Genomic DNA, 56,585 nt, shown 5'->3' with positions numbered 1-56,585 from the left:
AGCTCACTTCGTCGGCCTGTCGATGGGGGGCCTGATCGGCCAGTGGCTGGGCATCAATGCAGGTGAGCGCCTGCGCAGCCTGACCCTGTGCAACACGGCCGCCAAGATCGCCAACGACGAGGTGTGGAACACCCGTATCGACACTGTGCTCAAAGGTGGCCAGCAGGCCATGGTCGCCCTGCGCGATGCCTCCATCGCCCGCTGGTTCACCCCAGGTTTTGCCCAGGCACAGTCGGAGCAGGCTCAGCGTATCTGCCAGATGCTGGCGCAAACCAGCCCGCAAGGCTATGCCGGCAACTGCGCAGCGGTACGTGACGCTGATTATCGTGAGCAACTGGGCCGCATCCAGGTGCCCGCGCTGATCGTTGCCGGTACTGAAGACGTAGTGACCACCCCTGAGCATGGCCGCTTCATGCAGGCCGGTATCCAAGGTGCCGAGTACGTCGACTTCCCGGCGGCGCACCTGTCCAACGTCGAGGTTGGCGAGGCCTTCAGCCGCCGCGTGCTCGATTTCCTGCTGGCTCACTGAGGACAACGCCATGGACGAGAAACAACGTTACGACGCTGGCATGCAAGTGCGCCGCGCAGTGCTGGGCGATGCCCACGTGGACCGCAGCCTGGAGAAGCTCAACGACTTCAATGGCGAGTTTCAGGAAATGATCACCCGCCACGCCTGGGGTGACATCTGGACCCGCCCGGGGCTGCCGCGCCATACCCGCAGCCTGATCACCATCGCCATGCTGATCGGCATGAACCGCAACGACGAACTGAAGCTGCACCTGCGCGCCGCAGCCAACAACGGCGTGACCCGCGACGAGATCAAGGAAGTGCTGATGCAGAGCGCGATCTACTGCGGCATTCCGGCGGCCAATGCCACGTTCCACTTGGCTGAGTCGGTGTGGGATGAGCTTGGCGTAGAGTCGCGCCAGTAAATCGTGTTCACGGGCAAGCTCCCGGCCACAGGTCCAGCATAACCCTGCAGACCTGTGGCCGGGAGCTTGCCCGCGATGGCCCTTACACCGATGCCTTTTTCTCCCGCATGGCAACCGGGCCGGCTTTGGTTTCTACGGCATGCTTCAGTGTCGGGCACAGGCCCAACATGAACGCAGCTTCCGCCACCACGAACAATGGCCCGATGATCAGGCCACTCACGTCATCGACAAATGCCGGTTTGCGGCCTTCGTAGTAATGGCCGATGAACTGGATGATCCAGCCCACCACGAACGCCCCCAGCCCGGCGCCGAGCCACAGTGTTGTCGACTGCACTGCCAGCGCCTCACCGACCCACAGGCACAGGCCCAGCAACAGCCCCATCACCAGCCCGAAGCGCAGGTCCAGGCGCAGGTAGAACCACACCGACGCCGCCGCTGCCACCAGGGCAGGGGACAGCCACATGCCAGCCATCTCCCAGCCTGGGCGTGAAAGCAGGATGGTGACTGCCAGTACGATCATGGGAATACCGACGAAGTGGGTGGCGATGTTGCGTGGGTCGCGGTGGTAGTTGGCGTATTGGCTCAGGTGGTCGACGAGGGTTTTCATTGTTGTGCCTCCCTGTTCTGCTTGGTTTCACCTTTACCCGATAGTGATCAGGATAGTCCGCCGTCACCACCATCATCAGCTCAGCGAATGGCGGCAGTTCGCAATGGCAAATTCATGGCAGGGTTTTATTCAGCTGCAGCAAATCATGCCCCCGAAGAAGGTGCATGAATGTTTATAGCGTTAGGTCACTTGAGGGGGAGACTGGCCTCCTCGCGGGTTTATCCGCGAAGAGGCCATCTGATTCACAGAAGATTCAGCGGGTAACTCACAATCAAGCGGTTCTCATCGAACGCGTTGGTGCTGAAGTCGCGACGCATGGTCGAGTTGCGCCATTTCACCGACAGGTCCTTGAAGCTGCCCGACTGCACCACATAGGCCAGCTCTGTTTCCCGCGCCCATTCCTTGCCATCGTCCACGCTGCCCACGGTGACGTTTTCACCCTTGATGTAGCGGTTCATCAGGGTCAGGCCGGGTACGCCGACGGTGGCGAAGTTGAAGTCATGGCGAACCTGCCAGGAACGCTCCTTGGCATTGTCGAAGCTTGAGTTGTAGCTGTCGTTGGCCAGGCTACCGCCACTGGTGCCATTGACCCGCATCCAGGCGTCGTCGCCGCTGACCTTCTGCAGGCCAACGTAAAAAGTGTGGCCTTGGTAGCGCGCCGAAAGCAGGGCAGAGGCGGTGCGGTTGTCCAGCTTGCCGGCCCGTTCGGCACCATCTTCCTTGCCGATGAAGTAGCCCAGGTTGGCGCCCAGCGTCCAGTCGCCTAGCGGCTGGCTGTGCGTCAGGTTGAGGTACTGCTGGCGGTAGATGTCCTTGAGCTGGGCATCCCACAGGCCGATCATGGTGCGCTTGTCGTTGAAGCTGTACTCGCCGCCGCCGAAGTTGAAACGGTCGGAGGTGAAGGCAGCTTTGCCGTTGAGCGACATGTCTTCCATGCTGGCATCGTTGCGCGGGCTGTTGCCGCGGAACTGGCCGGCATACAGGGTCAGGCCGGCGATTTCCCTGGAGGTCAGTTGACCACCGCGGAATGTTTGCGGCAACGAGCGACCATCGTCTGAACGCAGGATTGGCAGTACCGGCATCCATTCACCGACTTTCAGCTCGGTTTCGGACAGCTTGGCTTTCAGCGCCACACCCAGCCTGCCGAAGTCATCGGCCGGGCGCCCGTCGTCATGCACAGGTAGCAAGTGAGTGTTGGTGGTGCCTCTGCCGCCGTCGAGCTTGACCGAGTACAGCCCCAGTACGTCCACGCCGAAGCCGACCGTGCCCTGGGTGAAACCGGAACGGGCATCGAGGATGAAGCTTTGCGTCCATTCCTCGGCCTTGCCCTGTGGGTGGGCCGGGTCAACGAAGTTGCGGTTGATGTAGAAGTTGCGCAGGTTGAGGGTGGCCTTGGCGTCCTCGATGAAACCGCCTTCGTTGGCGGCGAACACGGGGAGGGCGCAGGACATGGCCAACAGGCCGGGCAGCAGCTGGCGTGCGGGTAGCGAAATGCTCATCTGTCGTGGATCTCTTGTTTTTATGGTCGAGCCAGTGCACTGCGGGATCGAGCCTGCAGATGCGGGTGTTTTTTGATGAACTTGGGCAACGTTGCGTGGGGGGGATGGTGCGGGGTTGTGCGGGGGTGAGGCAATTCGCCGCAAACGGAACGGGGCGATAATCGAACGGAATGTCCTGGTTGGTTAATAAGTCTCCTGTGCTGGCCTCTTCGCGGGTAAACCCGCTCCTACAACGGCTTGCGCCCAACCACCGATATGTGTCCACCACACGATCCGTGTAGGAGCGGGTTCACCCGCGAATACGGTGGTGGCTGCGACGGTGAATCGCCAGGGGATACTGGCCAGCAGGCCCGGCCCTTGCGCGGGCTCGTCCGCAAAAAGGCCGGCACAGGCAGTAAAAAAAGCAAAGCCCACCGCTAAGGGTGGGCTTTCTACTTTTGTAACAAGGCCGATCAGCCTTTCGGTGTTTCCACCGATGCTTGCTGGTTGGCCTGCCCGGTCTGCTCGTACCAGCCACCGCCAAGCGCCTTGTACAGGTTGACCTCGCTGGTCAGCTGCGACAGGCGGTCTCCGATCAGTGCTTGCTGGGCACTGAACAGGTTGCGTTGGGCGTCAAGGAAGGTCAGGTTGCTGTCAATCCCGATGCGGTAACGGCGTTCGGCCAGGCGGTAGTAGTCCTGGTTTGCCTGCACCAGGTCGCGCTGGGCCTGTAACTGCTCGTCGAAGGTCTTGCGCGCCGCCAAGCCATCGGAGACTTCCTGGAAGGCGGTCTGGATGGTTTTTTCGTACTTGGCGACGTTGATGTCCTTCTGGATCTTCGAGTAGTCCAGGCTGGCTTTGAGGCTGCCGGCGTTGAAGATCGGCAGGTTGATCTGCGGCTGGAACAGCCAGGTGCCCTGGCCGCCTGAGAACAGGTGGCCCATGTCGGGGCTCAGGCTGCCGGCGTTGGCGGTCAGGCTGATGCTTGGGAAGAACGCTGCGCGTGCTGCGCCAATGTTGGCGTTGGCGGCCTTGAGCAGGTGCTCGGCTTCCTGGATGTCCGGGCGACGCTGGAGGATATCCGATGGCAGCCCGGCCGGTACTTCGGCCAGTTGGTCGTCATCGAGCGCCAGTGGCTTGGCCAGGTCGGCAGGAATGCCGGTACCCAGCAGCACAGTCAGGCTGTTGACGTCCTGGGCGACCAGGCGCTGGTACTGCGAGTACTTGACCCGGGCGCCTTCCACGGCGGTGCGCGCCTGGCTGACGTCCAAGGCCGAGGCCACGCCGACTTCATTGCTGCGACGGGTGAGGTTGTAGCTTTCCTCGTAGGTCTTCAGCGTTTCTTCGGTCAGCTTGAACAGGGCCTGGTCGGCCTGCCAGGTGTAGTAGGCGTTGGCGACGCTGGCTACCAGGGCGATTTGCGTGGAACGACGCGCCTGCTCGCTGGAGAGGTAGGTTTCCAGGGCCTGCTCGGTCAGGCTGCGCACGCGGCCGAACAGGTCCAGCTCGTAGGCGCTGACGCCCAAAGTGGCCGAGTACTGGCTGGTGATGCCAGATTCGCCTGTTTGCGACATGTTCGCCGGGACACGCTGGCGGCTGCCGCTGCCGGTGGCCGAAACCGCCGGGAACAGGTCGGCGCGCTGAATGCGGTATTGCGCACGGTAGGCGTCGAGGTTCAGCGCCGCGACCCGCAGGTCGCGGTTATTGACCAGCGAGGTCTGGATCAGCTGTTGCAGCGCCGGGTCGTGGAAGAACTGGCGCCAGCCCTGTTCAGCAGCGGCAACATCCGCCGATTGCGTCGGCGAATAGGCAGGGCCTTGCGGCCACTGCGCAGCCACCGGCGCTTCCGGGGTCTGGTAGTCAGGGATCAGCGAGCAGCCGCCAAGAATGAAAGCGGTTACTGCCAGGGACAACAAAGACTTGGTCATTGCCCAGCCTCATAACGTGGATTTTCAGGGGTGACGTCTTTTTTCGGCTCTTTGCTGCCGAACAGCGACGACACTGCGACGAAGAACAGTGGTACCCAGAAGATAGCGAGCACGGTCGCACTGATCATGCCGCCGATCACGCCAGTACCGATGGCGTGCTGGCTGCCGGCGCCGGCGCCGCTGGCGATCGTCAACGGTACCACGCCCAGGATGAACGCCAGCGAGGTCATGATGATCGGGCGAAGACGCATGCGGGACGCTTCGATCGCTGAGTCGTACAGGCTACGACCTTGTTCGTGCAGCTCCTTGGCGAACTCGACGATCAGAATGGCGTTTTTCGCCGCAAGACCGATGGTGGTCAACAGGCCAACCAGGAAGTACACGTCGTTGGATAGGCCGCGCAGGCTGGTGGCGATCAGTGCACCGATGATACCCAGCGGTACTACCAGCACCACAGCGATCGGGATCGACCAGCTTTCGTACAGGGCTGCCAGGCACAGGAACACGAACAGTACCGAGAGGGCGAACAGCGCCGGCATCTGCGAGCCGGAGAGTTTTTCCTCGTAGGACATGCCGGTCCAGGAGAAGCCGATACCGCTTGGCAGCTCGCCAGCAATGCGCTCGACCTCGGCCATGGCTTCACCGGTACTGTAGCCAGGCGCCGGTGCACCGAGGATCTCCATCGCTTCGACACCGTTGTAACGCGACAGCTTTGGCGAGCCGTAGGTCCATTCGCCTTTGGCGAAGGAGGAGAACGGCACCATCTCGCCTGCGCCGTTGCGCACGTACCATTTTTGCAGGTCTTCCGGGCTCATCCGCGCGCTTGGTTCGCCCTGGATGTACACCTTCTTGACCCGGCCACGGTCGATGAAGTCATTGACGTAGCTGGCACCCAGTGCAATCGACAGGGTGTTGTTGATGTCGGCAATGGTCACGCCCAAGGCGCTGGCACGTTCGTCATCAATGCTCAGCTGGTACTGCGGTTCATCGTTCAGGCCGTTCGGTCGCACGGCGCTGAGGATCTTGCTCTGCGCGGCTTTGGCCAGGAACTGGTTGCGCGCCTCCATCAACTTCTCGTGGCCGACACCGCCGCGGTCCTGAAGGAACACGTCGAAGCCGGTGGCGTTACCCAGTTCAAGCACCGCTGGCGGGGCGAAGGCGAACACCATTGCATCACGGAAGGTGAAGAAGTGCTGCTGGGCACGCTGTGCCAGGGCGAACACGCTGTTCTCCTTCGAGCGTTCATCCCATGGTTTGAGCATGATGAATGCCATGCCTGAGCTCTGGCCGCGGCCTGCGAAGTTGAAACCGTTGACGGTGAATACCGACGATACGGTATCGGCTTCGTCCTTGAGCAGGTATTCACGCATCTGGTCGACCACGGCCTGCGTGCGTTCGGCACTGGAGCCGGCCGGGGTCTGCACCTGGGCGAACAGTACGCCTTGGTCTTCTTCCGGCAGGAACGCGGTAGGGATGCGGGCGAACAGCCAGATCATGCCGACCACGATCAGCGCATAGGCCAGCAGGAATGGCACCTTGTTGCGCAGGATGGTGCCGACACTGCGCTCGTAGCCATTGACGCTGCGGTCGAAGTTGCGGTTGAACCAGCCGAAGAAGCCGCCTTTGGCGGTGTGGTGCTCGCCCTTTTTCAGCGGCTTGAGCATGGTTGCGCAGAGCGCCGGGGTGAAGATAAGCGCAACCAGCACCGACAGGCCCATGGCCGAGACGATGGTGATGGAGAACTGCCGGTAGATGACACCCGTGGAACCGCCGAAGAACGCCATGGGCAGCAGTACGGCCGAGAGCACCAGGGCGATACCCACCAGGGCACCCTGGATCTGTTCCATCGAGCGCTTGGTAGCTTCCTTGGGCGGCAGGCCTTCCTCGGACATTACCCGCTCGACGTTCTCCACCACGACGATGGCGTCGTCCACCAGCAAGCCGATGGCCAATACCATGGCGAACATGGTCAGGGTGTTGATGCTGAAGCCCGCGGCGGCAAGGATGCCGAAGGTACCCAGCAATACGACCGGTACGGTCATGGTGGTGATGATGGTGGCGCGGAAGTTCTGCAGGAACAGGTACATCACCAGGAACACCAGCACCACGGCTTCGATCAGGGTGTGGATCACGCCGCTGATCGATTCGGTGACCACTGGGGTGGTGTCATACGGGAATACCGCTTTCACTCCAGGCGGGAAGAACGGTTCCAGGTCGGCGATGGTCTGGCGCAGTGCCTTGGCGGTGTCCAGGGCGTTGGCGCCGGTTGCCAGTTTTACCGCCAGGCCGGAAGCCGGCTTGCCGTTGAACTGGGCGCTGACTGCGTAGTTTTCACCCCCCAGGCCCACTTGGGCGACGTCACCCAAACGAACCTGTGAACCGTCTTTGTTGACCTTGAGCAGAATGTTCTCGAACTGCTCGGCGGTTTGCAGGCGGGTCTTGCCGATGATGGTGGCGTTAAGCTGGGTGCCCGGCAGGGCTGGCAGGCCGCCGAGTTGGCCGGAAGACACCTGCACGTTCTGTGCGGCCACAGCTGTCTTGACGTCGACCGGGGTCAGCTGGAACTTGTTCAGCTTGGCCGGATCGAGCCAGATACGCATGGCGTACTGCGCACCGAACACCTGGAAGTCACCCACACCCGCAGTACGCGAAATCGGGTCCTGCATGTTCGAGACGATGTAGTTGGCCAGGTCGTCCTTGGTCATGCTGCCGTCTTCGGAGACCAGGCCGATCACCAGCAGGAAGTTCTTCACTGCTTTGGTGACGCGGATACCTTGTTGCTGCACTTCCTGCGGCAGCAGCGGGGTAGCCAGGTTCAGCTTGTTCTGTACCTGTACCTGCGCGGTGTCGGGGTTGGTGCCCTGTTCGAAGGTGGCGGTAATGGTCATGCTGCCGTCGGAGTTACTTTCCGACGACACATAACGCAGGTTGTCGATACCGTTGAGCTGCTGCTCGATCACCTGCACCACGGTGTCCTGGACGGTTTGCGCCGAGGCGCCCGGGTAGGTCACGGCGATGGCGATGGCCGGCGGCGCGATACTGGGGTACTGGTTGATCGGCAGCTTCAGGATCGACAAGGCCCCGACCAGCATGATCACCAAGGCGATCACCCAGGCGAAGATCGGGCGATCGATAAAGAACTTCGACATGGTTTACTCCGCTTTGGCGTCTGCTTTCGCCGCGCTGGCCTGATCAGGGCCGGCCGGCTTCTTGACGTTGGTGGCTTCGCTGACCTTCACCTCAACGCCCGGGCGCACGTACTGCAGCCCTTCGGTGATCAGGCGGTCACCCGGGTTGAGGCCTTCCTCGATCAGCCAGTCGCTACCCAAGGTGCGGCTGGCCTTAAGCTGGCGCAGTTCGACCTTGTTCTCCTGGTTGACCACCAGGGCGGTTGGTGCGCCTTTAAGGTCGCGGGTCACGCCCTGTTGCGGTGCCAGGATGGCGTTGGCGTTGACCCCGGCCTTGAGCCGCGCATGCACGAACATGCCGGGCAGCAGGGTGTGATCGGGGTTGGGGAACAGGGCACGCAGGGTCACCGAGCCGGTGGTCTCGTCGACCGCGACTTCGGAGAATTCCAGGCGGCCTTCCTGCTTGAACAGGCTGCCGTCTTCCAGTACCAGTTGAACCGAGGCGGCGTTGTCGCCGGCCTTCTTCAGCTGGCCGCTTTCCAGGTCACGGCGCAGCTTGAGCAGCTCGGCGGTGGACTGGGTAACGTCGACATAAATAGGGTCGAGCTGCTGGATGGTGGCCATGGCATCGGTCTGACCATTGCTCACCAGTGCGCCTTCGGTGAACGAAGAACGGCCGATACGGCCGCTGATCGGCGCCAGAACCTTGGTGTAGCGCAGGTCGATCTGTGCGCTCTTGAGCGAAGCCTCGGCCTGCAATCGTTTGGCATTGGCGTCGTCATATTCCTGTTTGGAGACGGCCTGCTCGTCAATCAGTTGCTTGTAGCGTTCGGCCAGTGAGCGTGTAGCCAGCAGGTTGGCCTTGGCATTGGCCAGGGTGGCTTCGTATACGGCAGGGTCGATCTGATACAGCTGCTGGCCTTCCTTGACCTCACTGCCTTCCTTGAACAGGCGCTTGAGGATGATGCCGTTGACCTGCGGGCGCACTTCGGCGACGCGGTAGGCACTGGTACGCCCCGGTAATTCCGAGGTGAGGGTGAAGGCTTGCGGCTGGATGGTCACGACGCCGACCTGAGGAGCCTGCGCCGCTGGCGCTGCTTCTTCTTTCTTACAGCCACTGAGCAGGGTTGCCAGGGCGACGGCGGAAACCAGAGCGGTAACGGCTGGCTTGAATTGCATGAGGATCCTCGGGTCGCTGGAGCAGGGAGACGCTCAAGAGTAATGGAAGAGATCTTGATCTGGAAAAAATGCTATCCGGTGGATAAATAGCTTGCTAAGAAATATACTTACATTCATGGTTGTTTGTAAATACTGCTGGGCTGTACTCCGGTACTGCCTCAGCGCTTGATTAGCTCATCCGAGAGGCCCCCTGCAGAGGTTCCCCGGAGCGTTCCCCGCACGCGCTGCGCGTTCGGGCCAGATGAGGTTGTACTGCCATGGTCCGTAGAACCAAAGAAGAAGCCCAGGAAACCCGCGCCCAGATCATCGAGGCGGCGGAAAAGGCCTTCTACAAGCGCGGGGTTGCGCGAACCACCCTGGCCGACATCGCCGAACTGGCGGGTGTGACACGGGGGGCGATCTACTGGCACTTCAACAACAAGGCCGAGCTGGTGCAGGCGTTGCTCGACAGCCTGCACGAGACCCATGACCATTTGGCGCGCGCGAGCGAAAGCGAGGATGAAGTCGACCCGCTTGGCTGCATGCGCAAGCTGCTGTTGCAGGTGTTCAACGAGCTGGTGCTCGATGCCCGAACCCGTCGTATCAATGAAATCCTGCATCACAAGTGTGAGTTCACCGATGACATGTGTGAAATTCGCCAGCAGCGCCAGAGTGCGGTGCTGGATTGCCACAAGGGCATCACCCTGGCGCTGGCCAATGCCGTACGCCGGGGCCAGTTGCCTGGCGAGCTGGATGTCGAGCGCGCGGCGGTGGCCCTGTTTGCCTATGTCGATGGCCTGATCGGGCGCTGGCTCTTGCTGCCTGACAGTGTCGATTTGTTGGGTGATGTCGAAAAATGGGTCGACACCGGGCTGGATATGCTGCGCTTGAGCCCGGCTCTGCGCAAATGACACTTTGTTAAGGATTGTGAGGGAGTGTTTCCCCTTTGTATTAAGGGGGGGTTAAGGGCGCGGCCGCCCTGCGGCTGTTCGCAGCACGAGGCGGCTCTTGCAGCGATTGCGCAGCCTTCAGCGGCCGCGCAATTGCCGGTCGGGCAAAGCCAATGCTGCAAACAGCCCCAGCACCGCGACGACCGCACTCCCTATCAGCAGCTGGCTGAACGTCTTCAACAACTGCCCCTGAGTCACCAGGTCCACCTCTGCGGCCTTCAAGCTCCCCAGCAACGGATTACCCGAAAGTTCGAAACCACCCTGATGCAGCAGTGCCAGCAACAGGCTGGACATGCACGCCACGCCCATGGCTCCGCCCAGCGAGCGGAACAGGTTGGTGGTGCTGGTGGCCACGCCGATGTCCTTGCTGGCGACCGCGCTTTGTGTGCCCACCAGCGAGGTCGGGAATTGCAGCCCGCAGGCAAACCCGGTAAGCAGCATGAACAGCGCACCGAGCAACGCGGATTGCGGCGGAGTCAGTGCCATCGCGAATATGGCCACTGGCATCAGCAGTGCACCGGCCAGGATCTGCGGCTTGTAGCGCCCGGTCCGGCTGGTCATGCGGCCTCCTGTGAAAGCACCCATGGGCAGCCCCATGGCCAGCGGCAGCAGGTGCAGGGCGGCGCTGTCGGCACCGGCGCCGGTGATGCCTTGGTAACGCAAGGGCATGAGCATGGTCAGGGAAATGGACTGGAAACTGGCGAAAAAGATCACTGCCCAGCACAGCACCGCCACCCGGTTGCCGAACAGGCTGAGCGGCAGCAGCGGCTCCGGGCAGCGGCGTTCGTGGGCGATGAAAAGCGTCAGGCCAAGCAGGGCGCAGCCGAACAGCGCCAGCACGGCCGGGTCGGCCCAGGTGTGGCCCTGGCCCACCATGGTAATGCCCAGTAGCAGGCTGCCAAGGCCGAGAATCAACAGCATGGCGCCAAGGTAGTCCACCTGTGCCTCGCGACGCTGCATCGGCATGCCGCCGAGCGCACGGCCTATGGCCCACAAGGCGACCAGCCCCAGCGGCAGGTTGATCCAGAACACCCAGCGCCACGACAGATACTCGGTCAACCAGCCGCCCAGCACTGGCCCAGCCACGCTGGCCGCGGCGTACATGCTGCTGAAGTAGCCCTGGTAGCGGCCGCGTTCGCGTGGGGGCACGAAGTCGCCAATGATTGCCTGGCTCACCGAGACCATGCCGCCTGCGCCAATACCCTGCAGTACCCGGGCCAGCAACAGTTGCTGCATGTCCTGGGCCATGGCGCAGGCAATAGAAGCCAGGGTGAACAGGCTGATGCCGGTGAGGATCATCCGGCGCCGGCCGTAAAGGTCGCCCAGTTTGCCGTAGATCGGCACGGCCACGGTCATTGCCACCATGTACCCGGAAATGACCCAGGCCAGCATGCCGACATCGCTGAACTGTGCCGAGATGGCGGGCAGCGAGACGGCGACGATGGTCTGGTCCAGAGCGCCAAGGAAGATGGCCAGCATGAGGGCGGTGAGCACATTGCGCAGGGAGGTGGGGGGCAGGGCGGCGGTCACGGGAATACCTTGTTTGTCTATGGCAGCCCCTTCGCGGGCAAGCCTGCTCTCACAGAAGCCCACAAATTGTACCCTGAGTTAGGTAGCTTCCTATGTACTATCTGCATCCCCTATGCAAGATCGGCATTGGCGCATTCATCCAGTGCGGCATGGCTGCGTGATATCGTTGGTATGCCACAGAGGCTGAATTTCGGGGCTTGCACCAGCTTGGTGCAACATATTGCCGCAGGTTTTTCAGTCCGCTGTCTCCCACACCTTTTATTCCTCTGCCTGCATGTCGAGCATGACCGCCCAGATGGCGACGGTTGGAACAGGTCAGGTAGACCCGATTACAGGGGTCGGTAGTTACCGTTCAAATTTCAACTTTTTTTGCGGAGTGATCATGCCCAAGGCTTCCCACCAAGATCTGCGTTTTGCCTTCCGCGAGCTGCTCGCTTCAGGTTCCTGTTTCCACACTGCCTCGGTGTTCGACCCGATGTCGGCACGCATTGCCGCAGACCTGGGCTTCGAAGTCGGTATCCTCGGCGGTTCGGTCGCTTCGTTGCAGGTGCTGGCTGCTCCGGACTTCGCTCTGATCACCCTCAGCGAGTTCGTCGAGCAGGCCACCCGCATTGGTCGGGTTGCGCAACTGCCGGTACTCGCGGACGCCGACCACGGCTACGGCAACGCACTGAATGTGATGCGCACGGTGACCGAACTGGAGCGCGCCGGTGTGGCCGCGCTGACCATCGAGGACACCCTGCTGCCTGCCCAGTTCGGGCGCAAGTCCACCGACCTGATTCCGGTCGAGGAGGGTGTTGGCAAGATCCGCGCGGCGCTGGAGGCACGAGTCGACTCGTCCCTGTCGATCATTGCCCGTACCAACGCGGGCGTACTCAGCACCGAAGAAATCATCGTGCGTACGCAGAGCTACCAGAAGGCGGGCGCTGATGGCATTTGCATGGTCGGAGTCAAAGACTTCGAGCAGCTCGAGCAGATTGCCGAGCACCTGACGGTGCCGCTGATGCTGGTCACCTATGGCAACCCGAACCTGCGCGATGACGAACGCCTGGCGCGTCTGGGCGTGCGCATCGTAGTCGATGGCCATGCGGCTTACTTTGCCGCGATCAAGGCCACTTACGACTGCCTGCGGCTGCAGCGTGGTCGGCAGAACAAGTCGGAAAACCTCAGTGCTACCGAGCTGTCGCACACCTACACCCAGCCTGAAGACTACATTCGCTGGGCCAAGGAATACATGAGCGTCGAGGAGTGATCGGCAGGGCGCCGTCCATTCAACGGACGGCGCTCAAGTTTGCACTCCACAGTCGGTCATTGAGTCGCCTGCTTCGCGGGCATGCCCGCTCCCACTGGTACCGCGCAGATCCCAAGGCATGTGCATACCTGTGGGCGAGCCCGCGAAAGGGCTGTCACAGGCTGGCCTGGCCCTCCAGCCAGTCCAGTAATTCGAGCAACCCCGGCGGCAAGCTTCTGGCCTGGCTCACCAGGTAATACCCCTTGCCCGTCAGCACCTTCAGCGCAAACGGCATGCACAACCGCCCACCGCGCAGGTCATCGCCAATCAGCGACCAGTCACCGATCGCCACCCCTGTGCCCTGCGAAGCCATGGCCATCGCCATGTCCAGTGTCTCGAAATGCTGTTTGGGTCCATGTGTGGCTAGCGTCACTCCAGCCGCCTGCAACCACAACCGCCAGTCGTGTTCATCCCGCGAGGGGTGCAGCAGCATGTGCCTGGCCAGGTCTTCCACCTGCTGCAACGGCACTGGCCCTTCACGCAGTGACGGTGCGCACACCGGGGTCAGTTGCTCATCGAACAGTTTGCGCACGTGTAGCCCGTGGTTTGGCGCATTGCCATAGACCACCGCTGCATCGAAGCCCTCGCGACGCAAATCCACCCCGTGCTGCACGGTCGTAGTCAGCTCCACCGGTACGTCCGGGCGCAGTGCCTGCCATTCCATCAGGCGCGGCAGCAGCCAACGCATCACGCAGGTGGGTGCCTTGAGCTGCAAGGTAGTGCTGTGCTCACCCACTTCGCGCACCCCCTGTTCGATCAGCGCGAACACCTGCTGCACCCGCGGTAGCCAGTCCAGGCCTTCACGGGTCAGGCTCAATCCGCGGGCCTCGCGCTTGAACAGGGCATAACCCAGGTGTTCTTCGAGAGCTGCAATCTGGCGGCTGACAGCGCCCTGGGTGATGTGCAACTGCTGACCGGCGCGGGTGAAGTTGCAGTGCTGGGCGGTGACCAGAAATGTGTGCAGGGCAGGCAGGGGTGGGAGGCGTTTCATTGCAGTAAGCCATGATCACAGGACATGGCTAGTATGTGTTTTTTTACATTGTGGCGATAGCCGTGGCTTGGGTCCAATAAGGGCATACCCCAACAAGATTCATGGTGATCCCTGATGGCAACCTGCGGCGAAGTACTGGTCAAACTCCTTGAAGGCTATGGCGTCGATCATGTCTTCGGCATTCCCGGTGTACATACCGTGGAGCTCTATCGTGGCCTTGCGGGTTCTTCCATTCGCCACATCACCCCACGTCATGAGCAAGGTGCCGGGTTCATGGCTGACGGCTATGCGCGCACCCGCGGCAAACCCGGGGTGTGCTTCATTATCACCGGCCCGGGCATGACCAATATCACCACTGCCATGGGCCAGGCCTATGCCGACTCGATCCCGATGCTGGTGATTTCCAGCGTGCAGTCCCGTGACCAGCTGGGCGGTGGCCGTGGCAAGCTGCACGAGCTGCCCAACCAAGCCGCGCTGGTATCGGGTGTAGCGGCGTTTTCCCACACCTTGATGAGTGCAGCCGACTTGCCGCAGGTGCTGGCCCGGGCATTTGCCGTGTTCGACAGTGCCCGGCCACGCCCGGTGCATATCGAAATCCCGCTTGATGTGCTGGTTGAGCCGGCCGACTTCCTGCTGCCGGGCCGCCCCGTACGTGGTAGTCGGGCAGGGGCTGCACCGCAGGCCGTGGCGCAGATGGCAGAGCGACTGGCCAGTGCACGTCGGCCGCTGATTCTGGCCGGTGGCGGGGCGTTGGCTGCGGGCGCTGCGCTGGCGCGCCTGGCCGAACACCTTCAGGCCCCGGTGGCGCTGACCATCAATGCCAAAGGCTTGTTGCCTGCCAGCCACCCATTGCAGATCGGCTCGACCCAGTCGTTACCCGCCACACGGGCGCTGGTGGCCGAGGCCGATGTGGTGCTGGCGATCGGCACCGAACTGGCCGAAACCGATTATGACGTGACCTTCAAGGGTGGTTTCGAGATCCCGGGCAGGCTGCTGCGCATTGACATCGACCCGGACCAAACCGTGCGCAATTATCTGCCGGAGCTGGCGCTGGTAGCCGATGCCGAACTGGCAGCCGAAGCGCTGCTCGGCGCCCTGCAAGCCCAGCCGCAGCCAGTGCACGAAAGCACTTGGGGCGTGGCCCGCGTGGCCAATCTGCGCAAGGTCCTGGCGGCAGACTGGGACCAGCCCACCCTGAGCCAGACGCGCTTGCTGAGCGCCATACTGGAGCGCCTGCCTGATGCCATTCTGGTGGGCGACTCGACCCAACCTGTGTACACCGGCAACCTGACACTCGACATGGAGCAGCCACGCCGCTGGTTCAACGCCTCGACCGGTTACGGCACCTTGGGTTACGCGTTGCCAGCAGCCATGGGCGCCTGGTTGGGCAGTGCCGAGCAGGCCGTCGAACGCGCCCCGGCGGTGTGCCTGATTGGTGATGGTGGTTTGCAGTTCACCCTGCCGGAACTGGCCAGTGCAGTGGAGGCGCAGGTACCGCTGATCGTGCTGCTGTGGAATAACCAGGGGTACGAGGAAATCAAGAAATACATGGTCAATCGGGCGATCGAGCCGGTCGGGGTGGATATCCATACCCCGGATTTCATCGGCGTGGCGCGGGCGTTGGGCGCGGCAGCAGAGAACGTGGCCGATATCCCCCAATTGCAGGTGGCGCTCGGGCAAGCGGTGGAGCGCAAAGGGCCGACCTTGATCCAGGTGGACCAGAATCAGTGGCAGGCGGCAGTGTCGGGTTGAAGCATAGCGATTGCCTGTATCGGCCTCTCGCGCCTGCAGGTAGCGCGCAATTTTCGCATCTGTGCAAAAACCTGTAGGAGCGGGTTTACCCGCGAAAGCACCGGTGCAGGCGAGTGGCGAGCTTCAGACCGCAGTAGCCCGCAACCGAGCCACATCACGAATCGGCGGCGCGCCGTAAAGCCGGCTGTATTCACGGCTGAATTGCGACGGGCTTTCATAACCCACCCGATAAGCCGCCACCGCCGCCTCCAGCCCGTCGTTCAACATCAGCCGCCGCGCCTCCTGCAGGCGCAGTTGCTTCTGGTACTGAAGCGGGCTCATCGAGGTCACGGCCTTGAAGCGGTGGTGCAAGGTCGAGGTGCTGAGGTTGACCTCACGGGCCAGGTCCTCGATCCGCAGCGGCTGTTGGTAGTTGTTGTTGAGCCAAGTGATGGCCTGGCACACCCGGTGGGTCTGGCTGTTGGCCAAGGCAATTTCATACAGCCGGTAACCCTGCGGACCACGCAGCAGGCGGTAGAGAATCTCGCGGCGGAACAGCGGCGCCAGCATTGCGATGTCGCGGGGGGTGTCCAACAGCCGCAGCAACCGCAGCAGGGCATCGAGTAACGCGGCATCTGTCCTTTCCACATACAAACCACGGCCGGAAGGTCGATTGGGTACCAGCATCGGCCCGCTCTCGGCGATCAGCTGGCTGATCTCGGCCGGGTCCAGGTCCATGCGCAGGCCCAGGCTTGGGTTCTCGGGGCTGGCATCCAGCCTCACGGCACTGAGTGGCAAGGTCACCGAAACGACCATGTAATGCAGTGGGTCGTAGGCGTACTGCTCGTCACCCAGGAACAGGCTTTTGCTGCCTTGGGCAAGGATGCACAGAGCAGGCTGCGCCAGGGTGGGTACAGAACGCACATTTTCGGTGTAACGCACCAGGTGCAGGTCATCGATGGCCGATGCTGGGCCATGGGGCTCGCCCGCGTGGCGGTTGATCAGCTCGGCCAGCTCCAGGCGCTGCAGTTCCAGGGTCGGTTCGGTGGACGTGGCGGTGGTCATGATGGCTTTCCTCTGCTGACCGACGCAGCATAGGTTTGGGCAAAGACGGGCGCTAGTCGAAAGCTGCACGCCGATTGCCTGATCCTGCCGCGCTGCAGGATCAGGCAATCGGCGTGCAGTAATGGCCTAACGCGCCGCGCGGGTGAGCGCCTAACCTTGGCAGCCTGGCTTTTCCGTCCGCCTGCTTCAAGGAGATTGTGCAATGACCCTCAAACAACCGGTCACCCACCTTGCTTTCATCCGTGCCAGCAGCGGGCGCTCGGCAGAGCTGGGCGCGCGCCTGCGTGACATGCTTGAGCCTTCGCTGCGTACACCGGGTTGCCTGAGTTTTACCGTGCAGCGTTCGCAGGCTGATGCTGACCTGTGGTTGCTCAGCGGAAGCTGGCAGGACCAGCAGGCGATGAGTGGTTACTTTGCTTCGCCGACACTGGAGGTGTTTGGTGAGCTGGTGCAGGCCCAGGTGGTCAGCAGCCTGGACTTGCATACCTTCGATTGAGTGTTGATGAGGTAAAGTGACGCCTTTGTTCAATCACGCGGACAGCAATATGGCACGTAGGGAATTCACTCATTTCGAAGCGGTATCGGCGATGGTGCCGGTGGAAGGTGGCGGCTACAACGCCGCCATCGCGGTCAAAGCCTTGGGCATGGGCGGCGCGCCGCGCTTTCACAAGGTTCTCGACGGGCAGGTGTTCAAGGGCGCCGTGGCCGCCGACGAAGCGGCCACCGCTGAGCTGCAACGCCTGCAGGGCGTCAGCGAAGAGGGTGAGCTGGTCTGGTGATCAGGCCGGCGGCCGGGCCATCTTGAACAGGTTGCCCAGCTCGAAATAGTCCGCCGGGCCACCCCCACGCAGGATAGGCTCGGCGGCAGCGGTATCGTAGATGCCGTTGTTCAGCAGGTGCTCGGCAATGTGCACCGCCACCACTTCCCCAAGGATCAGCCAGCTGGGCACCTGTTCCTGGTCGGCCCGCTTGAGCTGGACGATCTGGCTGACCTTGCACTCGAAGGCTACCGGCGTTTCACCCACGCGCGGCACCTTGACGATGCTCGAGGGTGCGGCAGTGAGGCCGCTCAATTCGAATTCGTTTACTTCGGCAGCAACCGGTGCGCAGCTCAGGTTCATTTGCTCGGCCAGAGGGCGGGTGGCCAGGTTCCAGACGAACTCACCGGTCTGCTCGATGTTGTTCAGGCTGTCTTTGCGCCCGACGCTGCAGAAACCGATGATCGGCGGGATGTAGTTGAACGCATTGAAGAAGCTGTAAGGCGCCAGGTTCAGGCGGCCTTCGCGGTCCTGAGAGGAGATCCAGCCGATAGGGCGGGGACCGACGATGGCATTGAACGGGTCGTGCGGCAGGCCGTGGCCTTTGGCGGGTTCGTAGTAATACATCTGTGCTGGGCTTGTTGGCCCTACCTCCTGGTGGACAAGGTGCCTAGTGTGCCAAGCCTGAGCTCGCCTGCAAATGATCAAGCCCGGCCGAAGCCGGGCTGGGTGCTCGCAATCAGGTATCAGCTGATGCGGTGCGCGTTGGTGCGGTTGAAGCCATCTTCGGCAAAGTGCTGGCCGCCGGTGCGGTCGAAACCGTCTTCGGCGAAGCGTTGGCCGTTGGTGCGATCGAAGCCGTCTTCGGCGAAGCGCTGGCCGTTGGTGCGATCGAAGCCGTCTTCGGCGAAGCGTTGGCCGTTGGTGCGATCGAAGCCGTCTTCGGCGAAGCGTTGGCCGTTGGTGCGATCGAAGCCGTCTTCGGCGAAGCGTTGGCCGTTGGTGCGATCAAAGCCGTCTTCAGCGTAGCTGGCGGGCTGGGTTTGAGCGGCGGCAAAGGTGTGTGCGTCGGTCCGGTCGAAGCCATCTTCGGCGAAGGCGCCCGCTGCGAAAACCGAGAGGGCCAGGGTAAGGATCAGTTTGTTTTTCATGATGGTTGCTCCAGGGGTTTGTGAGTTGTTTGTTTCTATGGGTTTAATCCTACGCCTAATAAATTGATTAAAAAGCGCAAAAAATAGCGCTTAAAAATCGAATTAATAGATGTTTCTGTGCGTGCTTCGCGTGAGTCAGGCAGCGGTGTCATCCACTAGCCGCGAGCACTCACGTAGTCGTTTTGTCAGCCATTGCAGCTTGACGGGCGCGAATTAATGGGGCGTTAAGAATGAAATTTCTTGTTTCAAAGTTCGATCGACGCTTTTTTCATGTACCACCAACCGTTTTTTCAGATGCTGCTCAGCAACATCGCCGCACCTCAGACTGGAGCGGCACAACAATGAACAAACTCCCGCAAATCACCTTGGCCTTCTGGGTCATGAAGATCTGCGCAACCACCCTTGGCGAAACGGCAGGCGACTTGCTGTCGATGACGTTGAACATCGGCTATGCACTCAGCTCGTTGATGCTGATCAGCGTGTTCCTGCTGACCTTGGTCGGCCAGCTCTACTCGCGCCGCTACCACCCGATGCTGTATTGGCTGGTGATTCTTTCCACCAGTACCGCTGGTACCACCATCTCCGACTTCATGGACCGCACCCTGGGCCTGGGTTATGCCGCGGGTTCGGCCCTCCTGATCGGCATCCTGCTGGTGACCTTCCTGGCCTGGCGCCTCAGCGGCAACCCGCTGGATGTCAACCGCATCAAGAACCGAACGGGCGAGCTGTTCTACTGGGTGGCAATCCTGTTTTCCAACACCCTCGGCACCGCGCTGGGCGACTACCTGGCCGATGACTCGGGGCTGGGCTTTGCCGGCGGCGCGCTGTTGATTGGCAGTGCCATTGCGCTGGTGGTGGTCGCCCGCTACTGGACGCGTATTCCCAGCGTGATGTTGTTCTGGGTCGCGTTCGTGCTCACTCGGCCGTTTGGCGCCACCTTGGGCGACTTCCTCACCAAACCCTATGAAAAGGGTGGCCTGGACTTCGGCACGGTCGGTTCTTCGGCTGTGCTGGGCGGGGTGCTGCTGGTGCTGGTGCTGCTGGCCAACCGGTACCAGCGTCGTGATCCGCGACAGGCACTTGAGATGTCCTGATCCTGCTTTCAGGTACGAGTGATCCGAATGGAATGTTTAGTCGGTTCTCAGCGAGATGAGTGCTGATCGAACAAATGAAAAGGGCGCACCTGAAACGGTGCGCCCTTTTCAGTTCGGCAGCTTCACATTCACTCAGTGGTAATCCGCGAGTGCTGCTTGGTGTCCTTCATGGTCGCGTAAACCAGCAGCGAGCAGGCGATACAGGCGGTGACGTACCAGTAAAAGCCGCTCTCCATCCCAGCGCTCTTGAACCACAGGGCCACGTATTCGGCGGTGCCACCGAAGATCGACACGGTCAGGGCATACGGCAGGCCCACGCCCAGGGCGCGAATCTCGGTAGGGAACAGCTCGGCTTTGACCACGGCGTTGATCGAGGTATAGCCGCTTACGATGATCAGCGCTGCCATGATCAGGAAGAACGCCCCCCACCAGCTCTGGATGGTGTGCAGGGTGCTGAGGATGGGGACGGTGAACAGGGTGCCGAGCACACCAAAGGCGATCAGGATCGGACGGCGGCCGATCTTGTCGGACAGACCACCGATCACCGGCTGCAGGCACATGAACAGGAACAGCGTGGCGGCCGAGATGGTGGTCGAGTCACTGATGCTCATACCTACGGAGTTGACCAGGTACTTCTGCATGTAGGTGGTGTAGGTGTAGAAGGCCAGGGTACCGCCCATGGTCAGACCGACGACGGTCATCAGCTCCTTGGGGTGACGCAGCAGCGTGCGCATCAGGCTTTCCTTGGCCTTTTCCTTCTTGGTGAACGAGGCGGTTTCTTCCATGCCGCGACGCAGGTACAGGGCCACCACGGCGCACAGCGCACCGATCACGAACGGCACGCGCCAGCCCCAGGCGTACAATTGCTCGGTGGTCAGGGTCTGTTGCAGGACGATCAGCACCGCCAGGGCGATGAGCTGGCCGGAGATCAGGGTCACGTACTGGAAGCTGGAGAAGAAACCACGGCGCTCTTTGCTGGCCATTTCACTGAGGTAGGTGGCCGAGGTGCCGTATTCACCACCCACCGACAGGCCTTGCAGCAGGCGTGCGATGACCAGCAGGACAGGCGCGGCGACGCCGATGGTTTCATAACCCGGGGTCAGGGCGATGACCAGCGAGCCCGCGCACATGAGCAGTACCGACGCCATCAGCGCGGCCTTGCGGCCCTTGCGGTCGGCGTACAGGCCCATCAGCCAGCCACCGATCGGGCGCATAAGGAAGCCCACGGCGAAGATCGCGGCGGTATTGAGCAGTTGTGCGGTGGAGTCGCCGGCCGGGAAGAAGGCTTTGGCGAAGTACAGCGAGAATGCGGCGTAGACGTACCAGTCGTACCATTCGACCATGTTGCCGATGGACCCGCTGAATATCGACTTCAGGCGGCTGGCGGTGGTTTTTTCTGCGGCAGGCGCGGTGGCCGCCCCTGCGGGCAGGGAGGTGGCGTTATCCATCAGGGATACCTTCTCGTTGTTTTTGTGGAGCGCGCCGTGGCGCAGCTTGCCAAGGCAATTGCAGAAGGTGTGCCAAATGGGTGCGGGTTGATTCATTTGAGGGCATCAAATATCCCAAGCCGGCACAGTAGTGGGCCTTGCGCCGCCCTATGCAGGAGCGGGCCTGACCGCGAAGGGCTGCAAAGCAGTCCGAAATCTCGATGTGATGAGCAGCTTTTCGCCTACCCGGTCCTGGTAATAAGCGGATTTCCGCTCATGCCTGCCCAATAAAATCCTCGCGCACCAGCCCATGCCGTTGCATCTTCTCGTTAAGCGTGCGCCGCGGCAGTTGCAAAGCCTCCATCACCGACTTGATCTCGCCCCCATGCTGACGCAAGGCCGCACGCAGGCATTGCGCCTCGAATGCTTCCATCTGCTCGCCCAGCGACTGCCCGGCAGGTGCCACCTCGATGTTTGGCGAACCCAGCCCCAGCGCATGCCGCTCCGCCGCATTGGCCAGCTCACGCACGTTGCCAGGCCAGTCATGTGACAGCAGCTGCGCCAGCTGTGTACCCGATAGCGGCGGGGCAGCGCGACCAAGCTTTTCACCGGCAGCGCGGGCAAAGTGTTCGAACAGCAGCGGAATGTCCTCCCGCCGCTCGCGCAGCGGTGCCAGGCGCAATTCGGCGACGTTCAGGCGGTAGGCCAAGTCTTCGCGGAAGCGCCCGGCACGAGCCTCCTCGAGCAGGTCGGGCTTGGTCGCAGCAATGATGCGCAGGTCGACGCTGATGCTCTGGTTGGCCCCCAGGCGCTCCAACTTCTGCTCCTGAATCACCCGCAACAGCTTGGCCTGTTGGGCCAGTGGCATGCTCTCGATTTCGTCGAGGAACACGGTGCCACCGTTGGCATACTCCAGCTTGCCGATCCGTTTACCCTGGGCGCCCGTGAAGGCGCCGCTCTCATGGCCGAACAGTTCGGCCTCGAACAGCGACTCGGGGATGGCCGCGCAGTTAAGGGCTACAAAGGGCTTGGCGGCACGAGGGCCAAAGTCGTGCAGGCAGCGGGCCACCCGCTCCTTGCCACTGCCGGTTTCACCGCGGATCAGCACGTTTACCGGCAGGCTGGCCAGGTCCAGGACTTGCCGGCGCAGCTGTTGCAGGCCCTGGGACATGCCCAGCAGCGTGCCTTCCAGGCGTGACTTGAGGTCGGCCTGCTCGTGGAGCCGGCGGTTCTCCAGCACCAGCTGGCGCTTTTCCAGGGCGCGACGCAGGCTGCCCAGCAAGTCTTGCGGCGTGAAGGGTTTTTCCAGGAAGTCATAGGCCCCGTTGCGTATGGCTTCTACCGCCATCGGTACATCACCGTGACCGGTCAGCAAAATCACGGGCAGGTCGGGGTCGTTCGCTTGCAGGCGTTCGAGCAATTGCAGGCCATCCATACCCGGCATGCGTACATCGCTGATGATCACCCCAGGGAAGTGCTGCGGCAGGTGCGCCAGGCACTCTTCGGCGCGAGCGAACAACTGCACGCTGAAGCCGGACAGGCTCAGCCATTGCTCTACAGCAGTGCGGATACTGGCTTCATCATCTACGACGATCACCGAATTCAACATACAGGCTCCAGGTCTCGGGGCAGGGTAAGGCTCAGGCGCGCGCCGCCAGGCAGGTTTTCGGCCCGCAACTGGCCGCCGGCCTCATGGACGATGCCGTAAGAGATGGCCAGGCCCAGCCCTAGCCCTTCCCCCACCGGTTTGGTGGTGAAGAACGGGTCGAAGACCTTGGCCAGGTCGGCTTCGGCAATGCCGCCACCCGAGTCGAGCACACTCAGGCGCCATAGCTCCCCGTCGGGTTCGATGCGGATCTCCAGGCGTTTGTAACGCTTGTCGATCATGGCGTCGAGTGCATTGTGCAGGAGGTTTATCAGCACTTGCTCCAGGCGGATGGCATCGCCGCGTACCCAGGCCGGGCGTGCCAGGTACAGAGCCACCTCCACTTCCTCGCTGCGAATGCGCGCTTCCAGCAGGTGCAAGGCCTGATCGACCACGGTTGCCAGGTCGAGGCGTTCGCGCAGGCCCATCGGGCTGTTGCGGGCAAAAGTTTTCAGGTGGCTGGTCAGTGCTGCCATGCGCGTGAGCATCTGTTCCAGCGGCTCCAGCGCTTGCCGCGCTTCGTCATGGCGACCATGGTCAAGCAGCAGGCGCAGGGTTTCCAGTTGCATACGTTGGGTGGTCAGCGGCTGGTTGATTTCATGGGCCATGGCCGCTGACATTTGCCCGAGTGCGGCCAGTTTGGCTGATTGCACCAGGCCTTCCTGGGCAGTGCGCAGCTCGCGGGTGCGCTCCTCGACCTGGCGTTTGAGTTCTTGCCGGCTGCGCTGGCGCAAGCGTGCCAGGCGCAGGCGTTGACTGACGAAAAGGGCGGCGAACACCAGGCTCAGCCAGACGGCGGCGGCGCCAAGGGCTGCATTACGGCCGTCTGCAGCGACCTGCGGTTTGCGCAGCAGGTGCAAGGTCCAGTTTTCGCCTTCCAGCGGCAGGCTTTCCCACAAGTACTCGGTGCTACCCTCGGGGCCTTGCACGCGGCTAAGGGTGCTGTAGGGGGCAAACCGCGTCAGTACCTGATGCTGTAGCGGCACCAGCGGTTGCTTGTCGTACTGACGGGTTTCGGCCAGCTCGGCGCGGTCGGCGCCACTGAGCGGCTGAAGCTCGCGGTAGCGCCAGCCATCCTGGTTTGCGATGAACGTAATACCGCGGGCGTCGCTGACCAGCAGGATATCGTTGCCCTGTCGCCATTCGCGTTCCAGCTCGGGGAATTCCAGCTTCACCACCATGGCACCAAGGAATCGGCCGTGCTCGTCGTTCACCGCGCTGGCGAGGAAGTAGCCCGGCACGCCACTGGTCACGCCCACGGCATAGAAGCGGCCACTGCCCTGGCTGCGGGTTTGCTTGAAGTAGGGACGGAAACCGTAGTTGGAGCCGACGTAGCTGCTGGGCAGCCGCCAATTGCTGGCGGCAATGGCCAGGCCGGTGCGGTCGAGCAGTTCGAGGGTGGAGGAATTGGCGGCGCCATTGATACGTTCGAGCTTGTGGTTCAGGGCGTTCTGAACGCCTTCATCGATCGGGCCGCGCAAGGCTGCTATCAGTTCCGGATCCAGCGCCAGCACGGCGGGGAGAGCGCGGTAGCGGTCGATCAGGGTGTGCAGTGCGTTGGCGTACAGGCCCAGTTGCTGGCTGGCACGCTTGGCGTCGTCTTCCATGGCCTGGCGCTTGGCCTGGTGCATTGCCCAGCCGGCGCTGAGTGCGGTACCCAGCACGATCAGCAGGCTGATCAGCCCCAGACGCAGGGCGCGAAAGGAAAAGGGCATTGGGGGCGGATCCGGTGGTGGGATATCGGGGCGGCCTCTTCGTGGGTAAACCCGCTCCTACAGGTACTCTGCAGCACCTGTAGGAGCGGGTTTACCCGCGAAAAGGCCGGAACAGGCGGCCTTTTTCAGTCAAAGCAATTCGAAGCTCTGCTGCTGCACCGCTTGGGAATCCAGCCCTACCTGGACATTGAACTCCCCAGGTTCGGCAACCCGCTGCAACTGGCCATTGTAGAACTTCAGGTCGTCCTCGCTGATGCGGAAGGTCAACGTGCGGGTTTCACCCGGTTCAAGCATCAGCTTCTGGAAGTTTTTCAGCTCTTTCACCGGGCGGCTCATCGACGCCGACACATCCTGCAGGTACAGCTGCACCACCGTCTCGCCTGCAACCTTACCGGTGTTCTTGACCGTTACCTTGGCTTCCAGCGTATCGCCGCGCTTGAGATCCTTGCCCGACAGGTTCAGGCCCGACAGCTCGAAGCTGCTGTAGCTCAAGCCATAGCCGAACGGATAAAGGGGCCCGTTGGGTTCTTCGAAGTATTGCGAGGTGTAGTTGCCCGGCTTGCCCGGCGTGAACGGCCGGCCGATGCGGGTGTGGTTGTAGTACATCGGGATCTGCCCCACAGACCGTGGGAAGGTAATGGCCAGCTTGCCGGAGGGGTTGTAGTCGCCAAACAGCACGTCGGCGATGGCATTGCCGCCTTCGGTGCCGGCGAACCAGGTTTCCAGGATGGCGTCGGCCTGCTCGCGCTCCCAGCTGATCGACAGCGGCCGGCCGTTCATCAGCACCAGCACCAGCGGTTTGCCGGTGGCCTTGAGCGCCTTGATCAGCTCGCGCTGGCTGGCCGGGATCTCCAGGGTGGTACGGCTCGACGACTCATGGGACATGCCGCGGGACTCGCCAACTACGGCTACCACGACGTCGGATTGCTTCGCCGCCTTGACTGCTTCATCGATCAGCACGGCAGGCGGGCGTGGGTCGTCGACGATTTCCGGGGCATCGAAGTTGAGGAAGTTCAGGTAATCGAGGATCGCCTTGTCGCCCGTGACGTTGGAACCTTTGGCGTAGACCAGCTTGGCCTTGCCGTCCACGGCGCGGCGCAAGCCCTCGCGCACGGTCACGGAGTGGACGGGTTTACCGTCGGCGGCCCAGCTGCCCATCATGTCGATCGGGGCATCGGCCAGCGGGCCGACCAAGGCAATGGTGCCGGCCTTTTTCAGCGGCAGGGTCTGGTTGCGGTTTTCCAGCAGCACCAGGCTGCGGCGTGCCACGTCACGCGCAGCTTCGCGGTGCAGGCGGTCGTTGCCGTAGTAGTCTTTCAGGTCGGTTTCGGCCTTGCCGATGCGCACGTAGGGGTCTTTGAACAGGCCCATGTCGTACTTGGCACCAAGCACCTCACGCACCGCCTGGTTCAGTTCGCGCTGGGTCACCTCGCCGGACTTCAGCAGGCCCGGCAGCTCTTCGCCGTACAGGGTATCGTTCATGCTCATGTCGATGCCGGCCTTGATCGCCAGCTTGGCGGCTTCACGGCCGTCACGGGCGACGCCGTGGCGAATCAGCTCCTGGATGGCGCCGTGGTCGCTGATGGTCACGCCCTTGAAGCCCCACTCCTTGCGCAGCAAGTCGTTCATCAGCCAGGTGTTGGAGGTGGCTGGTACGCCGTTGATCGAGTTCAGCGCTACCATCACGCCACCGGCGCCCGCATCGAGCGCGGCGCGATAGGGCGGCAGGTAGTCGTTGTACATTTTCGGCAGGCTCATATCGACCGTGTTGTAGTCGCGCCCGCCTTCCACTGCGCCGTACAAGGCGAAATGCTTGACGATGGCCATGATGCTGTCGGGGTTGGCCGGGCTGCTGCCCTGGAACGAGCGCACCATTACCTGGCCGATTTTCGAGGTCAGGTAGGTGTCTTCGCCGAAACCTTCACTGGTGCGGCCCCAGCGTGGGTCACGGGCGATATCCACCATTGGCGCGAACGTCATGTCCAGGGCGTCGGCCGAGGCTTCGATCGCGGCGGTTCGGCCGACCTTGGCGACGGCCTCCATGTCCCAGGTAGCGGCCATGCCCAGGCCGATCGGGAAGATGGTGCGCTCGCCGTGGACGGTATCGTAGGCGAAGAACATCGGGATCTTCAGGCGGCTGCGCATGGCCGCGTCCTGCATTGGCCGGTTTTCGGGGGCAGTGCGTGAGTTGAAGGTGCCACCGATACGGCCGGCGGCGATTTCTTCGCGGATCTTCTCGCGGGGCATTTCCGGGCCAATGCTGATCAGGCGCAACTGGCCGATTTTCTCGGCTTCGGTCATCTGGCTGATCAGATGCTCGATGAATGCCTGCTTGTCCTGCAGGGGCGGCGCGGAGGGGGCGGCGAGGGCCGCCTGACTGGCAAGGCCCATGGCCAGGCCCAGCAAAGACAGTTTCATCATCAATTCCGTTATGGGGCCGCTGCCGTATCCACGGTGATAGGTGCGCGACCGAAGTTTTCAGGCGGCTGTTGTTGTACGATTTGCGGGCAATTCTTCCAGCGGCGGATTATGCCTGAATATGTCGCCTGCGGATGAAGCCCCGAATGCCGGGATAACAACTATAAGAACGCTCAAGAGACCGACGGCATGACCCCCATCAACGAATACCATCAGCGGCAGATTGCCGAAGCCATTGCCCGTGCCGAACGGCGTACCGATGCCGAACTGGTGACGGTGCTGGCCCGTCGTGCCGACGATTATGCGTATTGGCCGTTGTTGTGGGCCGCCGTGCTGGCACTGACCGTGCCCGGTCTGTTGCACTGGCTGCTGGCTTGGCCCAGCGTGCGTGGCGTGCTGCTGGGCAACGTGCTGTTGTTCGTCGGCCTGTGCCTGCTGCTGCGCAACCCGCGCCTGGCCGATTGGTTGATCCCCCGTGCCTTGCGCCGCTGGCGCGCCTCACGCCTGGCCCGCCAGCAGTTTCGCGAGCAGAACCTGCAGCGCACAGCAGGCGCCACGGGCGTGCTGATTTTCGTCAGCGAGGCGGAGCGGCATGTGGAGATTCTGGTAGACCGCGGTATCGAGCACTACCTCGATTCCAACGCCCGAGCGGCCATCGTCGCCCGCTTTGCCGAACAGGTGCGCCAGGGCCGGACCTTGCAGGGCTTTGTCGAGTGCATCGAGGCGTGTGGCGAGCTGCTTAGCCAGCACGTGCCGCGAACCCATGCCCGCAACGAATTGCCCAACCGTTTGGTGATTCTCGACTGAAGGAGCACCAGCGTTGCTGGAGACCGCTCCCACAGGGTGCTTGGGGCACGTTAGAATAGGCGTTCCGCTACCCAAGGCTCCCTTTTTCATGTCCGCCAGTACTTCTGTATCTTCCGCGCCGGATGCGCGCGCTCAGTTTCTCGACCTGCTGAACGCCGCCCTGCACGGCGAAACCCTGGTCAAACTGGTGCTGGCGCGCCATGTCGGTGCCGACCAGACCTTGCAACGGATCATTGCCAAGCCGCTGCAGGTCAAGGGCCAGCCGTGCCTGTCGCTGGTCTACCGCCACCAGACCCGCGACATCACCCGCAACCTGCCGCTGGACCAGGCCCAGGTGCTGGTTGCCGAGTTGCTGCCGGACAGCTTCCGCAATGCTCACCTGTTCGATGCTGACGGCGAAGTGCAGCTGACCTTCAGCAAGAAGGGCAAACCGATGCTCCAGCGCCACGGCGCCCAGGCGCCGCGCGTGGCCGACACGGGCAGTGGGCATGACCGCGAGAAGAAGCGTTATCTGGAGCTGTCGCGGCCGTTTCTGCGCGACCTTGGTGTGACCGACGCACAAGGCGCACTGATACCGTCCATGTCACGCAAGTGGAAGCAGATCAACAAATTCATCGAGGTCTTCGATCACGCCCTGGCCAATGCGCCGGTGTCGACGGAACAGGCGCTGCGGGTGGCCGACTTCGGTTCGGGCAAGGGCTACCTGACCTTTGCCATGCACGATTACCTGCGCAACAGCCTGGGCCGTGACGCACAGGTGACTGGCGTGGAACTGCGCCAGGACATGGTCGACCTGTGCAATACCGCAGCCGCACGCCTGGACCACCCGGGCCTGGAGTTCCAGTGTGGTGATGTACGCAGCGTGGTGCCTGAGGCCATCGAGGTGATGATCGCCTTGCATGCCTGTGACATCGCCACCGACTACGCCATCCACACCGGCATCCGCTGCAACGCCGCAATCATCATGTGCTCGCCGTGCTGCCACAAACAGATCCGCCCGCAACTGCACAGCCCGGGGTTGCTGCAACCCATGCTGCAGTACGGCCTGCACCTGGGCCAGCAGGCCGAAATGCTCACCGACAGCCTGCGCGCGCTGTATCTGGAAGCCTGTGGCTATGAAACCAAGGTGTTCGAGTTCATCTCGCTGGAGCACACCAACAAGAACAAGATGATTCTTGCGGTGAAGCGGCGCCAGGCGGGGGATAACGGGGCGTTGCTGGAAAAGATTGCCCAGCTCAAGGCGTTCTATGGGGTGCAGGAGCATTGCCTGGAGACATTGTTGCGGGCGGATGGGTTGCTCTGACGCCACCCACCGGCATGCCTGCAGGGGACGCTGTCAGCGCCGAGCAGAGGGCACTTCGATAGCCAATGCTGCCTGCCCCAACGGATGGGTGCTGGCATCGAAGAAATGCAGCACCGTCCCCGGCAAATCCCCGAAACGATCTGCAAAATGCTGCTTCTGATTAATCACCGACGCCTCGCCCAGCGGCCGAATGGCAATGGACAGCTGTTGCGGACGTGCTTGGCGCACAGCGTCGAGCAGGTGCCGGTCACTGCTGTCCAGGTGCTGCCCGAACAGGCATAGCCCCTGGCTTTCCTCTGCCAGTTGCCCCAGGCACCAGCTCAGGTAGTCCGAGTTGCGGATGGCGCGCAGTTTTTCGTCGCAGCGGTCTTCGTTGACGAAAAGCGGTACTTCACCCGGGATGTTCACGGCAAACCCATCGAGCAGTTCGGCACTTTCAGCGCTGCGCTGGCGGGTGGTGCCGTCGGGCAGCTTGAGCAGGTGCAGGCCGCCGTGCAGGTGCAGCACCCGGGTACCTTCGCTGCCGGTGCGTCGCACGTCGAAATAGCCTTGTTCGTCGAACAGCTCGGCGAAGCCATTCGGGGCGTGCTGCACGGCCCATGGCAGCAGCAGGTCGTAGTTGCTGGTGTAGACGCTTCGATAGCCGCGCAGCGCCTGATTGAGGGTTGCCAAGGTGGCAGGCGGCAGCAGCGGCCAGGGCAGATGCACCGTACGCACGGCGTGGATCAACGCTTCCTTGATCGAGTAGTAGCGGTTCAGCGGCGCGGTGGAGTTGATGGCCAGGGCGGCATTGGTACGCACCGTGATGTTGAGGGCGCTGAGCACAGGCTCGAACAGTTCCGTGGCCAAGGACTTGAACAGTGCCTGGTCGCTGACCGCCAGGCCTTTCTTGCGGCCTGCGCGTTGCGCTTGCTCGAACAGCGAGAAGTAGCCGAACGGCTTCCATACTGCGCGGCTGGCGCCATTGCCCAGCAGCAGGGCGTCGCAGGGGTGGCGGGCGGCGAGTTCTGGCCAGGGGGTAAGGGTGGCATCGAGTGCGGGCATGCTGGGTCCGTTGGGTGGTGCGGGGAACGGGGCGACTTTAGCATGTCATGGGAGGTGTGCGAGGGTTGGTGTCAAGGCGATGGTTTTGGGTTGTCTGTGCTGGCCCTTTCGCGGGTGAACCCGCTCCTACAAGTCCATGTAGGAGCGGGTTTACCCGCGAAAGGGCCACCACAGTCGCAGCACGTTGAACAGGACGAAAGCCGCTCAACCCTGTTCGGTCACTTGCACACTGCGGTTTCGGTTGCGCCACACGCGGTACGCGCGAATTCCCGCGCGGACCGAGCCGAATAGCAGTTTGTCTTCCATGTCCCGCGCCATCCCCGAGCGCACCAGCATGCGGAGGAAAGTACCGCGGGCGCGGGCGATGGCGAAGAAGATGCCTTGGGCCGCCAGGGTGTCGCGCACTTCGCGTAGGGCGGCCATGCCGCTGACATCGATGCTGGTTACCGCTTCGGCATCGAACAGCACGGCTTTAGGCTGGTCCTGGCTTTGCACGGCTTCCAGCAGGCGCATCTTGAAGTAGTCGGCATTGAAGAACAGGATGGCGTCGTCGAAGCGGTACACCACCAGGCCAGGCACGGTGCGGGCGTCCTTGAACTTGCGGATGTCCACCTGGCCTTCGGTGCCCGGCAGCCAGCCCAGTACGGCATCGGTGGGCTGGTAGATGCTGTAAAGCAGGCGCAGGATCGCCAGGGTCACGGCAAACACGATGCCAGGCAGCACGCCCAGGCCCAGTACGCCCGCCGTGGTCAGCAGGCACAGCCAGAACTCGAAGCGGCTAAGGCGCCGGATGTGCCCCAGCGACTTGATGTCGATCAGCCCCCAGCCAGCCATCAGCAACACGGCGCCCAACGCAGCCTGCGGGATCCACGCCATGGGCGCGGTGAAAAAAAGCAGGATCAGGGCGATCACCAGTGCCGCGATGATGCCCACCAGCTGGCTTTTGCCACCGACCATGTCGTTGACTGCAGTGCGCGAGTCGGCACCGCTGATGGCAAAGCCCTGGGAAACCCCGGCTGCCAGGTTGCTCACGCCCAGCGCGACAAATTCGTGGTTGGCGTTGATCGCATAGCCATGCCGGGCGGCAAAGCTGCGTGCGGTAAGCATGGCGCTACAGAAGCTGACGGTGGCGATACCCAGGGCGTCGCGCAACAAACTCTTCATTTCCGCCAGGTTGCTGTGTGGCCAGGCCAGTTGCGGGATGCCTGCAGGTACCGGCCCAAGGACGGCGACGCCGAAGCGGTCGAGGCCGAACAGGCCAACCAGCAGCATGAACAGCGCCACTACCGTGAGGGCGGCGGGTAGGCGCGGGTAGCGCCGTGGCAGCCAGATGAGCAGGCCCAGGGCGGCCAGGCCGATGATCAATGTGACCCAGTGAATTTCTCCCAGGCGCTGGAAGAAGTTGATCAGGCTGAGGATGAAACCATCGCCCTCGATCTTGAAGCCCACCACCTTGGACAGCTGCCCGGCGATCAGGCTCAGGCCGATACCGTTGAGGTAGCCGATCAGGATCGGCCGCGAGAAAAAGCTGGCGATGAACCCGGCTCGCGCCAGGCCGGCGGCAATCAGCATCACGCCGACCAGCACGGTGACGATCACCGACAGTTCAGCGATGCGCTGCGGGTCGCCCATGGCCAGCGGTGCCACGGCACCGGCGATCATCGCGCAGGTGGCGGCGTCGGGGCCGACCATCAGCTGGCGCGAGCTACCGATCAGCGCGTAGACCATCATCGGTAGCACACAGGCGTACAGGCCATATTGCGGCGGCAGCCCGACGATCTGCGCATAGGCAATGGCAATGGGAATCTGGATCGCGGCTACCGACAGGCCAGCTTGCAGGTCGGCGTGGAACCATTCACGGCGGTAGTGCAGCAGGTTGGCAAGGCCCGGTAGCCAGCGGGAGAGAAACATGCGTTGTCCTTTCGAATGGTTTCACGAATCCATTGAGCATATCCGCCACAAGCCGTTTCGCTTGCACGCGCTGAGGCCCGATGCGCATTGAAGCGGATCGGCGGGTAAATGGCCATGGGCCAGATCACGGGAGGGGGAAAAACGAAAAAAGGAGCCAAGGCTCCTTTTGACTGCGATGACGTTGCTGGAACGCCATGCGGGAATGCGATGTGGAGCGGGTAGAGGGAATCGAACCCTCAACTAAAGCTTGGGAAGCTTTCGTTTTGCCACTAAACTATACCCGCATCTGAGCTCGACTTTTTACCAGAACCTTCAGCGAATTAGAAGCCCAAGTTATAAAAAAGCTTGTCGGCGCCCCATGGCTTGCGGGTATTTGCTACAAGGCGCCGAGCCGCTCAGATGGCAAATGCATGCTGCCCCTGTTGCACAGGTTGGTAACGGTGGCGGGGTTCACGCACGGTTGGCTTGAGGAACCCCAGCATGACACTGCGGGTGTTCTCGCAGGCGGTCTTGTTCTCCATGTCCAGGAAGTGGCCCGCGTCGCGGATCACGCTGAACTGGCTTCTGCCCACATGCTTGCTGAACTGCCGCGCATCCTCGACTGTGGTGTACTCGTCGCGTTCGCCGTTGATGAACAGTACCGGGATGTTGATATTGCGCGCACCTTGCAGCGCACGTTCCAGGTCGTGCTCCAGCACCTGGTTGATGTGGAAGTGCATCTGTGCGTACTCGTGGCTGTCCAGGCTGCTCACATGGCGGTAGTTGAAGCGCTTGAACAGCGACGGCAAGTGCTTGCCGATGGTGTCATTGACCAGGTTGCCGACCTGATAACGGTCGCAGGCGGCCAGGTACTGGCAGCCACGGTCCAGATAGTCGCGCATCGGCTCGTTGATCACTGGCGAGAACGAACTCACCACTGCCTTCTTCACGTACCGCGGCTGGTGCGCCAGCGCCAGCAGCGTGCTTGCGCCACCCCACGAAAAAGACATCACGTGGTCTGCCTGGAAGTGCTCGATCAGCTCAAGGAGGATATGCGCCTCGGTCTCCTTGCTGATCAGCCGTTCGTGACGGTTGTGCGGCTTGGACTTGCCTGAATACGGCTGGTCGAACAGAACCACGTTGAACTGTGGGTGCAGGTTACGTACCGTCTGGGCGAACGAGGCCGTGGTGGCCAGCGAGCCGTTGATCAGGATGATCGTGTTTTCGGCCGCATCCGCGCGATAGAACTCCGTGTAAACCCGATACTGACCTTGGATATCAAGTACAGCGATTTCTGGCCTCATGTCATCGACTCCTGGCGCAAAAAGGGTATTCGCGTCACCTAGGGTGCACGTGCTTTATGACAGGTAGGCATTTGCCTGAAGATAAAACCGGGGGCCCTGTGTCGATCCTTGGCACTTGCGTCGACGGTATTGTTTTTGGCGGGCAATTTGCCGTGCCCCAAGGCATCTAGGCCTTGGGTGGCCGGCAAAAAGTGTCATCGACCGCGGGTGTGACTTGGTAGTCACATGCAGACTGACGATTTGGATTCAAGCAGTGGGTTGGGGATCGCGCAAGTGCCGTTCGGTAAGTAATGTGACTTTTGTCGCTGAGCGGTCGTATGACGAGCCGGGCTGTCTGTTGCGGCCTAGACGGTGGCTATCTCATGCGCCGTCAGTTCACGGTACTCCCCCGGCGCCAACCCCGGATCCAGCCGGATCGCCCCCATGCTTTCCCGATGCAGCCCCACCACCTTGTTGTTGAAATGCCCGAACATGCGCTTGACCTGGTGATAGCGCCCTTCGACGATCGCCAGCCGGGCCTGGTGGGGGCCGAGGATATCCAGCTGGGCAGGCTGGGTGGTGAGGTCTTCGAAGGCGAAATAGAAACCCTCGCGAAACTTGGCCACATAGTGCTCGCCAATCTCGTCCTCGGTGTCCACCAGATAATGCTTGGGCAGCTTGGTAGCAGGCTGGGTCAGGCGCCTTGACCACTGGCCATCATTGGTCAGGAGCATCAGGCCGGTGGTGTTGAAGTCCAGGCGACCGGCGATGTGCAGGTCATCTCGCAACACCGTTGGCAGCAGGTCGAGAACGGTACGGTGTTGCGCATCGTGGGTGGCGCTTACGCAGCCAGTGGGCTTGTACAGCATCAGGTAGCGGGCCGGGCGGCCGACCTGCAGCAGTTGCTCGTCCAGCTCTACGCGGCTGAATTCACGTACTTCGGTCAGCGGGTCGCTGACTGTCTGGCCGTCCACCCGTACGCGGCGTTGCGCCAGCATCAGGCGAACTTGCTGGCGGTTGTAGCTGGGTAGGTTGGCGAGGAAACGGTCAAGGCGCATGGTAACGATCAGTGGGCAGCGGATGGGCGGAGCTGTTCTTCAACGGCGGCGCAGCGCGGGCACAGACAGGCCTTGTTGCGCAGTTCGTCGGGCAGGGCCTGGAGCACGGCCGGGTCGATGGTCACGCTGTAGCACCAACAAGCCTGGGTGGCGCGGCGTGGGTCGGCCAGGCTGCACTGGTTGAGGGCACCGCAAGCGGGGCAGAGTTGCTGGTCATTCATGGCGGGTTTCACTGCAGACGCGGTTGCGGCCAGCCTGCTTGGCACGATAAAGCGCGCGGTCGGCGCGGGTCAGCAGGGCGTGCAGGGTATCCCCCGGTTGCAGGCTGCTCAGGCCGATGCTGGTGGTCAGCCGCAGCGGCTTGTTGTCGTAACTGAAGGTCAGCTGCTCGGTGCGTCGGCGGATCTTTTCCGCCACCTCGATGGCCTGGCGGCCTTCAGCTTCGCGCAGTAGCACGATGAATTCCTCACCGCCCCAGCGGCACAGTATATCTGACTGACGCAGGCTGCCTTGCAACACATTGGCGAATTGGCGTAGCACTTCGTCACCTGCCAGGTGGCCGTGGGTGTCGTTCAGCGCCTTGAAGTGGTCCAGATCGATCAGCAAGGCCACCAGTGGGCTGCTGTCGCGCCGTGCTTGGCGTAGCGCCTGGGCGGCGAGCAGGTCGAAGCTGCGCCGGTTGTGCAAGCCGGTGAGGCTGTCGAGCGTGGCCAAGGCTTCGGTGCTGGCCTGGTGGCGGCGGACCATGGCATGCACCAGTGCCAGCACCACCAGGGTGATCATCGTACAGATCGCCAGGTTCAGGTACAGAGCCTGGCGAATGCGGTCGAGGATGCCGGTTTCGCGTTTGTCCACCAAAAGGTACCAGTCCAGTTCGGGCAGGTGGCGCACGTTGAGAAAGTGGCTGTGGTTTTCGCTGTCATGATACTCGTGGCTGCCTTCACCTGGCACCAACTGCTCGGCCAGCATGTCCTTCAGCTCAGGGTTTTCCTTAAGTGGCTGGCCGACTTGCAAGCCATGCGGGCCGCCCCCGGAGCCGGTCAACAGCACCTTGCCTTTGGCATCCGTGAATAGCACCGCACGCTGGTAGCGGCGTTGGTACTGATCGATCAGCTCGACCACCGACGATACGCTCAGCCCTACGCCTGCCGCGCCGATGAAGCGCTGCTGGTAGTCGTGCACCTGGTAGTTGATGAACATGGTCAGGCTGTCCTGGTTGGCCATGTCCAGGTCGACGTTGATCTCATAAGGGGCCTTGAGTTCACGCAGACGGAAATACCAGGCATCACGCCAGGTGCCCGGTTCGACATGCTTGAGCACACCTTTGGCCTGGTAGTAGGTCAGCGTGCGATCGGATACGAAAAAGGACGTGAAGATGTCCTGCTTGCCCATGACCTCGTCCAGATAGCGGGTCATGCGTTCGGTATCCTGCTCGCCGGACAGCACCCAGTCTCGCAGGAAGGTGTCCTGGGCCATCATCGAGGCGATCAGCACCGGGCGGATCAGGTCTTTCTGGATTTCCGAGTAGACAGTGTCGGAGGTCAGCGGTAATTCGGTATTGATGATGCTGTCGCGGATGGCGCTGCGCGAGGAGAAGTAGCTGAGCAGCGAAGTGGCCAGGAAGCTGCAGGCCAGTAACACGAGCAGGGTAACGATCAGCGAGCGCTGCGAGAAGAGAGCGGAACGTAAGGGCATGATCTTCCCGTGATGTGTGCCAAGCCGCTTATTCTAGTGAGATGGCCGGCAAATGACTGCAAGTTTTTCAGGGTTATTTCACCTGTATCAAGTTATTGCAGGAATGGCACTGCACCTGCGCGCCACTGTCTTATTCAGTGTCGATTAACGTATCTCGTGTCGACGCTCGCCAGCGCCGCTGTTCGGGCACTCCAGCGGTCCAGGAGGCCGCCATGTCCTATCGAATCCTGTTGGTCACCCTGCTGGGGCTGATGACTTCGGCCTGCGCCCCGTACTATGAGCGCGGGGGCTATTACCGTTCGGACTATTACTCCACCGACCGCTATGTGGCGCCGGGGTATTACCGCCATGACCGCTACTATGTGGCGCCAGCCCCGCGCTACTACTATCAGCCTGCCCCCCGTTACTACCGTGGGGCGGCCCCTGCACCCCACTACCGGCCATATGCGCAGCCAGGGATGAACCAGTGGCATGGCAATCCGCGCCATGACTATGGCAATCGCCAGCGGCAAGACTACAGGCAGGACCGGGATCGCCATGACTATCGCAATGGCAGCCAGCGTTACCGGCAGGGCGATCGGCACTCCAATCGGCAGGTGGACGACCGCGGCCGCTGGGACGGGCGGCGGGGGCAGGGAGGAGGAGGAAACTGGCAGCGCTAGGTGAGTGGAGGCGGGGGCTGAAAAGCAGCCCCCGGATCAGCAAGCTAACCCACATCCGCCAATGGGTGCCGCCCTTCCCACGCCTTGGCAAAATGCGCCTCGACTACCGCCGCCGGCACTTGCGCCACATCAGGCCAGTGCCAGCGCGGCTGATTGTCTTTGTCCACCAGGCGAGCGCGCACACCTTCACTGAATTCAGGGTGGCGGCAACAGTTCAGGCTCATGCTGTATTCCATCTGGAACACTTGCGCCAATGACAGGTACCGCGCCCTGCGGATCTGCTCCCAGACCAGATGCGCCGTCAGCGGGCAACCCTCATGCAGGCGTTGACCGGCATCTGCCAGCAATGGGTCGTCATGCTGCTTGAGCCTTTCCAGCGCGCGCCAGGCTGAGGCAGCATCAGCCACGTCGAGTAACTGATCGATCTCATGCCGTCGCGGCAGCCACTGGGCATCAGGCAGCTCGGCCCAGGCACGATGCTGCTCGGCCTTGAGCAGGCTGTTCAGTTGTATGGCAGTCTGCTCCTGCCAGTTGAGTTGCAGCAACTCCTCGATCAAGGCTTCTTGCTGGTGCTCGCCCAGAAAGCGGTCAGCCAGGCCCAGGTCAAGGGCATCGCGGGCGTTGATCGGCGCACCTGTCAGGCCGAAGAACAAACCCAGCTTGCCCGGTAGCCGGGCCAGGAACCAACTGGCGCCTACGTCAGGGTACAGGCCGATACTGATTTCCGGCATGGCCAACCGGCTGCTGGGGGTGACGATGCGTACATTGGCGCCTTGCAGCAGCCCCATGCCGCCACCTAGCACATGCCCATGGCCCCAGCACAGTAACGGTTTGGGGTAGGTGTGCAGGGCAAAGTCCAGGCGGTATTCGGCGGCGAAGAAGGAGGCCGCCAGCGGCGGGACACTGCCGGGGTGGTCGCGGCAGGCTTGCACCAGCGCACGTACATCGCCGCCTGCGCAAAAGGCTTTTGCCCCGTTGCTGCGCAGCAGCACGCAGACGATACCCGGGTCACGGGCCCAGGCGTGCAGTTGTTCGCCCAGCACCTCGATCATCGGCAGGTTCAGGGCATTGAGCGCCTTGGGCGCATCCAGGGTGGCGATGCCGATGCGGGCGCCATCGACGCCGGTGAGTACCTCGCAGTGAATGGTCATGGACTACCTCTCGCAAGTCATCGCTCAAGTATGGCTTGCCTGGCCGATCATGCCGGTCGTCGGTCGGATCGTTTGACAAGCGCGAAGGGCTTACCTAGTGTCGCGCCATTGTTTATGGAAGGCCCCATGACTGAAGACGATCGCATCAAACTCGAACCCGGCTGGAAGGCCGCATTGCGCGGTGAATTCGACCAGCCTTACATGCACCAGCTGCGCGAGTTCCTGCGTGGCGAGTACGCTGCCGGCAAGGAGATCTACCCGCCAGGGCCGCTGATCTTCAATGCGCTCAATTCGACACCGCTGGATCAGGTGAAGGTGGTCATCCTCGGTCAGGACCCGTACCACGGGCCGGGGCAGGCACATGGCTTGTGCTTCTCGGTGCAACCAGGCGTGGCCACGCCGCCGTCGCTGGTCAATATCTACAAGGAGCTGCAGCGCGACCTGAACATCCCGATCCCCAGCCACGGCTACCTCCAGAGCTGGGCGGAACAAGGCGTTCTATTGCTCAACACGACCATGACCGTCGAGCGCGCCAATGCCGCGTCGCATGCCAAGAAAGGCTGGGAATTGTTTACCGACCGGATCATCCAGGTGGTCAGTGAGCAATGCCCGAACGTGGTATTCCTGCTATGGGGGGCACATGCGCAGAGCAAGCAGAAGCTGATCGACGGTACCAAGCACCTGGTATTGAAGTCGGTCCATCCTTCACCGCTGTCGGCGTATCGCGGGTTCATCGGTTGCGGGCATTTCAGCCGTACCAACAGCTTCCTCGAGCAGCGGGGGCTCGGGCCCATCAACTGGGCACTGCCCCCACTGTGAGAAACTGCGGGTGGGGTACGCAATCGCTCAGGGCCTCATGCTGATGCGCGGCTCGCTGCGCTGGCCAATGGCAATCCCCCGCTCATGGTTCTGGCGCACGTACTCCACCAAGGCTTCCAGGTCGGAGATACCGGTGTCCTGGCGTCGCCTTCCTTCTTTGAAAGTGGCCAAGCCACCGCCACCATCGGCCAGGAAGAGGTTGCTGACGACGCGATAATGGGTCAACGGCTCAAGGGGTTTGCCGTGCAGACGTACACTCCCCTCGACCACACGGCTGCCGACAGGCCGTGAACCATCCCATTCATAATGGAAACCTTTCGATACTTGCAGCGGATTGAAATTGCCCCTGTTCCATTGAAGGTTGAGCAGTTCGGTAATCTGCCTGCCTGTCAGTTCCTGAACTATCAGAGGGTTATTGAACGGTTGTACGGCGAATAATTGTTCGTAGGTCAGGTCGCTATCGGCAGGTTGTATCAGGTCACTTCGCAGCCCACCCAGGTTGAGAAAGGCAACCTGGGTCTGAAACGCTTGGGTCATGGCCAATTGGGCATCCGTGACCAGGTTCCCCAAGGTTGTTTCACCGGCGGCATTTTCTTCGCGGTCAAGTTCTGCCGTCGAGATGCGTCCTATGGGTTCGAGCAGTTTTTCCCCGGACCGCTGACGCACTTCCTCCAGCAAACTCGTCAACTTGGCATTCGGCAGGTAGTTCTGTGGGTCAGCAGGAATATTGCGGGCGGTGATGTTCGTGACGTGATGGGTGCCTGGCGTCACCTGCAACTTCAACTGAGTCAGGAAGTGGCCGTACTTGCCAGCCTGAGTGATGCTCAGGTCACCCACCTTGCATTGATAGCTGGCATGCGAGTGACCGCTGATGACGGCATCTACCGCAGGATCCAGCCGCTTCGCCACGTCGACGATCGCACCGCCCAGCTGACTGCAATCCTTCGTGTCGAACGGCTCGGCGGTATCCCCTCCCTGGTGCATGACCGCAATGATTGCATTGACACCTTTGGCTTTGAGCTCCGGAATCACGTCATTGATGGCTTGCGCTTCATCTGTGGCCTTGAGCCCTGCGAATGCTCTGGCCGAAACCACTTTTTCCATGTTGCGCGGTACTGCACCGACGAACGCTATCTTGACCCCTTTTACCTGCTGAATGTGATAGGCCGGTAACAAGCGTTTGCCCGTAGTGGTATCGATCAGGTTGGACGCTATGTAAGGGAAGCCACTTCCTGGATAGTTACCGCGAAACTTGCAAGCCTTTTCAGGGCGCGTTGACTCGCATCCTCCGTGGATCTGTCGAAGAAACTCGGCCTTGCCTGCATCCAGTTCGTGGTTCCCGGATGCGCTGACGATCATGCCCATCGCGTTCAAGGCCTCAAGCACAGGCTCGTCAGCCCAGAGCGCAGAAATGGCGGGGCTGCCCCCTATCAAGTCGCCAGCGCCGATGAACAGCAGATCGGGGTCCTGCGTTCGCAGTTCATCGAGCATGGCGCCGAGTGTGGCGATGCCGCCGTAGGTCAGGCGGGTAGCGCCTTTCGCGCCGGCGTAGTCTTGGGGGTTGGGTTCCAGGTAGCCGTGAAGATCATTGATAGCCACGACGTTGATCTGGACGGGGGCAGGTGACTCTGCGGCAAGACTGCCTGCGCTAAAGGCAAGGCATGCCCAGGCAATAGCCGAGCGATAGTTGCAAGAAAGACGGACTTTCATCTTTACCTCTTGAATGCCGGGAAGTGTGGGTTTGCTGGCGATCAGGGCAGCAATCCGACTCTATTCACCCGGGCATTGGGCAAGTGGTAACTATCTATCTTCAGGGTGCTTGCAGCTTGAATGCCTGTTGTCCCACAACCGGAAAAGCGGTTCTGCAAGAAACAACACCAAAATCAAGCGCATCACCTGCAGCGCCGTCACCAGCGGCACCGACAACTGCAACGTTTCGGCCGTGAGGCTCATTTCGGCAATCCCGCCAGGCATCATCCCCAGTGTCAGTGAACGCAAGTCCAGTGCAGTCATCATGCTCAGCACCCACGCAGCAGTGGCGGCAATCGCCATGCACAACACCGTGGCCATCAAGGTGCGCCCCAGGAACGACGGTGCGCGGCGGAAAAACGCGCGGTTGAAGTGGCAGGCCAGGCCGCTGCCGATGAGCCACTGGCCGATCTGGCTGGCGCCATTGGGCAGGGCGATCTGCAGGTTGCCGGCCAGGCTGACCGTAGCCGCTACCAGCAATGGCCCGAACAGCCATGGGTTGGGCTGATGCAAGCGCTGCCAGAGCAAGGCAACGGCAACGCCCAAGGGCGCAATCAGTGCCAGCCAGCCCCAGCTCACGCTACCGGCGTGGTTCAGTGGTACCCCGTCACCCAGCAAGAACTTGAACAGCACCGGCACGCACAGCACCACTGCCAGCACACGCAAGCTCTGCGCTGCCGCCACCTGGCTGAGCACCGCGCCATTGCGCGCCCCAAGGTTGACCATTTCTCCCGAACCGCCTGGCATGCTGGCAAAGAACGCTGTGGCACGGTCTTCGCCGGTTTGCCGCAGCAGCCATACGCTGATCACGCTGGACAGGGTGGTGAACAACGCCCCGAAGAAGATCAGCGCGAAATGGCTGGCTACTTGCTCGATCACCGCTGGCGTGAAGTGCAGGCCGATGCCGATGCCGATGATCCACTGCCCACATTTGCGGCCGTTGGGGATTTCCGAAAGTTGCCAGGGCGTCAGGCAGCGCACCAGGATGATCGCCAGCAATGAACCGACCATCCATGGCAAAGGCCAGCCGACCTTGCTGGCGGCAAAACCGCCAGCAAGGCCGACCAGCCCGGTCGCGACGAACAATGGCAACGACCGATCAGGCATCGGCCAAGGCCCGGCGCTGCAGGCTGCGTTTGCGCCAGATGCGCAGCAGCGGCAGGGCGAGCATTGCCACTACCAGCGCCCAGATACTCATGCTGATCGGGCTCGACCAGAGGATGCCCAGTTCACCATTGGAGATCGACAGCGCCCGACGCAGGTTCTGCTCCATCAGCCCGCCGAGGATGAAGCCCAGCAGAATTGGCGACAGAGGGAAGTCCAGCTTGCGCATGATGTAGCCCATGATGCCGATGCCGACCATGAGGAACAGGTCGAAGGTAGTGGCATGCACGGCGTAAACGCCGATCGCGGTGATGATGGCGATCACCGGCACCAGCGCCCAGTTTGGCACGGCGAGGATACGGGTGAAGATGCGGATCATCGGGATGTTGAGGATCACCAGCATGATGTTGGCGACGAACAGCGAGGCAATCAGGCCCCAGACGATATCTGGCTGCTGCTCGAACAGCAGTGGGCCAGGGGTGATGTTGTACAGGGTCAGGGCGCCGATCATCACCGCCGTGGTGCCAGAGCCGGGTACGCCCAAGGTCAGCATCGGTACCAGGGCGCCACAGCAGGACGCACCAATGGCAGTTTCCGGCGCTGCCAGGCCACGGGCATCGCCCTTGCCGAACTTGCCGCTTTCACCCGCCAGCCGCTTCTCGGTCATGTAGGCCACGGCGCTGGCCAGCGTTGCGCCGGCGCCGGGTAGAACACCCATGATGAAACCGAGCAGGCCGCAACGGATGTTGACCAGGAACACCGAGGCCGCTTCCTTGAAGTTGAACAGCATGCGGCCGGTAGCCTTGACTGCCTGGTGGCCATGGTGGGTCTTTTCCAGCAGCAGGAGGATTTCGCTGATGGAGAACAGGCCCAGCACGAGCACCACGAACTGAATGCCGTCGGCCAGGTGCACGCTGTCACCAGTGAAGCGGTACACGCCGCTGTTGGCGTCGATGCCGACCGCCGACAGGAACAGGCCGATGAGTGCGGCAATGAAGGTTTTCAGTGGCTTGTCACCGGCCATGCCACCCAGCGCGACGATGGCGAACACCATTAGCACAAAGTACTCCGCAGGGCCGAAGGCGATGGCCCATTTCGCCAGCAGCGGGGCGAACAGCACCATGCCGCAGGTGGCGATGAAGGCGCCGATGAACGAACTCCAGGCCGACAGCGACAGGGCAACACCGGCCAGACCCTGGCGGGCCATCGGGTAACCATCGAGGGTGGTCATCACGGTCGAGGCTTCGCCCGGGATGTTCAGCAGGATCGAGCTGATACGCCCGCCATATTCGCAGCCCAGGTACACCGCAGCCAGCAGGATCAGCGCCGATTCCGGCGGCAGGCCGAGGGCAAAGGCGATGGGGATCAGCAGGGCCACGCCATTGATCGGGCCCAGGCCCGGCAGCAGGCCGACCACGGTACCGATCAGGGTGCCGGAGAGGGCGGTGACCAGGTTGTAGGGGGACAGGGCAATGCCGAAGCCCTGGCCCAGGTAGCTCAAGGTATCCATGTGTCAGTTCTCCAGTACGCTCAGCAGGCCAAGGGGCAGGGGCACGTCCATCACGCGGTCGAACAGCCAGTAGAGGAAGATGCTCATGCCGACCACCACGATGGCGCTGCGCAGCCCGCGGCCACCGTACAGCCGGGCCATGGGCAGGCCGACCAGGACAGCGCTGAGGATGAAGCCGAGGGCTTCGAAGGTGGCGGCGAACACGAGCAGCAGGCCGACACAGGCGGTGATCTTGATCAGGGTCTCGCGATCCAGTTCCGGTTCGTCGTCTTTGCGCACGATGGGCGTTGGTCGGAATACCAGGTACAGCAGCCCCAGCCCCATCAGGCCGAGCACCAGCAGCGGGTAAGCGCGCGGGCCCACCGGTTCATAGGAAAATGCAGCCTGGTAGGGCCAGGCCATGACGGCCAGGGCGGCACACACCGCAAGCAGGGCCAGGGCGAAAATGCGTTGAAGGATCATTGGGGAATCCTCGATTGTGGGCACGGGTAAACCCGCACCCACAAGGGCTATGAAAGGTCGTGGAAGGCTTACTGGATCAGGCCGAATTCCTTGGCCAGTGCCTTGTAGTCAGCCACTTGCTTCTTCACATAGCCGTCCAGCTCTTCGCCGGTCATGGCGAACGGGAACAGCTCGCGCTGGTCTCGCAGCTTGGCGAAGTCCTCTGAGGCCAGCATCTTGTCGAACGAGGCCTTCCACCAGGCGTAGTCCTCGTCGCTCACCTTTGGCCCCAGGTAGAAACCACGCACCACCGGCCAGACGATGTCGTAGCCCTGCTCCTTGGCTGTCGGGATGTCTTTCATTTCCGGCTCGTCCAGGCGGTTTTCCGAGAACACCGCGAGGAGGCGCATGTTGCCGCTCTGGATGTGCGGCATGGAGTCGGAAATGTCGGTAGAGCCGACCTGGATGTGACCACCCAGCAGTGCCGTGGCGATTTCGCCACCGCCTTCCAGGGCCACGTAGCGCAGGTCGCGCGGGTTTATGCCAGCGGCCTTGGCGATCAACGCGGTCTGCATCCAGTCCTGGCTGCCGACGGTACCACCGGAACCGATCACGACCTTGCTCGGGTCTTTCTTCAGCGCGGCGACCAGATCATCAAGGGTCTTGTAGGGCGAGTCGCTCTTCACCGCGATGGCACCGTAGCTGGTGCCGACGGCAGCCAGCCATTTCACCGCGTTTTCGTCGAAACGGCCGAACTTGCCCTGGGCCAGGTTAAGCAGCGAGCCGCTGGACCAGGCCACCAGCGTGCCGGCGTCTGCCGGGCGCTGGGCGACCACGGCGTTGTAGGCTACCGCGCCGACACCGCCGGGCATGTAGGTGACGCGCATTGGCTTGCTGAGGATCTTTTCTTGTACCAGTGCGCTTTGCACCAGCTTGCAGGTCAGGTCGAAGCCACCACCGGGTGAGGCGGGTGCGATGCATTCGGGGCGCTTTGGTTCTGCAGCGAGGGCGTTGCCGGCCAACAGCAGGCAGCCGGTAGCGAGGACGAGGCGGCGCAGTGAAAAGGTCATCGTCGATCTCCGTGAGCGTTGTTGTTATCGGATTACCGCTATGGGGTTACCACAGCGCCACGCTGTAGCTGACCAACAGCCTCACTTCATCCGCGTCACGGGCGAAGTTGGAGCGGAAGGTAGCGTTGCGCAGGCGCACGGCGACGTTCTTCAACGGGCCGCTTTGTACCACGTACTTCAGTTCGGTGTTGCGTTCCCACTCTTTGCCTTCGCCACCGGCAGCCCGGCTGACGTTGTCACCGCTGACGTAACGGGTCATGAAGGTCAGGCCCGGTACGCCGAGCGCGGCGAAGTTGTAGTCGTAGCGCGCCTGCCAGGAGCGTTCGTCGGCACCGGCGAAGTCGTTGATCTGGACGAAGTTGACCAGGTACGGGTTGGCGCCATCCACATACGGGAAGGCGCTTTCGCCAGACAGCTGCTGCCAGGCAGCGCTGACCTTGTGCCCGCCCAGGGCATAGCTGAGCATGCCGTTGAAGGTGGTGTTGTCGATGTTGCCGGCCTTGGCTGCGCCAGCGTCGTCACTCATGGCAAGGCGCAGGTCGGCACCCAAGGTGCCCGGGCCCCATGGTTGGGTGGCGACCATGCCGATGAAGTGCTGGCGGTAAATATCGTCGAGCTGGGCGAAGTGGTAGCTGCCGGTGATGCGGTCGGTGAACTGGTAGTCGAGCCCGCCCAGAGCCAGGTTGTCAGCGTTGAAAGAGCCACCGAAGCGGCCGTTCTTGTTGTTCAGCGCCAAGTCTTCCCAGTTGGTGTCGTTGCGGTCCTTGGCCTTGTCTATGCGGCCACCGGTGAAGGTCAGGCCCTTGATCTCCTTGGAGGTGAGCAGGCCACCCTCGAAGGTTTGCGGCAGGATACGCCCATCGTTGGGCTGCAGCGTCGGCAGTTCGGGGATCAGGGAGCCGATCTTGAGTTCAGTCTGGGAGATCTTCACCTTGCCGGTCAGGCCCAGCTTGGAGTATTCGTCGGCAGCCTTGCCGTCATCGTGGGTCGGCAGCAGGCCGCTGTTGGCACGGTCCGGGCTGGAGTCGAGCTTGATGCCGAGCATGCCCAGTGCGTCCAGGCCAAAGCCCACGGTGCCATCGGTGTAGCCAGACTCGAAATTGAGCATGAAGCCCTGGGCCCATTCATCGCGCTTGGATTGCTGCGCGCTGGTGCCGTCGCGGAAGTCGCGATTGAAGTACATGTTGCGGGTTTCGAAGGTGGCCGTGCTGTCTTCGAAGAAGGCGGCCTGGCTCATCGGGGCGACACCGGCAAGCGCGAGGGCGCTGGCGATGGCCGAGGGGCGTGCGATAAAGGAACGGGTAGGCGCGAACGCCTGCGGCTGCGATGACAGCATCGTCGAGGACTCCGTTTATTGTTCTTATTCGTTGCACCTTGCTGGTGCTTTTTTTGGCGCGAAGGGCGACCGTGGTGCGATGCTAGGCAACGAACCTTTCGCTAACCTTTCAGCGTGAAAGGTTTGTCACGAGGGGCTTCACAGGCGTGATGACAGCGGTACACTCCGCGCCACCGTCCCACCCGAGCAGGGAGAACCCGATGCGTGTGCTGCTGGTCGAAGACCACCTGCAACTGGCCGAAAGCGTGGCCCAGGCCTTGAAAAGCCATGGCCTGACCGTAGATGTGCTGCATGACGGCGTGGCGGCCGACTTGGCGCTGGCCAGTGAGGAATACGCCGTGGCCGTGCTGGATGTCGGCCTGCCGCGCATGGACGGCTTTGAGGTGCTGGCGCGCTTGCGAGGTCGTGGCAAGACCTTGCCAGTGCTGATGCTGACTGCGCGCAGCGACGTCAAGGACCGGGTCCATGGCCTGAACCTGGGCGCCGACGATTATCTGGCCAAGCCGTTTGAGCTGACCGAGCTGGAGGCGCGGGTCAAGGCCTTGCTGCGCCGCAGTGTGCTCGGCGGCGAGCGCCAGCAACGTTGTGGGCCGTTGGTGTATGACCTGGACACCCGGCGCTTCACCCTCGGTGACGACAACCTGGCGCTGACTTCGCGCGAGCAGAGTGTGCTGGAAGCGCTGATCGCTCGTCCGGGCCGGGTGATGAGCAAGGAGCAGTTGGCTGCCCAGGTGTTTGGCCTGGACGAAGAAGCCAGCCCTGATGCCATCGAAATCTACATTCACCGGCTGCGCAAGAAGCTCGACGGGCACCCTGTGGCCATCGTCACTTTCCGCGGTCTGGGCTATTTGCTTGAACACCGCGATGCGTGACAACGGCAGCCTGCGCGGGCGCTTGCTGGGTAATTTGGCACTGTTGCTGGTGGTGCTGATGCTGGCCAGCGGCCTTAGCGCCTACTGGAATGGCCGCGAGGCCGCCGACACCGCCTACGACCGCACCCTGCTGGCTTCGGCGAGGACCATCGCCGCGGGCCTGTCGCAGCGCGATGGTTCGTTGAGCGCGGATGTGCCTTACGTGGCGCTGGACACATTCGCCTATGACAGTGCGGGGCGCATTTACTATCAGGTGCTGGATATCAAGCAAAGGCTGATTTCTGGCTACGAGAACCTGCCGCCACCACCGCCTGGCACGCCGCGCACCGATGACTATCCGGCATTGGCACGGTTCTACAACGCCACTTACCTTGGCCAGGACGTTCGTGTGGTCAGCCTGCTTAAGCCGGTAAGCGAGCCGAACATGAACGGCATGGCAGAAATCCGCGTAGCCGAAACCGAGGAAGCGCGGGTGCGTATGGCCCGAGGGTTGATGGCCGATACCCTGCTGCGTCTGGGGATGCTGGCACTGGCGGCGTTGGTGATGGTGTGGTTTGCCGTGAGCGCCGCGTTGCGGCCGTTGGAGCGCCTGCGCACAGCGGTGGAAGAACGCCAGCCGGACGACTTGCGAGCGTTGCCGGTGGTACAGGTGCAGCGTGAACTGAGCCCGTTGGTGCGCGCCCTGAACCACTTTACCGAGCGCTTGCGCGGCCAGTTCGAGCGCCAGGCGCAGTTCATTGCCGACGCGGCCCACGAACTGCGAACGCCGCTGGCGGCGTTGAAGGCACGTGTCGAGCTGGGCTTGCGCTCGGCCGAGCCACAGGAGTGGCGGCAGACCTTGGAGTCTGCAGCCCAGGGTACCGACAGGCTGACCCACCTGGCCAACCAGTTGTTGTCGTTGGCGCGGGTCGAGAATGGCGCACGGGCAATCGCCGAAGGCGGTGCGCAGCGTCTGGATTTGAGCCAGTTGGCCCGCGAGCTGGGCATGGCCATGGCGCCTTTGGCGCACAAGCGCGGGGTGGCGCTGGCGCTGGAGGCCGAGGCGCCGGTATGGCTGAAAGGTGAGCCGACGTTGCTCAACGAGTTGTTGAGCAATCTGGTGGACAATGCCTTGGCGCATACGCCAGCGGGTGGCAATGTGATTTTGCGGGTAAAGGCGCCGGCAGTACTGGAAGTGGAAGACGACGGGCCAGGTATTCCCGAGGCCGAGCGCGAGCGTGTGTTCGAGCGGTTCTACCGGCGAAGTGCGCAGGGCAGTGGGTTAGGGCTGGCGATCGTTGGCGAGATCTGTCGGGCGCACCTGGCGCAAGTGAGCCTGCATGATGGCGAGAAGGGCGGGTTGCGGGTACGGGTGAGTTTTATAGCGGATTGACGGCTTGCCTGGGTCGACCCTTTCGCGGTTCACCGCGAAAAGGCCATGGCAGGCTGTTACAGCTCAGCGCAACATGCTCCGCGCTTCCAGCAGTTCATCGACCTCCAGCTCGGTGCCAAACGGCAGCCCCAGATGGCGGTAAGCCGGCAGCGCAGCCAATGGCCGGTGGCGCCCGCGCTGACTGATGCAGCGGGCGATCTGCACGATGTCGATGTAATCGATCTTGTCCGTCTGGCGGTCCAGGTCATGAACCTGGCTCGGCAGGTGAACCAACTGTTCCGGAAACTCCCAGGCCTTGAGGATCTTGTCCCCCAGCACGGGCTGGAGTTGCTCGATCACGTAATGCAGGCAAACCGGGTCGGACAACAGTTCGTTGTGCTCTTCGGCATAGATGAGTACCGGCAGCGCGCCAATCTGGTTGACCAGCCCACCCAAGGTGGCCTGGTCAGGCTTGAGAGGTGTAAAGCGGCGGCAGATTTCGTAGCTGATGCCCGCCACTTCCAGGCTACTGGCCCAGATATCGCGCAGTTTCTGCTCGACTGCCGGCGAGCGGGCATGGAAAATTTGCTCGATCACCAGGCCGATGGCCAGGTTGCAGCTGTAGTTGATGCCTAGCCGCGTGATGGCGGTATGCAGGTCGGTAACCTCGACCGCAGCACGCAGCAGTGGGCTGTTGACGACCTTGATCAGGCGCGCTGAAAGGGCCGCGTCGCGACCGATCACCTTGCTCAGGGCCGCTACGCTGATCTCGCTGTCTTCTGCTGCTTCGCGGATGCTCAAGGCAACTTCGGGCAGGGTGGGCAGGACCAGGTCATCCTTTTCGATGGCGTCGAGCAATTGTGCTTGAACCAACTCGGCCAGCTTGTTCATGGGCATGTCTACCGCAGTGGTGGTGCGGCCCCGCCACAGGGGTGGGGCAGGCTGGTCAGCGCTGGATTTCCCGGTCGCGGTCCAGTTCGTAAGGCAGGGTCAGTACCTGCAGGCGCGGGCCTTCGAGGCTGCCCAGGTGCAGGTTGCCGTCTTCCACGGCCTCGGCGCTGAGCACCGCGAGCAGTTCGCAGCCCGCGCCGTTGCCGGCAGCAATGACCACTTCACCGACCGACGAACCATGGGTGGGCGAGAAAATCTCGGCGCCCGGGGCCGGAATGGCCTGCTGGTCCAGTGCCAGGCGGTACTGGCGGCGTTTGAGTTTGCCCAGGTACTGCATGCGGGCGACGATTTCCTGGCCGGTGTAGCAGCCTTTCTTGAAGCTGACGCCGTCGACGGCCTGCAGGTTGATCATCTGTGGGATGAACAGCTCACGGGTCGGGCCCATGATCTGGCCGATACCTGCGCGAATTTGCCCCAGCAGCCAGTCGTTGATACTGCCTTCGGGCAGCGTTGCGGCAAGGGCCTGGCGTACAGGTTCGGCTTCAGCCGCCGGCACCCACAGCTCAACCCGGCCAGCGGATGCGGCGATGGCGATCAGCCCATCGTGGCGCGCGGTGCTACCGGCAACTGCGGGCACGACAAGCCCCAGCGCCTGCAGTGCAGTTTCGCCACCTTGCAGGCCGAAGCGTGCCCATGCGGTGCTTTCGTCGGTCAGCGTGGCCTTGGAGAACACGGCGTATTTTTTCAGGTCGGCCAGTTGCGCGTCGAGCAGCTCGCTGGCCATGGCCAGCAGGTAGCCGTTGCCTTCGGGCACTATGCGGAAGCTCGACTGCATGCGCCCCTTGACCATGCAGCGGGCGCCGAGGCTGGCGTATTCCTGGCTGAGGTAGTTGATGTTGCAGGTCAGCTGGCCTTGCAGGAACTTGCCTGCATCGGAGCCGCGGACGGCGAGGATGCCCTCGTGGGACAGGGGGCAGAAGAAAGCGGAATCGGCCATGGGTCATCGCGGTGGCTAAAGACTGGCGGCCATCATAGAACGCCGGTAACAAAATAGGTAGGTGACTAGACCAACGCCCGGTGTCGCTTCGCGCGCCTGGCTGTATACTGGCGGCCCATTCGAGGAGGGCCCCATGGTCGAACAAACTGAACTCAACCGGCTTTTCTGGCACAGCCGCCGCGGCATGCTGGAACTGGACGTACTGCTGGTGCCTTTCACCCAGGAAGTCTACCCCACCCTCAATGAGACCGACCGTGAACTGTACGTGCGTCTCTTGAGCTGCGAGGATCAGGACATGTTCGGCTGGTTCATGGAGCGCACCGAGTCCGAAGACCCGGAACTGCAGCGCATGGTCCGCATCATTCTGGACCGTGTCCAGCCCAAGTGAGTGCTTCGAGTGCCGCTGGCAAGGCTCGCGCCTGCTGCTGGCGGCCTACCTGGCTTGTCAGGTACTGGCGTGGCTTGCCGTGTGGGCGAGCCCGCTGCCCGGGTGGTTGGCCTTTTCGGTTGTCACCGCCTGCACGTCCCACGCTGGCTGGGCCATTCCCCGACGTATCCTGTTGACCCATGACCAGGCTGTTGTCGGCCTGCGCCGTGATGTGCGGGGCTGGCAGGTGCTCAGCCGTGCCTGCGGGTGGCAGTCAGTGCGCTTGTGCCGGGATAGCCTGGCTTTGCCTGGGCTGGTGGTGTTGCGCTTTGAGCGGGTGGGGCGTTGGCTGGGGGAAAGCCAGTGTATACCACAGGATGCGCTAGGGGCTGACGAGCATCGGCGCTTGCGGGTGCGGTTGAAGTTCAGTCGGCGGCGCTGGGCCGCGGTGGGCCGGGCATAGTTCAGGGCCGGGTCAGTTTCTTCGTGGGCTCGCCCGTTCCACAGGTACTGCGCAAAACTGCAAGGCAGTTAACCCCCTGTGGGAGCGGGCGAGCCCGCGAAGGCCGCGACGCCGTTTTCAGAGGGGGCTAAGGATGGTGTCCTTGGCCTCGTCCAGCATCCCCGGATAATCCAGTGTGTAATGCAACCCACGGCTTTCCTTGCGCTGCATGGCGGACAGGATCATCAGCTCGGCGACCTGCGCCAGGTTGCGCAGCTCGATCAGGTCACGGCTGACTTTGTAGTTGCTGTAGAACTCGTCGATTTCATCCAGCAGCAGGCGAATGCGGTGCTGGGCCCGCTGCAGGCGCTTGCTGGTACGTACGATGCCGACGTAGTCCCACATGAAGCGCCGCAGTTCGTCCCAGTTATGCGCAATGATCACGTCCTCGTCCGAGTCGGTCACCTGGCTGGCGTCCCAGCCGGGCAAGGCTTTGGGCATCGCCACTTGCTCCAGGTGCGCCTGGATGTCGGCAGCGGCGGCGCGACCGTACACAAAACATTCCAGCAGCGAGTTGCTGGCCATACGGTTGGCGCCGTGCAGGCCAGTGAAACTGGTTTCGCCGATGGCATACAAGCCAGGCACGTCGGTGTGGCCGCAATCGTCGACCATCACTCCGCCGCAGGTGTAATGCGCCGCTGGCACCACCGGGATCGGCTGACGGGTGATATCGATGCCAAAGGCCAGGCAGCGCTCGTACACCGTGGGGAAGTGGCTCTTGATGAAGTCCGCAGGCTTGTGAGTGATGTCCAGGTATACGCAGTCCACGCCCAGACGCTTCATCTCGTGGTCGATGGCGCGGGCCACGATGTCCCGTGGGGCCAGCTCTTCGCGTGGGTCGAAGCGCGGCATGAAGCGTTCGCCGTTGGGCAGGCGCAGCAGGGCGCCCTCGCCGCGCAGGGCTTCGGTGATCAGGAAGCTCTTGGCCTGCGGGTGATACAGGCAGGTGGGGTGGAACTGGTTGAATTCCAGATTCGCCACCCGGCAGCCGGCCCGCCAGGCCATGGCGATACCGTCGCCGCAGGCACCATCGGGGTTGCTGGTATAGAGGTAGACCTTGGCCGCACCGCCAGTGGCCAGCACAGTGAAGCGCGCGCCAAAAGTGTCTACCTCGCCGGTGTTGCGGTCGAGCACGTAGGCGCCCAGGCAGCGTTGGCCGGGTAACCCCAGGCGGCGCTCAGTGATCAGGTCCACCGCCACCCGCTGCTCCAGCAGCTGGATGTTCGGGCGCTGGCGAGCCTGTTCCAGCAGCGTGGTGAAAATTGCCGCGCCGGTAGCGTCGGCGGCGTGAATGATGCGCCGGTGGCTGTGGCCACCTTCACGGGTGAGGTGGAACTCGAAGCTGCCATCGTCGACGCTGTGGTGCTCATCGCGGGTGAAGGGTACGCCTTGCTCGATCAGCCACTGGATCGCTTCGCGGCTGTGCTCGACGGTAAAGCGCACCGCATCTTCATGGCACAGCCCGCCGCCGGCATTGAGGGTGTCCTCGACATGCGACTGCACAGTATCGGTATTGTCCAGCACTGCAGCGACGCCGCCCTGGGCCCAGAAGGTCGAGCCATTGGCCAGGTCGCCCTTGCTCAACACGGCTACGCGAAGGTGGCTGGGTAGGTTAAGTGCCAGGCTGAGACCGGCGGCACCGCTGCCGATCACCAGGACATCATATTGGAATTGTTGGCTCATGTCGGGACACTAGTAATCTTTGGGAGGGGCACGGCACAATGGTCACGCGCGGATGGCATTGTGAAACTATCGTTAAACGTGTCGGGATGCCTTTATAGCAGCCCCGGGTGGCCAATTTCCATGCTACTTGCCAGGTTGCGACAACCTTTGTGGGAACTTTCCGACATGGCCGGAAATCCTATGAAGGCTGCCCGTACGCCACAATTTGCCGCGGCGACGCAGGGCGGCAGGCCTTTGCGGGCTTACCCCTGCGTATTTGAAACCTGATTATCGACGTTGCCGGCCGTGACCGCGCCGCGTCTTCCGTGCAAGCCGACCAAGGGCTGCAGGAAACTTGCTTGGAGGGGAGAACTTTTGCGCAAAGCCCGAGTCTATGGTTGCAAGCCTGAACGATGGCTGATGCAACGCTCCTTCGAGTTCACTGAGGAGTGTTCATGCTAACCCAGGAAGAGGATCAGCAGCTTGTCGAGCGCGTGCAGCGCGGTGACAGGCGAGCTTTCGATCTGTTGGTGCTGAAGTATCAGCACAAGATTCTCGGGTTGATCGTGCGGTTTGTTCACGATACCCACGAGGCCCAGGATGTAGCACAGGAAGCCTTCATCAAGGCCTACCGTGCGCTTGGCAACTTCCGCGGCGACAGTGCGTTTTATACGTGGCTGTACCGCATCGCCATCAACACGGCGAAGAACTACCTGGTGTCCCGTGGAAGACGGCCGCCAGACAGCGATGTGAGCTCCGAGGACGCGGAGTTTTACGACGGCGATCATGGCCTCAAGGATCTCGAGTCCCCAGAGCGCTCGTTGTTGCGGGATGAAATCGAAGGCACTGTCCATCGCACCATCCAGCAACTGCCCGAAGACCTGCGTACGGCATTGACGCTACGCGAGTTCGATGGGCTGAGTTACGAAGACATTGCCAGTGTCATGCAATGTCCGGTGGGTACCGTGCGCTCTCGAATCTTCCGCGCTCGGGAGGCCATAGATAAAGCCCTGCAGCCGTTGTTGCAGGAAACCTGAGACAGCGGCGACAGCGCCAAGAGAGGAACCGCCATGAGTCGTGAAGCTTTGCAGGAATCGCTGTCCGCGGTGATGGATAACGAAGCGGATGAACTGGAATTACGTCGGGTGTTGAACGCCGTCGACGAAGCCGAAACCCGTGCCACCTGGTCGCGTTACCAGGTTGCCCGTGCAGCCATGCACAAGGAGCTGCTGCTGCCGAACCTGGATATCGCCTCGGCGGTGTCTGCTGCGCTGGCTGACGAAGCCGTGCCAGCCAAGGTCAAGAAAGGCCCTTGGCGCAGCATTGGCCGTCTGGCGGTAGCTGCCTCGGTTACCGTGGCGGTGCTGGCGGGTGTGCGTATGTACAACCAGGACGAGATCACTGGGGCCGAGCTTGCTGCCCAGCAGCCTGTCCAGCAAGGCCTGAGTGTGCCACAAACGCAAGGCCCGGCCGTTTTGGCAGGCTATAGTGAGAGCAGTGAGCAACCGACCGGGCCAATGGCCAATGGTGTGCTGCAGAACCAGGCCGGCTGGGATCAGCGTCTGCCAGGGTACCTGCGCCAGCATGCCCAGGAATCTGCGCTCAAGGGCACTGAAACCGCATTGCCGTATGCCCGCGCCGCCAGCCTGGAAAACCGTTAAGTAAGGAGGATCATGCGCGCGCTACCTCTCCTGTCGCTGCTGATTGGCAGCTGCATGACGGTGCCAGCATTGGCGGCCAACTCTTCGCCCGAGGCGAGTGAGTGGTTGAACAAGCTGGCACAGGCCGAGCAAAAGCAGAGCTATCAAGGGTCGTTCGTCTACGAACGCAATGGCAGTTTCTCTTCCCACGACATCTGGCACAGAGTCGAGGACGGCAAAGTCAGCGAGCGGCTGTTGCAGCTTGATGGCGCCGCCCAGGAAATCGTGCGCGTGGATGGCCAGGTGGAGTGCGTCAGCGGGGCCTTGGCCAGCAGAGTCGTGGCGCCGTCGGATACCGCACCGCGTGTGCTTGATCCGCTGAAATTGATGGGCTGGTACGATTTGAGTGTGGCAGGCAAGTCGCGGGTCGCCGGGCGTGATGCCGTGATCATTACGCTCACTCCACGCGACCAGCACCGTTATGCTTTCGAATTGCATCTGGACCGTCACTCGGGCTTGCCGCTGCGTTCGCTGATGCTCAACGACAAGGGGCAGTTGCTGGAACGCTTCCAGATGACCCGTCTCGATACCGATGACATCCCCAGCGACGCAGACCTGCGCCCAGGTGCTGCCTGCAAGCCGGTGCAACATGTGGCGGCCGGTAGCAATGATACCGCCGCTGGTTGGCGTTCGGACTGGCTGCCACCCGGTTTCGAGCTGGTCAACAGCTCGGTGCGCCGCGATCCCAAGCGCAACAGTTCGGTCAGCAGCCTGATGTATGACGACGGCCTGGCGCGTTTTTCGGTATTCATCGAGCAAGTGAGCGATGATGGCAGCACCGACATGCGCACCCAGTTAGGCCCGACCTCGGCAGTCTCGCGTCGCCTGAATACACCCAAGGGCAAAGTGATGGTGACCGTGGTTGGCGAAATTCCGCTGGGTACGGCAGAACGCGTCGCCCTGTCGATGCGCCCCCAGGATGCCCAGGCGCGCCAGTAATGGCGCACTTTTGCATGCCGAGCCAAGTCGGATGGGCATACGGCTGAAATGAAATTAAAGCATTGTCATTTGCAATCCATCGGCAAATTTTCTATAGGTCAGGCTTTGAAGAGCTTGGCCTTTCTGCGTTGTGCAGGGGTCTTTCCAAACTACCGCTCGTTGTGACGGGAGTCGTATGTCAATACCACGCTTGAAATCCTACCTAATGATGTTCGCTGCTGTGCTGATGCTCGGCCAGGTACTCACCGCCCAGGCCGAGGAAGCCCTGCCGGACTTCACCACCCTGGTCGAGCAGGCTTCGCCGGCAGTTGTCAACATCAGCACCAAACAGAAGCTGCCTGAGCGCCGAATCGCGGCAGGTCAGATGCCGGACCTGGAAGGCCTGCCGCCGATGTTCCGCGAGTTCTTCGAGCGCAACATGCCCCAGCAGCCGCGCTCGCCGCGCGGTGACCGCCAGCGCGAGGCGCAGTCGCTGGGCTCGGGCTTCATCATTTCCAGTGATGGCTACGTGCTCACCAATAACCATGTGGTGGCCGATGCCGATGAGATCATCGTCCGCCTGTCGGACCGCAGCGAGCTGAAGGCCAAGCTGGTTGGCACCGACCCGCGTACCGACGTGGCGCTGCTGAAGGTCGACGGCAAGAACCTGCCGACCGTGAAGCTGGGGGATTCCGAAAAGCTCAAGGTGGGCGAGTGGGTACTGGCCATCGGTTCGCCGTTCGGCTTCGACCATTCGGTGACCAAAGGTATTGTCAGCGCCAAGGGCCGGACCCTGCCCAATGACACCTACGTGCCGTTCATCCAGACCGACGTTGCCATCAACCCGGGTAACTCCGGCGGCCCGCTGTTCAACATGAAAGGCGAAGTGGTGGGTATCAACTCGCAAATCTTCACCCGTTCTGGCGGTTTCATGGGCCTGTCGTTCGCCATCCCGATCGATGTAGCGATCGATGTCTCCAACCAGCTGAAGAAAGACGGCAAGGTCAGCCGCGGCTGGCTGGGCGTGGTGATTCAGGAGGTCAACAAGGACCTGGCCGAATCGTTCGGCCTGGACAAGCCGGCGGGTGCCCTGGTGGCCCAGGTGTTGGAAGACGGCCCGGCGGCCAAAGGCGGCCTGCAGGTGGGTGACGTGATCCTCAGCATGAACGGCCAGCCAATCGTCATGTCGGCCGATCTGCCACACCTGGTTGGCAGCCTCAAGGATGGCGAGAAGGCCAAGCTGGAAATCATCCGCAACGGCAAACGCCAGACCCTGAACATCAGCGTCGGCGCACTGCCGGACGACGATGTCGACATCGGCACCGGTGCCGACGGCAGCGCTGAGCGTAGCAGCAACCGCCTGGGTGTATCGGTCGCCGACCTGACCGCCGAGCAGAAAAAATCTC

At 62.2% G+C, this 56,585-nt stretch carries 50 protein-coding genes and 1 tRNA gene (2 of these 51 running past the window's edge); 20 read left to right on the top strand and 31 right to left on the bottom strand.

Going from position 1 to position 56,585, the window contains the following annotated elements; genetic code table 11:
* Together pcaD and pcaC are read left to right on the top strand one after the other, a co-directional pair.
* Window positions 1-529, top strand: partial view of a 3-oxoadipate enol-lactonase gene (pcaD, locus tag INQ47_RS08425; protein ID WP_404701498.1) — the 3' portion only. 263 nt of this gene lie to the left of the window's left edge; 529 of the gene's 792 nt are visible here — the last part of the coding sequence; its start codon lies off the left edge, out of view; it ends in the stop codon at window positions 527-529.
* Between the two features lie 10 nt (window positions 530-539).
* Complete coding sequence (gene pcaC / locus INQ47_RS08420) at window positions 540-932, top strand: 4-carboxymuconolactone decarboxylase (RefSeq protein WP_010952489.1); 393 nt, start codon at window positions 540-542, stop codon at window positions 930-932.
* 82 nt (window positions 933-1,014) lie between these two features.
* Here the strand turns inward: pcaC and INQ47_RS08415 are convergent, their stop codons facing one another.
* The 5 genes from INQ47_RS08415 to ttgA form a co-directional block, all read right to left on the bottom strand.
* Window positions 1,015-1,539, bottom strand: coding sequence for a DUF962 domain-containing protein (locus INQ47_RS08415; protein ID WP_103463026.1), 525 nt, complete (start codon window positions 1,537-1,539; stop codon window positions 1,015-1,017).
* A gap of 242 nt (window positions 1,540-1,781) precedes the next feature.
* Entirely contained in the window at window positions 1,782-3,038 is a 1,257-nt protein-coding gene (locus INQ47_RS08410) for an OprD family porin (protein ID WP_404701497.1), read from the bottom strand.
* 452 nt (window positions 3,039-3,490) lie between these two features.
* Window positions 3,491-4,945, bottom strand: a complete 1,455-nt coding sequence (locus INQ47_RS08405) for an AdeC/AdeK/OprM family multidrug efflux complex outer membrane factor (protein WP_252459392.1) — start codon at window positions 4,943-4,945, stop codon at window positions 3,491-3,493.
* Window positions 4,942-8,094 (bottom strand): multidrug efflux RND transporter permease subunit TtgB, encoded by a 3,153-nt coding sequence (gene ttgB, locus INQ47_RS08400; RefSeq protein WP_404701496.1) that lies wholly within the window; start codon window positions 8,092-8,094, stop codon window positions 4,942-4,944. The genes INQ47_RS08405 and ttgB overlap by 4 nt, the downstream gene beginning before the upstream one ends.
* Before the next feature lie 3 nt (window positions 8,095-8,097).
* Window positions 8,098-9,252: a toluene efflux RND transporter periplasmic adaptor subunit TtgA gene (gene ttgA, locus INQ47_RS08395; RefSeq protein ID WP_404701495.1), complete on the bottom strand. Its 1,155-nt coding sequence runs from the start codon at window positions 9,250-9,252 to the stop codon at window positions 8,098-8,100.
* 257 nt (window positions 9,253-9,509) lie between these two features.
* On the opposite strand from ttgA, the gene ttgR reads away from it, so the two are divergent.
* Complete coding sequence (ttgR, locus tag INQ47_RS08390) at window positions 9,510-10,142, top strand: efflux transport transcriptional regulator TtgR (protein WP_103463022.1); 633 nt, start codon at window positions 9,510-9,512, stop codon at window positions 10,140-10,142.
* Window positions 10,143-10,259: 117 nt separating this feature from the next.
* On the opposite strand, the gene INQ47_RS08385 is transcribed toward ttgR, so the two are convergent.
* Window positions 10,260-11,711, bottom strand: coding sequence for an MDR family MFS transporter (locus INQ47_RS08385; protein ID WP_404701494.1), 1,452 nt, complete (start codon window positions 11,709-11,711; stop codon window positions 10,260-10,262).
* Window positions 11,712-12,093: 382 nt separating this feature from the next.
* Between INQ47_RS08385 and INQ47_RS08380 the strand changes: the two genes are divergently transcribed.
* Window positions 12,094-12,963, top strand: coding sequence for an oxaloacetate decarboxylase (locus INQ47_RS08380; RefSeq protein WP_103463020.1), 870 nt, complete (start codon window positions 12,094-12,096; stop codon window positions 12,961-12,963).
* 154 nt (window positions 12,964-13,117) lie between these two features.
* Here the strand turns inward: INQ47_RS08380 and INQ47_RS08375 are convergent, their stop codons facing one another.
* Window positions 13,118-13,993, bottom strand: a complete 876-nt coding sequence (locus INQ47_RS08375; RefSeq protein WP_021785776.1) for a LysR substrate-binding domain-containing protein — start codon at window positions 13,991-13,993, stop codon at window positions 13,118-13,120.
* A 114-nt stretch (window positions 13,994-14,107) separates the two neighbouring features.
* On the opposite strand from INQ47_RS08375, the gene INQ47_RS08370 reads away from it, so the two are divergent.
* Complete coding sequence (locus tag INQ47_RS08370) at window positions 14,108-15,745, top strand: 5-guanidino-2-oxopentanoate decarboxylase (RefSeq protein WP_252459389.1); 1,638 nt, start codon at window positions 14,108-14,110, stop codon at window positions 15,743-15,745.
* Window positions 15,746-15,868: 123 nt separating this feature from the next.
* On the opposite strand, the gene INQ47_RS08365 is transcribed toward INQ47_RS08370, so the two are convergent.
* Window positions 15,869-16,789, bottom strand: a complete 921-nt coding sequence (locus tag INQ47_RS08365) for an AraC family transcriptional regulator N-terminal domain-containing protein (RefSeq protein ID WP_404701493.1) — start codon at window positions 16,787-16,789, stop codon at window positions 15,869-15,871.
* A gap of 202 nt (window positions 16,790-16,991) precedes the next feature.
* Here INQ47_RS08365 and INQ47_RS08360 point away from each other — a divergent pair, with 202 nt between their 5' ends.
* A complete protein-coding gene (locus INQ47_RS08360; RefSeq protein WP_021785773.1) occupies window positions 16,992-17,285 on the top strand; it encodes a putative quinol monooxygenase in 294 nt (97 codons plus the stop codon).
* A 16-nt stretch (window positions 17,286-17,301) separates the two neighbouring features.
* Complete coding sequence (locus INQ47_RS08355) at window positions 17,302-17,568, top strand: hypothetical protein (protein WP_014859143.1); 267 nt, start codon at window positions 17,302-17,304, stop codon at window positions 17,566-17,568.
* Here the strand turns inward: INQ47_RS08355 and INQ47_RS08350 are convergent, their stop codons facing one another.
* The gene (locus tag INQ47_RS08350) at window positions 17,569-18,174 is read right to left on the bottom strand and encodes a flavin reductase family protein (protein ID WP_010952506.1); all 606 of its coding nucleotides are present in this window, start codon (window positions 18,172-18,174) and stop codon (window positions 17,569-17,571) included.
* Between the two features lie 119 nt (window positions 18,175-18,293).
* Window positions 18,294-18,698 carry a heme utilization protein gene (locus INQ47_RS08345; RefSeq protein WP_103463017.1) on the bottom strand — a complete coding sequence of 135 codons (405 nt, stop codon included), beginning with the start codon at window positions 18,696-18,698 and terminating at the stop codon, window positions 18,294-18,296.
* 341 nt (window positions 18,699-19,039) lie between these two features.
* On the opposite strand from INQ47_RS08345, the gene INQ47_RS08340 reads away from it, so the two are divergent.
* The gene (locus INQ47_RS08340; protein WP_084850828.1) at window positions 19,040-19,792 is read left to right on the top strand and encodes a hypothetical protein; all 753 of its coding nucleotides are present in this window, start codon (window positions 19,040-19,042) and stop codon (window positions 19,790-19,792) included.
* Window positions 19,793-19,920: 128 nt separating this feature from the next.
* Here INQ47_RS08340 and INQ47_RS08335 read toward each other — a convergent pair whose 3' ends face one another.
* The 4 genes from INQ47_RS08335 to bglX form a co-directional block, all read right to left on the bottom strand.
* The gene (locus INQ47_RS08335; RefSeq protein ID WP_028697504.1) at window positions 19,921-21,240 is read right to left on the bottom strand and encodes an MFS transporter; all 1,320 of its coding nucleotides are present in this window, start codon (window positions 21,238-21,240) and stop codon (window positions 19,921-19,923) included.
* A gap of 253 nt (window positions 21,241-21,493) precedes the next feature.
* The gene (locus tag INQ47_RS08330) at window positions 21,494-22,828 is read right to left on the bottom strand and encodes a sigma-54-dependent transcriptional regulator (RefSeq protein ID WP_404701492.1); all 1,335 of its coding nucleotides are present in this window, start codon (window positions 22,826-22,828) and stop codon (window positions 21,494-21,496) included.
* On the bottom strand, window positions 22,822-24,579 hold the full coding sequence (locus INQ47_RS08325; RefSeq protein WP_404701491.1) for an ATP-binding protein: 1,758 nt from the start codon (window positions 24,577-24,579) through the stop codon (window positions 22,822-22,824). The genes INQ47_RS08330 and INQ47_RS08325 overlap by 7 nt, the downstream gene beginning before the upstream one ends.
* A 129-nt stretch (window positions 24,580-24,708) precedes the next feature.
* Window positions 24,709-27,000, bottom strand: coding sequence for a beta-glucosidase BglX (gene bglX, locus INQ47_RS08320; RefSeq protein ID WP_404701490.1), 2,292 nt, complete (start codon window positions 26,998-27,000; stop codon window positions 24,709-24,711).
* A gap of 186 nt (window positions 27,001-27,186) precedes the next feature.
* On the opposite strand from bglX, the gene INQ47_RS08315 reads away from it, so the two are divergent.
* On the top strand, window positions 27,187-27,804 hold the full coding sequence (locus tag INQ47_RS08315; protein ID WP_404701489.1) for a TPM domain-containing protein: 618 nt from the start codon (window positions 27,187-27,189) through the stop codon (window positions 27,802-27,804).
* 88 nt (window positions 27,805-27,892) lie between these two features.
* Entirely contained in the window at window positions 27,893-29,107 is a 1,215-nt protein-coding gene (locus INQ47_RS08310) for a class I SAM-dependent methyltransferase (RefSeq protein ID WP_404701488.1), read from the top strand.
* Between the two features lie 33 nt (window positions 29,108-29,140).
* Here the strand turns inward: INQ47_RS08310 and INQ47_RS08305 are convergent, their stop codons facing one another.
* From INQ47_RS08305 to INQ47_RS08275, 7 genes are all read right to left on the bottom strand, one after another.
* Window positions 29,141-30,151 carry a DUF4917 family protein gene (locus tag INQ47_RS08305; RefSeq protein ID WP_404701487.1) on the bottom strand — a complete coding sequence of 337 codons (1,011 nt, stop codon included), beginning with the start codon at window positions 30,149-30,151 and terminating at the stop codon, window positions 29,141-29,143.
* A gap of 204 nt (window positions 30,152-30,355) precedes the next feature.
* Entirely contained in the window at window positions 30,356-32,062 is a 1,707-nt protein-coding gene (locus INQ47_RS08300; protein ID WP_404701486.1) for a SulP family inorganic anion transporter, read from the bottom strand.
* 210 nt (window positions 32,063-32,272) lie between these two features.
* Window positions 32,273-32,346: transfer RNA gene (locus INQ47_RS08295), tRNA-Gly, on the bottom strand.
* A 111-nt stretch (window positions 32,347-32,457) separates the two neighbouring features.
* Window positions 32,458-33,345, bottom strand: a complete 888-nt coding sequence (phaG, locus tag INQ47_RS08290) for a (R)-3-hydroxydecanoyl-ACP:CoA transacylase (RefSeq protein ID WP_404701485.1) — start codon at window positions 33,343-33,345, stop codon at window positions 32,458-32,460.
* A gap of 344 nt (window positions 33,346-33,689) precedes the next feature.
* Window positions 33,690-34,382, bottom strand: coding sequence for a pseudouridine synthase (locus INQ47_RS08285; protein WP_404701484.1), 693 nt, complete (start codon window positions 34,380-34,382; stop codon window positions 33,690-33,692).
* An 8-nt stretch (window positions 34,383-34,390) separates the two neighbouring features.
* The gene (locus INQ47_RS08280) at window positions 34,391-34,603 is read right to left on the bottom strand and encodes a cysteine-rich CWC family protein (RefSeq protein WP_021785757.1); all 213 of its coding nucleotides are present in this window, start codon (window positions 34,601-34,603) and stop codon (window positions 34,391-34,393) included.
* A complete protein-coding gene (locus INQ47_RS08275) occupies window positions 34,596-36,077 on the bottom strand; it encodes a diguanylate cyclase (protein WP_404701483.1) in 1,482 nt (493 codons plus the stop codon). Before INQ47_RS08275 ends, INQ47_RS08280 begins: the two co-directional genes overlap by 8 nt.
* A gap of 212 nt (window positions 36,078-36,289) precedes the next feature.
* Between INQ47_RS08275 and INQ47_RS08270 the strand changes: the two genes are divergently transcribed.
* Window positions 36,290-36,739 carry a hypothetical protein gene (locus INQ47_RS08270; RefSeq protein ID WP_252459700.1) on the top strand — a complete coding sequence of 150 codons (450 nt, stop codon included), beginning with the start codon at window positions 36,290-36,292 and terminating at the stop codon, window positions 36,737-36,739.
* A gap of 44 nt (window positions 36,740-36,783) precedes the next feature.
* Here the strand turns inward: INQ47_RS08270 and INQ47_RS08265 are convergent, their stop codons facing one another.
* A complete protein-coding gene (locus INQ47_RS08265; protein WP_404701482.1) occupies window positions 36,784-37,890 on the bottom strand; it encodes an enoyl-CoA hydratase/isomerase family protein in 1,107 nt (368 codons plus the stop codon).
* Window positions 37,891-38,016: 126 nt separating this feature from the next.
* Here INQ47_RS08265 and ung point away from each other — a divergent pair, with 126 nt between their 5' ends.
* Window positions 38,017-38,709 (top strand): uracil-DNA glycosylase, encoded by a 693-nt coding sequence (gene ung, locus INQ47_RS08260; RefSeq protein WP_404701481.1) that lies wholly within the window; start codon window positions 38,017-38,019, stop codon window positions 38,707-38,709.
* Window positions 38,710-38,736: 27 nt separating this feature from the next.
* Here ung and INQ47_RS08255 read toward each other — a convergent pair whose 3' ends face one another.
* The 6 genes from INQ47_RS08255 to INQ47_RS08230 form a co-directional block, all read right to left on the bottom strand.
* Complete coding sequence (locus INQ47_RS08255; protein WP_404701480.1) at window positions 38,737-40,419, bottom strand: bifunctional metallophosphatase/5'-nucleotidase; 1,683 nt, start codon at window positions 40,417-40,419, stop codon at window positions 38,737-38,739.
* A gap of 90 nt (window positions 40,420-40,509) precedes the next feature.
* Window positions 40,510-41,565 carry an AbrB family transcriptional regulator gene (locus INQ47_RS08250; protein ID WP_404701479.1) on the bottom strand — a complete coding sequence of 352 codons (1,056 nt, stop codon included), beginning with the start codon at window positions 41,563-41,565 and terminating at the stop codon, window positions 40,510-40,512.
* Entirely contained in the window at window positions 41,558-43,072 is a 1,515-nt protein-coding gene (locus INQ47_RS08245; RefSeq protein WP_404701478.1) for a tripartite tricarboxylate transporter permease, read from the bottom strand. The genes INQ47_RS08250 and INQ47_RS08245 overlap by 8 nt, the downstream gene beginning before the upstream one ends.
* 3 nt (window positions 43,073-43,075) lie before the next feature.
* A complete protein-coding gene (locus INQ47_RS08240) occupies window positions 43,076-43,534 on the bottom strand; it encodes a tripartite tricarboxylate transporter TctB family protein (protein WP_176682673.1) in 459 nt (152 codons plus the stop codon).
* A 68-nt stretch (window positions 43,535-43,602) separates the two neighbouring features.
* Window positions 43,603-44,583, bottom strand: coding sequence for a tripartite tricarboxylate transporter substrate binding protein (locus tag INQ47_RS08235; protein ID WP_021785748.1), 981 nt, complete (start codon window positions 44,581-44,583; stop codon window positions 43,603-43,605).
* Window positions 44,584-44,629: 46 nt separating this feature from the next.
* The gene (locus tag INQ47_RS08230; RefSeq protein ID WP_021785747.1) at window positions 44,630-45,919 is read right to left on the bottom strand and encodes an OprD family porin; all 1,290 of its coding nucleotides are present in this window, start codon (window positions 45,917-45,919) and stop codon (window positions 44,630-44,632) included.
* Between the two features lie 200 nt (window positions 45,920-46,119).
* On the opposite strand from INQ47_RS08230, the gene INQ47_RS08225 reads away from it, so the two are divergent.
* Complete coding sequence (locus tag INQ47_RS08225; protein WP_021785746.1) at window positions 46,120-46,791, top strand: response regulator; 672 nt, start codon at window positions 46,120-46,122, stop codon at window positions 46,789-46,791.
* The gene (locus tag INQ47_RS08220) at window positions 46,784-48,163 is read left to right on the top strand and encodes a sensor histidine kinase (RefSeq protein WP_101196230.1); all 1,380 of its coding nucleotides are present in this window, start codon (window positions 46,784-46,786) and stop codon (window positions 48,161-48,163) included. Before INQ47_RS08225 ends, INQ47_RS08220 begins: the two co-directional genes overlap by 8 nt.
* A gap of 63 nt (window positions 48,164-48,226) precedes the next feature.
* On the opposite strand, the gene INQ47_RS08215 is transcribed toward INQ47_RS08220, so the two are convergent.
* Together INQ47_RS08215 and INQ47_RS08210 are read right to left on the bottom strand one after the other, a co-directional pair.
* Window positions 48,227-49,033: an HDOD domain-containing protein gene (locus tag INQ47_RS08215; protein WP_028698136.1), complete on the bottom strand. Its 807-nt coding sequence runs from the start codon at window positions 49,031-49,033 to the stop codon at window positions 48,227-48,229.
* A gap of 55 nt (window positions 49,034-49,088) precedes the next feature.
* Window positions 49,089-50,030, bottom strand: a complete 942-nt coding sequence (locus tag INQ47_RS08210; RefSeq protein WP_404701477.1) for a YgfZ/GcvT domain-containing protein — start codon at window positions 50,028-50,030, stop codon at window positions 49,089-49,091.
* A 133-nt stretch (window positions 50,031-50,163) separates the two neighbouring features.
* Here INQ47_RS08210 and INQ47_RS08205 point away from each other — a divergent pair, with 133 nt between their 5' ends.
* Together INQ47_RS08205 and INQ47_RS08200 are read left to right on the top strand one after the other, a co-directional pair.
* A complete protein-coding gene (locus INQ47_RS08205) occupies window positions 50,164-50,418 on the top strand; it encodes a succinate dehydrogenase assembly factor 2 (protein ID WP_003252043.1) in 255 nt (84 codons plus the stop codon).
* A complete protein-coding gene (locus INQ47_RS08200) occupies window positions 50,402-50,860 on the top strand; it encodes a protein YgfX (RefSeq protein ID WP_404701476.1) in 459 nt (152 codons plus the stop codon). Before INQ47_RS08205 ends, INQ47_RS08200 begins: the two co-directional genes overlap by 17 nt.
* 117 nt (window positions 50,861-50,977) lie before the next feature.
* Here INQ47_RS08200 and nadB read toward each other — a convergent pair whose 3' ends face one another.
* Complete coding sequence (gene nadB, locus INQ47_RS08195; protein WP_252459708.1) at window positions 50,978-52,582, bottom strand: L-aspartate oxidase; 1,605 nt, start codon at window positions 52,580-52,582, stop codon at window positions 50,978-50,980.
* Window positions 52,583-53,016: 434 nt separating this feature from the next.
* Here nadB and rpoE point away from each other — a divergent pair, with 434 nt between their 5' ends.
* The 4 genes from rpoE to INQ47_RS08175 form a co-directional block, all read left to right on the top strand.
* A complete protein-coding gene (rpoE, locus tag INQ47_RS08190; RefSeq protein WP_003252049.1) occupies window positions 53,017-53,598 on the top strand; it encodes an RNA polymerase sigma factor RpoE in 582 nt (193 codons plus the stop codon).
* A gap of 33 nt (window positions 53,599-53,631) precedes the next feature.
* Window positions 53,632-54,222 (top strand): sigma-E factor negative regulatory protein, encoded by a 591-nt coding sequence (locus tag INQ47_RS08185; protein WP_021785741.1) that lies wholly within the window; start codon window positions 53,632-53,634, stop codon window positions 54,220-54,222.
* A gap of 12 nt (window positions 54,223-54,234) precedes the next feature.
* The gene (locus INQ47_RS08180; RefSeq protein WP_252459709.1) at window positions 54,235-55,200 is read left to right on the top strand and encodes a MucB/RseB C-terminal domain-containing protein; all 966 of its coding nucleotides are present in this window, start codon (window positions 54,235-54,237) and stop codon (window positions 55,198-55,200) included.
* 205 nt (window positions 55,201-55,405) lie between these two features.
* Window positions 55,406-56,585 carry the 5' portion of a DegQ family serine endoprotease gene (locus tag INQ47_RS08175; RefSeq protein WP_374755686.1) on the top strand. Its footprint extends 224 nt past the window's final position, so the window shows 1,180 of its 1,404 coding nt (coding positions 1-1,180); it begins with the start codon at window positions 55,406-55,408; its stop codon lies beyond the right edge, outside the window.

This window comes from Pseudomonas sp. 3HC3, from assembly GCF_044904505.1.
Lineage (GTDB): Bacteria > Pseudomonadota > Gammaproteobacteria > Pseudomonadales > Pseudomonadaceae > Aquipseudomonas > Aquipseudomonas putida_Y.
This window is presented reverse-complemented; position numbering and strand designations above follow the sequence as displayed.

Coding starts and splice junctions, on each gene's coding strand:
- pcaC (WP_010952489.1), top strand. CDS start 540: ATGGACGAGAAACAACGTTACGACGCTGGCATGCAAGTGCGCCGCGCA.
- INQ47_RS08415 (WP_103463026.1), bottom strand. CDS start 1,539: ATGAAAACCCTCGTCGACCACCTGAGCCAATACGCCAACTACCACCGC.
- INQ47_RS08410 (WP_404701497.1), bottom strand. CDS start 3,038: ATGAGCATTTCGCTACCCGCACGCCAGCTGCTGCCCGGCCTGTTGGCC.
- INQ47_RS08405 (WP_252459392.1), bottom strand. CDS start 4,945: ATGACCAAGTCTTTGTTGTCCCTGGCAGTAACCGCTTTCATTCTTGGC.
- ttgB (WP_404701496.1), bottom strand. CDS start 8,094: ATGTCGAAGTTCTTTATCGATCGCCCGATCTTCGCCTGGGTGATCGCC.
- ttgA (WP_404701495.1), bottom strand. CDS start 9,252: ATGCAATTCAAGCCAGCCGTTACCGCTCTGGTTTCCGCCGTCGCCCTG.
- ttgR (WP_103463022.1), top strand. CDS start 9,510: ATGGTCCGTAGAACCAAAGAAGAAGCCCAGGAAACCCGCGCCCAGATC.
- INQ47_RS08380 (WP_103463020.1), top strand. CDS start 12,094: ATGCCCAAGGCTTCCCACCAAGATCTGCGTTTTGCCTTCCGCGAGCTG.
- INQ47_RS08375 (WP_021785776.1), bottom strand. CDS start 13,993: ATGAAACGCCTCCCACCCCTGCCTGCCCTGCACACATTTCTGGTCACC.
- INQ47_RS08370 (WP_252459389.1), top strand. CDS start 14,108: ATGGCAACCTGCGGCGAAGTACTGGTCAAACTCCTTGAAGGCTATGGC.
- INQ47_RS08365 (WP_404701493.1), bottom strand. CDS start 16,789: ATGACCACCGCCACGTCCACCGAACCGACCCTGGAACTGCAGCGCCTG.
- INQ47_RS08360 (WP_021785773.1), top strand. CDS start 16,992: ATGACCCTCAAACAACCGGTCACCCACCTTGCTTTCATCCGTGCCAGC.
- INQ47_RS08350 (WP_010952506.1), bottom strand. CDS start 18,174: ATGTATTACTACGAACCCGCCAAAGGCCACGGCCTGCCGCACGACCCG.
- INQ47_RS08345 (WP_103463017.1), bottom strand. CDS start 18,698: ATGAAAAACAAACTGATCCTTACCCTGGCCCTCTCGGTTTTCGCAGCG.
- INQ47_RS08340 (WP_084850828.1), top strand. CDS start 19,040: ATGAACAAACTCCCGCAAATCACCTTGGCCTTCTGGGTCATGAAGATC.
- INQ47_RS08335 (WP_028697504.1), bottom strand. CDS start 21,240: ATGGATAACGCCACCTCCCTGCCCGCAGGGGCGGCCACCGCGCCTGCC.
- INQ47_RS08330 (WP_404701492.1), bottom strand. CDS start 22,828: ATGTTGAATTCGGTGATCGTCGTAGATGATGAAGCCAGTATCCGCACT.
- INQ47_RS08325 (WP_404701491.1), bottom strand. CDS start 24,579: ATGCCCTTTTCCTTTCGCGCCCTGCGTCTGGGGCTGATCAGCCTGCTG.
- bglX (WP_404701490.1), bottom strand. CDS start 27,000: ATGATGAAACTGTCTTTGCTGGGCCTGGCCATGGGCCTTGCCAGTCAG.
- INQ47_RS08315 (WP_404701489.1), top strand. CDS start 27,187: ATGACCCCCATCAACGAATACCATCAGCGGCAGATTGCCGAAGCCATT.
- INQ47_RS08310 (WP_404701488.1), top strand. CDS start 27,893: ATGTCCGCCAGTACTTCTGTATCTTCCGCGCCGGATGCGCGCGCTCAG.
- INQ47_RS08305 (WP_404701487.1), bottom strand. CDS start 30,151: ATGCCCGCACTCGATGCCACCCTTACCCCCTGGCCAGAACTCGCCGCC.
- INQ47_RS08300 (WP_404701486.1), bottom strand. CDS start 32,062: ATGTTTCTCTCCCGCTGGCTACCGGGCCTTGCCAACCTGCTGCACTAC.
- phaG (WP_404701485.1), bottom strand. CDS start 33,345: ATGAGGCCAGAAATCGCTGTACTTGATATCCAAGGTCAGTATCGGGTT.
- INQ47_RS08285 (WP_404701484.1), bottom strand. CDS start 34,382: ATGCGCCTTGACCGTTTCCTCGCCAACCTACCCAGCTACAACCGCCAG.
- INQ47_RS08280 (WP_021785757.1), bottom strand. CDS start 34,603: ATGAATGACCAGCAACTCTGCCCCGCTTGCGGTGCCCTCAACCAGTGC.
- INQ47_RS08275 (WP_404701483.1), bottom strand. CDS start 36,077: ATGCCCTTACGTTCCGCTCTCTTCTCGCAGCGCTCGCTGATCGTTACC.
- INQ47_RS08270 (WP_252459700.1), top strand. CDS start 36,290: ATGTCCTATCGAATCCTGTTGGTCACCCTGCTGGGGCTGATGACTTCG.
- INQ47_RS08265 (WP_404701482.1), bottom strand. CDS start 37,890: ATGACCATTCACTGCGAGGTACTCACCGGCGTCGATGGCGCCCGCATC.
- ung (WP_404701481.1), top strand. CDS start 38,017: ATGACTGAAGACGATCGCATCAAACTCGAACCCGGCTGGAAGGCCGCA.
- INQ47_RS08255 (WP_404701480.1), bottom strand. CDS start 40,419: ATGAAAGTCCGTCTTTCTTGCAACTATCGCTCGGCTATTGCCTGGGCA.
- INQ47_RS08250 (WP_404701479.1), bottom strand. CDS start 41,565: ATGCCTGATCGGTCGTTGCCATTGTTCGTCGCGACCGGGCTGGTCGGC.
- INQ47_RS08245 (WP_404701478.1), bottom strand. CDS start 43,072: ATGGATACCTTGAGCTACCTGGGCCAGGGCTTCGGCATTGCCCTGTCC.
- INQ47_RS08240 (WP_176682673.1), bottom strand. CDS start 43,534: ATGATCCTTCAACGCATTTTCGCCCTGGCCCTGCTTGCGGTGTGTGCC.
- INQ47_RS08235 (WP_021785748.1), bottom strand. CDS start 44,583: ATGACCTTTTCACTGCGCCGCCTCGTCCTCGCTACCGGCTGCCTGCTG.
- INQ47_RS08230 (WP_021785747.1), bottom strand. CDS start 45,919: ATGCTGTCATCGCAGCCGCAGGCGTTCGCGCCTACCCGTTCCTTTATC.
- INQ47_RS08225 (WP_021785746.1), top strand. CDS start 46,120: ATGCGTGTGCTGCTGGTCGAAGACCACCTGCAACTGGCCGAAAGCGTG.
- INQ47_RS08220 (WP_101196230.1), top strand. CDS start 46,784: ATGCGTGACAACGGCAGCCTGCGCGGGCGCTTGCTGGGTAATTTGGCA.
- INQ47_RS08215 (WP_028698136.1), bottom strand. CDS start 49,033: ATGAACAAGCTGGCCGAGTTGGTTCAAGCACAATTGCTCGACGCCATC.
- INQ47_RS08210 (WP_404701477.1), bottom strand. CDS start 50,030: ATGGCCGATTCCGCTTTCTTCTGCCCCCTGTCCCACGAGGGCATCCTC.
- INQ47_RS08205 (WP_003252043.1), top strand. CDS start 50,164: ATGGTCGAACAAACTGAACTCAACCGGCTTTTCTGGCACAGCCGCCGC.
- nadB (WP_252459708.1), bottom strand. CDS start 52,582: ATGAGCCAACAATTCCAATATGATGTCCTGGTGATCGGCAGCGGTGCC.
- rpoE (WP_003252049.1), top strand. CDS start 53,017: ATGCTAACCCAGGAAGAGGATCAGCAGCTTGTCGAGCGCGTGCAGCGC.
- INQ47_RS08185 (WP_021785741.1), top strand. CDS start 53,632: ATGAGTCGTGAAGCTTTGCAGGAATCGCTGTCCGCGGTGATGGATAAC.
- INQ47_RS08180 (WP_252459709.1), top strand. CDS start 54,235: ATGCGCGCGCTACCTCTCCTGTCGCTGCTGATTGGCAGCTGCATGACG.